Annotated in this window: 54 protein-coding genes and 1 pseudogene; 20 read left to right on the top strand and 35 right to left on the bottom strand. The window is 59.3% G+C overall.

All coding sequences use genetic code 11. The features are described 5' to 3' along the window. Nucleotides 1-248 precede the first annotated feature (248 nt). From PMI37_RS01910 to PMI37_RS01895, 4 genes are all read right to left on the bottom strand, one after another. Nucleotides 249-1247: an NADP-dependent oxidoreductase gene (locus tag PMI37_RS01910; protein WP_045122926.1), complete on the bottom strand. Its 999-nt coding sequence runs from the start codon at nt 1245-1247 to the stop codon at nt 249-251. 46 nt (nt 1248-1293) lie between these two features. After that, the gene (locus tag PMI37_RS01905; RefSeq protein ID WP_008077483.1) at nt 1294-2163 is read right to left on the bottom strand and encodes an alpha/beta fold hydrolase; all 870 of its coding nucleotides are present in this window, start codon (nt 2161-2163) and stop codon (nt 1294-1296) included. Between the two features lie 82 nt (nt 2164-2245). After that, nucleotides 2246-3034, bottom strand: a complete 789-nt coding sequence (locus tag PMI37_RS01900) for an SDR family NAD(P)-dependent oxidoreductase (RefSeq protein WP_008077482.1) — start codon at nt 3032-3034, stop codon at nt 2246-2248. Between the two features lie 39 nt (nt 3035-3073). Further along, nucleotides 3074-4174 (bottom strand): alkene reductase, encoded by a 1101-nt coding sequence (locus PMI37_RS01895; protein ID WP_008077480.1) that lies wholly within the window; start codon nt 4172-4174, stop codon nt 3074-3076. A gap of 149 nt (nt 4175-4323) precedes the next feature. Between PMI37_RS01895 and PMI37_RS01890 the strand changes: the two genes are divergently transcribed. After that, the gene (locus PMI37_RS01890) at nt 4324-4911 is read left to right on the top strand and encodes a TetR/AcrR family transcriptional regulator (RefSeq protein WP_045122935.1); all 588 of its coding nucleotides are present in this window, start codon (nt 4324-4326) and stop codon (nt 4909-4911) included. A 68-nt stretch (nt 4912-4979) separates the two neighbouring features. On the opposite strand, the gene PMI37_RS01885 is transcribed toward PMI37_RS01890, so the two are convergent. The 4 genes from PMI37_RS01885 to PMI37_RS01870 form a co-directional block, all read right to left on the bottom strand. Beyond that, nucleotides 4980-5504, bottom strand: a complete 525-nt coding sequence (locus PMI37_RS01885) for a DUF3833 domain-containing protein (protein WP_008077464.1) — start codon at nt 5502-5504, stop codon at nt 4980-4982. A 43-nt stretch (nt 5505-5547) separates the two neighbouring features. Beyond that, a complete protein-coding gene (locus tag PMI37_RS01880) occupies nt 5548-6105 on the bottom strand; it encodes a lipocalin family protein (protein ID WP_008077462.1) in 558 nt (185 codons plus the stop codon). 129 nt (nt 6106-6234) lie between these two features. Next, entirely contained in the window at nt 6235-7515 is a 1281-nt protein-coding gene (gene umuC, locus PMI37_RS01875; protein ID WP_008077460.1) for a translesion error-prone DNA polymerase V subunit UmuC, read from the bottom strand. After that, nucleotides 7502-7933 (bottom strand): LexA family protein, encoded by a 432-nt coding sequence (locus PMI37_RS01870; protein ID WP_008077459.1) that lies wholly within the window; start codon nt 7931-7933, stop codon nt 7502-7504. Before PMI37_RS01870 ends, umuC begins: the two co-directional genes overlap by 14 nt. Nucleotides 7934-8276: 343 nt before the next feature. On the opposite strand from PMI37_RS01870, the pseudogene PMI37_RS32150 reads away from it, so the two are divergent. Continuing rightward, a pseudogene (locus tag PMI37_RS32150) lies at nt 8277-8375 on the top strand (transcriptional regulator); the annotation flags it as partial. 156 nt (nt 8376-8531) lie between these two features. On the opposite strand, the gene PMI37_RS01860 reads toward PMI37_RS32150, so the two are convergent. The 3 genes from PMI37_RS01860 to PMI37_RS31070 all read right to left on the bottom strand — a co-directional run bounded on the left by PMI37_RS01860 (nt 8532) and on the right by PMI37_RS31070 (nt 9952). After that, entirely contained in the window at nt 8532-9206 is a 675-nt protein-coding gene (locus PMI37_RS01860; RefSeq protein WP_008077457.1) for an HAD family hydrolase, read from the bottom strand. An 86-nt stretch (nt 9207-9292) separates the two neighbouring features. Then, on the bottom strand, nt 9293-9475 hold the full coding sequence (locus tag PMI37_RS01855; protein WP_007917639.1) for a hypothetical protein: 183 nt from the start codon (nt 9473-9475) through the stop codon (nt 9293-9295). 156 nt (nt 9476-9631) lie between these two features. Then, nucleotides 9632-9952, bottom strand: coding sequence for a hypothetical protein (locus tag PMI37_RS31070; RefSeq protein ID WP_008077454.1), 321 nt, complete (start codon nt 9950-9952; stop codon nt 9632-9634). 229 nt (nt 9953-10181) lie between these two features. Here PMI37_RS31070 and PMI37_RS01845 point away from each other — a divergent pair, with 229 nt between their 5' ends. Then, nucleotides 10182-10418: a hypothetical protein gene (locus PMI37_RS01845; RefSeq protein ID WP_007917634.1), complete on the top strand. Its 237-nt coding sequence runs from the start codon at nt 10182-10184 to the stop codon at nt 10416-10418. Nucleotides 10419-10679: 261 nt separating this feature from the next. On the opposite strand, the gene PMI37_RS01840 is transcribed toward PMI37_RS01845, so the two are convergent. Next, nucleotides 10680-11741 (bottom strand): SDR family oxidoreductase, encoded by a 1062-nt coding sequence (locus PMI37_RS01840; protein ID WP_008077452.1) that lies wholly within the window; start codon nt 11739-11741, stop codon nt 10680-10682. Between the two features lie 160 nt (nt 11742-11901). Here PMI37_RS01840 and PMI37_RS01835 point away from each other — a divergent pair, with 160 nt between their 5' ends. Further along, nucleotides 11902-12825 (top strand): LysR family transcriptional regulator, encoded by a 924-nt coding sequence (locus PMI37_RS01835; protein WP_008077449.1) that lies wholly within the window; start codon nt 11902-11904, stop codon nt 12823-12825. Here PMI37_RS01835 and PMI37_RS01830 read toward each other — a convergent pair. Next, nucleotides 12822-13961: a porin gene (locus PMI37_RS01830; RefSeq protein ID WP_008077448.1), complete on the bottom strand. Its 1140-nt coding sequence runs from the start codon at nt 13959-13961 to the stop codon at nt 12822-12824. The two genes, PMI37_RS01835 and PMI37_RS01830, sit on opposite strands and share 4 nt — an antisense overlap. A gap of 388 nt (nt 13962-14349) precedes the next feature. Between PMI37_RS01830 and PMI37_RS01825 the strand changes: the two genes are divergently transcribed. Together PMI37_RS01825 and PMI37_RS01820 are read left to right on the top strand one after the other, a co-directional pair. After that, the gene (locus PMI37_RS01825; protein ID WP_008077446.1) at nt 14350-15669 is read left to right on the top strand and encodes an MFS transporter; all 1320 of its coding nucleotides are present in this window, start codon (nt 14350-14352) and stop codon (nt 15667-15669) included. A 3-nt stretch (nt 15670-15672) separates the two neighbouring features. After that, nucleotides 15673-16851: a M20 aminoacylase family protein gene (locus tag PMI37_RS01820; protein WP_008077445.1), complete on the top strand. Its 1179-nt coding sequence runs from the start codon at nt 15673-15675 to the stop codon at nt 16849-16851. A gap of 122 nt (nt 16852-16973) precedes the next feature. Here the strand turns inward: PMI37_RS01820 and PMI37_RS01815 are convergent, their stop codons facing one another. From PMI37_RS01815 to PMI37_RS01805, 3 genes are all read right to left on the bottom strand, one after another. Continuing rightward, a complete protein-coding gene (locus tag PMI37_RS01815; RefSeq protein ID WP_008077444.1) occupies nt 16974-17615 on the bottom strand; it encodes a 3-oxoacid CoA-transferase subunit B in 642 nt (213 codons plus the stop codon). A gap of 8 nt (nt 17616-17623) precedes the next feature. Beyond that, entirely contained in the window at nt 17624-18316 is a 693-nt protein-coding gene (locus PMI37_RS01810; RefSeq protein ID WP_045122934.1) for a 3-oxoacid CoA-transferase subunit A, read from the bottom strand. Nucleotides 18317-18586: 270 nt separating this feature from the next. Then, nucleotides 18587-19468 carry a LysR substrate-binding domain-containing protein gene (locus PMI37_RS01805; RefSeq protein WP_008077442.1) on the bottom strand — a complete coding sequence of 294 codons (882 nt, stop codon included), beginning with the start codon at nt 19466-19468 and terminating at the stop codon, nt 18587-18589. 141 nt (nt 19469-19609) lie between these two features. On the opposite strand from PMI37_RS01805, the gene PMI37_RS01800 reads away from it, so the two are divergent. The 4 genes from PMI37_RS01800 to PMI37_RS01785 all read left to right on the top strand — a co-directional run bounded on the left by PMI37_RS01800 (nt 19610) and on the right by PMI37_RS01785 (nt 23357). Next, a complete protein-coding gene (locus PMI37_RS01800) occupies nt 19610-20374 on the top strand; it encodes an SDR family oxidoreductase (RefSeq protein ID WP_008077441.1) in 765 nt (254 codons plus the stop codon). A gap of 20 nt (nt 20375-20394) precedes the next feature. After that, complete coding sequence (aroE, locus tag PMI37_RS01795) at nt 20395-21210, top strand: shikimate dehydrogenase (protein WP_008077440.1); 816 nt, start codon at nt 20395-20397, stop codon at nt 21208-21210. 56 nt (nt 21211-21266) lie between these two features. Continuing rightward, a complete protein-coding gene (locus PMI37_RS01790; protein WP_008077439.1) occupies nt 21267-22736 on the top strand; it encodes an MFS transporter in 1470 nt (489 codons plus the stop codon). Nucleotides 22737-22841: 105 nt separating this feature from the next. Further along, complete coding sequence (locus tag PMI37_RS01785) at nt 22842-23357, top strand: cupin domain-containing protein (RefSeq protein ID WP_008077438.1); 516 nt, start codon at nt 22842-22844, stop codon at nt 23355-23357. Nucleotides 23358-23705: 348 nt separating this feature from the next. Here the strand turns inward: PMI37_RS01785 and PMI37_RS30875 are convergent, their stop codons facing one another. Both PMI37_RS30875 and PMI37_RS01775 read right to left on the bottom strand, forming a co-directional pair. Further along, nucleotides 23706-24770 carry a restriction endonuclease gene (locus tag PMI37_RS30875; protein WP_008077437.1) on the bottom strand — a complete coding sequence of 355 codons (1065 nt, stop codon included), beginning with the start codon at nt 24768-24770 and terminating at the stop codon, nt 23706-23708. 333 nt (nt 24771-25103) lie between these two features. Further along, on the bottom strand, nt 25104-25715 hold the full coding sequence (locus tag PMI37_RS01775; RefSeq protein ID WP_008077436.1) for a dTMP kinase: 612 nt from the start codon (nt 25713-25715) through the stop codon (nt 25104-25106). Nucleotides 25716-25936: 221 nt separating this feature from the next. Here PMI37_RS01775 and PMI37_RS01770 point away from each other — a divergent pair, with 221 nt between their 5' ends. Together PMI37_RS01770 and PMI37_RS01765 are read left to right on the top strand one after the other, a co-directional pair. Next, nucleotides 25937-27070, top strand: a complete 1134-nt coding sequence (locus PMI37_RS01770; protein ID WP_008077435.1) for an aminotransferase class V-fold PLP-dependent enzyme — start codon at nt 25937-25939, stop codon at nt 27068-27070. A 119-nt stretch (nt 27071-27189) separates the two neighbouring features. Then, nucleotides 27190-28092, top strand: coding sequence for a bestrophin family protein (locus tag PMI37_RS01765; protein WP_008077434.1), 903 nt, complete (start codon nt 27190-27192; stop codon nt 28090-28092). Between the two features lie 43 nt (nt 28093-28135). Here PMI37_RS01765 and PMI37_RS01760 read toward each other — a convergent pair whose 3' ends face one another. Together PMI37_RS01760 and solA are read right to left on the bottom strand one after the other, a co-directional pair. Further along, nucleotides 28136-28915, bottom strand: coding sequence for a MetQ/NlpA family ABC transporter substrate-binding protein (locus tag PMI37_RS01760; protein ID WP_008077432.1), 780 nt, complete (start codon nt 28913-28915; stop codon nt 28136-28138). Further along, the gene (gene solA, locus PMI37_RS01755) at nt 28912-30090 is read right to left on the bottom strand and encodes an N-methyl-L-tryptophan oxidase (protein ID WP_008077430.1); all 1179 of its coding nucleotides are present in this window, start codon (nt 30088-30090) and stop codon (nt 28912-28914) included. Before solA ends, PMI37_RS01760 begins: the two co-directional genes overlap by 4 nt. A gap of 372 nt (nt 30091-30462) precedes the next feature. On the opposite strand from solA, the gene PMI37_RS01750 reads away from it, so the two are divergent. Both PMI37_RS01750 and PMI37_RS01745 read left to right on the top strand, forming a co-directional pair. Continuing rightward, a complete protein-coding gene (locus tag PMI37_RS01750; protein WP_008077428.1) occupies nt 30463-32868 on the top strand; it encodes a glucose/quinate/shikimate family membrane-bound PQQ-dependent dehydrogenase in 2406 nt (801 codons plus the stop codon). A 106-nt stretch (nt 32869-32974) separates the two neighbouring features. Beyond that, nucleotides 32975-34273, top strand: a complete 1299-nt coding sequence (locus tag PMI37_RS01745; protein ID WP_008077427.1) for a carbohydrate porin — start codon at nt 32975-32977, stop codon at nt 34271-34273. Nucleotides 34274-34340: 67 nt separating this feature from the next. Here PMI37_RS01745 and PMI37_RS01740 read toward each other — a convergent pair whose 3' ends face one another. After that, nucleotides 34341-34541: a hypothetical protein gene (locus PMI37_RS01740; RefSeq protein ID WP_008077425.1), complete on the bottom strand. Its 201-nt coding sequence runs from the start codon at nt 34539-34541 to the stop codon at nt 34341-34343. A gap of 179 nt (nt 34542-34720) precedes the next feature. Here PMI37_RS01740 and PMI37_RS01735 point away from each other — a divergent pair, with 179 nt between their 5' ends. Both PMI37_RS01735 and PMI37_RS01730 read left to right on the top strand, forming a co-directional pair. Next, nucleotides 34721-35197: a hypothetical protein gene (locus PMI37_RS01735; protein WP_008077423.1), complete on the top strand. Its 477-nt coding sequence runs from the start codon at nt 34721-34723 to the stop codon at nt 35195-35197. A 30-nt stretch (nt 35198-35227) separates the two neighbouring features. Further along, nucleotides 35228-35620: a GFA family protein gene (locus PMI37_RS01730; RefSeq protein ID WP_008077422.1), complete on the top strand. Its 393-nt coding sequence runs from the start codon at nt 35228-35230 to the stop codon at nt 35618-35620. A gap of 63 nt (nt 35621-35683) precedes the next feature. Here the strand turns inward: PMI37_RS01730 and PMI37_RS01725 are convergent, their stop codons facing one another. From PMI37_RS01725 to PMI37_RS01710, 4 genes are all read right to left on the bottom strand, one after another. Then, on the bottom strand, nt 35684-37543 hold the full coding sequence (locus PMI37_RS01725; RefSeq protein ID WP_008077420.1) for an ABC transporter ATP-binding protein: 1860 nt from the start codon (nt 37541-37543) through the stop codon (nt 35684-35686). 100 nt (nt 37544-37643) lie between these two features. Then, a complete protein-coding gene (locus tag PMI37_RS01720) occupies nt 37644-38327 on the bottom strand; it encodes a DUF1266 domain-containing protein (protein ID WP_008077418.1) in 684 nt (227 codons plus the stop codon). Nucleotides 38328-38337: 10 nt separating this feature from the next. Further along, complete coding sequence (locus tag PMI37_RS01715; RefSeq protein ID WP_008077416.1) at nt 38338-39570, bottom strand: hypothetical protein; 1233 nt, start codon at nt 39568-39570, stop codon at nt 38338-38340. Further along, complete coding sequence (locus PMI37_RS01710; protein ID WP_008077414.1) at nt 39561-41885, bottom strand: hypothetical protein; 2325 nt, start codon at nt 41883-41885, stop codon at nt 39561-39563. Before PMI37_RS01710 ends, PMI37_RS01715 begins: the two co-directional genes overlap by 10 nt. Before the next feature lie 333 nt (nt 41886-42218). Between PMI37_RS01710 and PMI37_RS01705 the strand changes: the two genes are divergently transcribed. After that, on the top strand, nt 42219-43004 hold the full coding sequence (locus tag PMI37_RS01705; protein WP_008077413.1) for a hypothetical protein: 786 nt from the start codon (nt 42219-42221) through the stop codon (nt 43002-43004). A 146-nt stretch (nt 43005-43150) separates the two neighbouring features. Here PMI37_RS01705 and PMI37_RS01700 read toward each other — a convergent pair whose 3' ends face one another. The 7 genes from PMI37_RS01700 to PMI37_RS01670 all read right to left on the bottom strand — a co-directional run bounded on the left by PMI37_RS01700 (nt 43151) and on the right by PMI37_RS01670 (nt 51467). After that, a complete protein-coding gene (locus PMI37_RS01700) occupies nt 43151-43447 on the bottom strand; it encodes a DUF3144 domain-containing protein (protein ID WP_008077411.1) in 297 nt (98 codons plus the stop codon). Between the two features lie 137 nt (nt 43448-43584). Then, the gene (locus PMI37_RS01695; RefSeq protein ID WP_008077409.1) at nt 43585-44931 is read right to left on the bottom strand and encodes a glutamine synthetase family protein; all 1347 of its coding nucleotides are present in this window, start codon (nt 44929-44931) and stop codon (nt 43585-43587) included. Nucleotides 44932-44952: 21 nt separating this feature from the next. Then, the gene (locus tag PMI37_RS01690) at nt 44953-45510 is read right to left on the bottom strand and encodes a helix-turn-helix domain-containing protein (protein ID WP_008077407.1); all 558 of its coding nucleotides are present in this window, start codon (nt 45508-45510) and stop codon (nt 44953-44955) included. Nucleotides 45511-45523: 13 nt separating this feature from the next. After that, entirely contained in the window at nt 45524-46813 is a 1290-nt protein-coding gene (locus PMI37_RS01685) for an NAD(P)/FAD-dependent oxidoreductase (protein ID WP_008077405.1), read from the bottom strand. Nucleotides 46814-46897: 84 nt separating this feature from the next. Further along, the gene (locus PMI37_RS01680) at nt 46898-49195 is read right to left on the bottom strand and encodes a TonB-dependent receptor (protein WP_008077404.1); all 2298 of its coding nucleotides are present in this window, start codon (nt 49193-49195) and stop codon (nt 46898-46900) included. A 102-nt stretch (nt 49196-49297) separates the two neighbouring features. Next, nucleotides 49298-50416, bottom strand: a complete 1119-nt coding sequence (locus tag PMI37_RS01675; RefSeq protein WP_008077401.1) for an aryl-sulfate sulfotransferase — start codon at nt 50414-50416, stop codon at nt 49298-49300. Between the two features lie 64 nt (nt 50417-50480). Continuing rightward, entirely contained in the window at nt 50481-51467 is a 987-nt protein-coding gene (locus tag PMI37_RS01670) for an ABC transporter substrate-binding protein (protein WP_008077399.1), read from the bottom strand. Between the two features lie 48 nt (nt 51468-51515). On the opposite strand from PMI37_RS01670, the gene PMI37_RS01665 reads away from it, so the two are divergent. Then, complete coding sequence (locus PMI37_RS01665) at nt 51516-52619, top strand: GlxA family transcriptional regulator (RefSeq protein WP_008077398.1); 1104 nt, start codon at nt 51516-51518, stop codon at nt 52617-52619. A 13-nt stretch (nt 52620-52632) separates the two neighbouring features. Here the strand turns inward: PMI37_RS01665 and PMI37_RS01660 are convergent, their stop codons facing one another. From PMI37_RS01660 to PMI37_RS01650, 3 genes are all read right to left on the bottom strand, one after another. Further along, nucleotides 52633-53817 (bottom strand): DUF2252 family protein, encoded by a 1185-nt coding sequence (locus PMI37_RS01660; protein ID WP_008077396.1) that lies wholly within the window; start codon nt 53815-53817, stop codon nt 52633-52635. Nucleotides 53818-53904: 87 nt separating this feature from the next. Next, the gene (locus tag PMI37_RS01655) at nt 53905-55233 is read right to left on the bottom strand and encodes an ATP-binding protein (RefSeq protein ID WP_008077394.1); all 1329 of its coding nucleotides are present in this window, start codon (nt 55231-55233) and stop codon (nt 53905-53907) included. Next, on the bottom strand, nt 55230-55952 hold the full coding sequence (locus PMI37_RS01650; protein ID WP_008077391.1) for a response regulator: 723 nt from the start codon (nt 55950-55952) through the stop codon (nt 55230-55232). The genes PMI37_RS01655 and PMI37_RS01650 overlap by 4 nt, the downstream gene beginning before the upstream one ends. A gap of 147 nt (nt 55953-56099) precedes the next feature. Between PMI37_RS01650 and PMI37_RS01645 the strand changes: the two genes are divergently transcribed. Further along, nucleotides 56100-56414 (top strand): hypothetical protein, encoded by a 315-nt coding sequence (locus tag PMI37_RS01645; protein ID WP_008077389.1) that lies wholly within the window; start codon nt 56100-56102, stop codon nt 56412-56414. Then, on the top strand, nt 56414-57073 hold the full coding sequence (locus tag PMI37_RS01640) for a DUF3313 domain-containing protein (protein WP_008077387.1): 660 nt from the start codon (nt 56414-56416) through the stop codon (nt 57071-57073). Before PMI37_RS01645 ends, PMI37_RS01640 begins: the two co-directional genes overlap by 1 nt. The last annotated feature ends 117 nt before the right edge of the window (nt 57074-57190 follow it).

Below are 57190 nucleotides of genomic sequence, written 5' to 3'. Positions count from 1 at the left end.
TTCACCCGATACTTTCCTATCTCAGATAGCGCACTGGCGTTAGCGATATTCGGAGCTAGCCATACCCGTCTACTGCTCAAGCATTAAACTGCGCCATAGGATCACTGTTGGTGCAACAGGTGAGAGGTCTGTTTGCTGCAGTACCTGTTTTGGCAACTCAATTGCAGTCGAATCGCTCAGTCCGGATGAGGAGTGCTGGTGTGCTAAAAGTTGCTCGGGCACTTCGGTAGTCATCGATGGGCGGGTAGTCATTTGATCGTAACCACGACCTTGCCTTTGGCTCGTCCCTGTTCGACGTATTTCAGCGCCTCTGCCGTTGATTCAAAGGGAAACGTTCGATCAATCACCGGATTGATGATGCCGGCCTCAACCAGCGCGCTGATTTGGTGCAGTTGGGCGCCGTTGGCGCGCATGAACACGAACGTGTACCTGATGTCCTGCTTGCGTGTCTTGCGCCGAATGCCGAGGCTCAGCAGACGCATTACCTGCCGCAATGGCCAGGATAATCCCTGCTCCTGTGCGAATAGCGCAGTGGGCGGCCCTGAGATGGAAATCAGCTGGCCGCCGGGCTTGAGGACCTTGAGTGACTTTTTCAGGACATCGGTGCCAAGGCTGTTCAACACCACGTCGTAGCCGTGCAAGACATCTTCGAAATTCTGCTTTTTGTAGTCGATGACCACGTCAGCCCCCAGCGCCTTGACCCATTCGACATTCGCGGTGCTGGTGGTTGTGGCGACAAAGGCACCCAGGTGTTTGGCAAGCTGGATGGCAACGTTGCCGACGCCGCCGGAGCCGGCATGAATCAACACCTTCTGGCCCTGTTGCAGGCGGGCGGTGTCGACCAGCACTTGCCAGGCCGTCAGTGCCACCAAGGGCAGGGACGCGGCTTGCGCCATGCTGGTATTGGCCGGTTTCAGGGCGATCGCGTTCTCGTCCACGGCAATCCTCTCGGCGAACGTGCCGATCCGTGCTTCCGGCGGGCGAGCGTACACCTCGTCACCCGGTTTGAAGCGTGTCACTTTAGAGCCGACCGTCACCACGACACCCGCCAGGTCGTTGCCCAGAATCAGCGGAAACGAGTAGGGCAGGATCAGCTTGAATTCGCCTGTGCTGATCTTCGAATCCAGCGCGTTGACACTGCTGGCATGGACCTCGATCAAGACGTCGCGGCCTCCCACTTCAGGGGCTGGCGCTTCGCCGAGGCGTCCGGGTTGCTTGCCGTAGCGATCAATCAGAAAGGCTTTCATCGAGGTGCGGCTCTTGTCGGTTGTAGGGAGGGTAGCCGGGGCGTGGTCAGGCATCGAGGAACGCCTGCGCCTTGGCCACAAAATCAAGGTGATGCTGGAAAATCCCGCCGTGTCCGGCATCCTGATAAATCACCAATTCTGCGTTGGGGATTCGCTTGGCCAGTTCAAACGAATTGACGCTGGGCACCATGATGTCGGTGTCGCCGTTGACGACCAGCGTCGGTGACTGCAAACGCCCAAGGTCTTGCGGCGGCTGCTTGCCCCACGCGGTGATCGCTTTCAACTGGCGCAGGAAAGCGCGGGGCGTCGGGCCTTGATCGCGATTGTTTTTGCGAGTTTGCAGGCGCTGCAAATACTGCGAGGCCGATCGACGGCCGTTGGCCGTAGACGTGAAAAACAGATAGAACTTCGGATCGCGCAGAGTCAGCAGGCCTTTGAGGATCAATGGCCACGTCACCGGGCCAACCTTGTCGATATCGCTGCCGCCGGCTGGCCCGGTGCCGGTCAGAATCAACCGCCGCACCAGTTCAGGGGCCTTCAGAGCGATGTCCTGAGCGACGAAACCGCCGAGGGAGAAGCCGAGCACATCAACGGTGTCCAGCCCCAGCGCGCGGATCAACTGGATGGCATCGTCAGCCATCTCGCCGACGGTCAGTGGCGCGGTTCCACCCGAGCCGCCGATGCCGCGATAGTCGGTGGTGATGACGCGTCGGGTTTGCGCCAGGCCATCGATGATCGCGGGGTCGAAGTTGTCGAGCACTGCGCCCCAATGGTTGAACAATAGGAGAGGCACGCCGGTGGCGGGGCCAGTGTCGCGATAGGCAAAGCGAACGCCGTTGGCGGTGACGGACTGGTTTGCCGCGTCGATGAACGACGTCGGCGAACCCGAAGGCAGATTTGTTTGTGCTGAATTCATGACTACTCCGGATTGCAGGACGGATTCGGTTCAGCGCCTTGCGCCTGCAGCGAATCCGCCCAACATGCTCGCTACCTGAACATCACTCTGGCGTCTGGTAACGCTGAGCAACCGCAGACTGACGGATTTGCCCGATCAGGCCCAGACGTGCGCCCTGCAGGACATCCCAGCGCTCCGCTTCGTGCAGCGGCGGAATGGTCACGGGCTCGCGACGATCGAAGCCGACGAGAGCGGCATCCACCAGATCGCCCACTTCCATGATTTCGCTCAGGGTGTTGATGTCGACGCCGGAGCGATCCCAGATTTCCGTGCGCGTGGCGGCCGGCAGCACCGCCTGCACGTAGACGCCCTGAGGCGACAATTCCAGACTTAAACCCTGGGACAGAAACAGCACAAAGGCCTTGGTCGCGCCGTAGACCGTCATGCCGAATTCCGGCGCGAGGCCTACCACCGAACCGATGTTGATGATCGCACCGTCACCGGCCTTGACCAGACGTGGAGCGACGGCGCTGGCCAGTCGCACCAGCGCGGTGGTGTTGAGGGCGACCAGTTGCGCCACTTTGTCGGTGCTTTGCTCGACGAAATGGCCGGACAGCGCGGCACCGGCGTTATTGACGAGGATGCCGATGCGGGCGTCGTCGCGCAGACGGTTTTCAACGACGGTCAGGTCGCCGGATTGAGTCAGGTCCGCCGGGATCACATCGACCGCGACCTCATGTTCACCGCGCAAGCGTGCGGCCAGTGCGTCCAGGCGCGCCTGATCGCGGGCGACCAGTACCAGATCGTGGCCGCGTTGCGCAAAGCGTTCGGCGTAGACGGCGCCAATGCCGGTGGAGGCGCCAGTGATCAGAACAGTAGGGCGAGTGCTCATGGGGTATCTCTCTTTGAGGAGGTGAGAAAAAGAGTGCGCTTAGCTTGCGCTGACGCTCGATTCAGCCAGTGTCGGGTAGTCGATGTAGCCTGCCGCGCCGCCGCCATAGAGGGTGGCGGGATTGAACGCGGACAACGGCGCGCCACGTTTCAGGCGTTCCACCAGATCCGGATTGCCAATGAACGGGCGACCGAAAGCGATCAGGTCGGCCTGGTCTTCAGCGAGCCGTGAGGTGGCCAGATCGAGGTCATAGCCGTTGTTGGCGATGTAGGTGTTTTTGAAGCGCTGGCGCAGGGCGGCGAAATTGAAGGGCGCCACGTCACGCGGACCGCCGGTCGCGCCTTCGACCACATGCAGGTAAACCACGCCGAGGGCGTCGAGTTGTTCGACGAGGTAATCGAATTGCGCCTGCGGATCACTGCTGGAGACGCCATTGGCCGGCGACACCGGCGACAGGCGAACACCGGTGCGGTCTGCACCGATCTCACTGACTACAGCCGCCGTCACGTCGAGCAACAGACGCGCGCGATTTTCAATCGAGCCGCCGTAAGCATCGGTGCGCAGATTGGAGTTGTCCTTGAGGAATTGATCGAGCAGGTAGCCGTTGGCACCGTGAATTTCCACGCCATCGAAGCCAGCGGCGATCGCGTTGGCCGCCGCCTGGCGGAAATCGTTGACGATGCCCGGCAGTTCGCTGATGTCCAGTGCGCGCGGCTCGGAAACGTCTTCGAAGTGGTTGTTGACGAACACTTTGGTGGCGGCGCGCAGCGCAGAAGGGGCCACCGGGGCGACGCCGTTTTCTTGCAGGTCGACGTGCGAGACGCGGCCGACATGCCACAGTTGCAGGAAGATTATTCCGCCCTTGGCATGCACCGCGTCGGTCACGCCGCGCCAGCCGTCGATCTGTGCCGGCGTGTAGATCCCCGGGGTGTCCTGGTAACCCTGGCCCTGTCGGGAGATTTGCGTGGCTTCGCTGATCAGCAAACCGGCGCTGGCGCGCTGGCTGTAATAGGTCGCCGCGAATTCGCTGGGGACGAAACCTTGACCGGCGCGGTTGCGTGTCAGCGGCGCGAGAACGACGCGGTTCGCCAGAGTGAGTTTGCCCAGCGTGTAAGGGGAGAACAGGGTTTGCTCGGTCATCTGGTGTTTCTTCCGTGGCCGTTGATGAAGATCGATGGTGCGAGCAATTAGGATGATGATCGAAATCTAAACTGTCAACGGTTTTGATTATGGCCAACATCTATGTATTATCGGGCGCAGGATTTCCCCGCAAACACGAGGTATTGCACGTGAGAGTGACCAAGGCCCAGGCGCAGGCCAATCGAGAGCACATCGTTGAAACGGCCTCAGAGCTGTTCCGTGAGCGCGGCTTTGATGGCGTCGGCGTGGCCGATCTCATGGCGGCCGCCGGTTTTACCCATGGCGGTTTTTACAAACACTTCGGGTCGAAGGCCGACCTAATGGCCGAAGCCTCGGCGTGCAGTCTGGCCAAATCGCTGACCGGCGCTCAGGCGCTGGATGTCCCGGGCTTCATCAACGTCTACGTGAACAGAGAGCATCGCGACGGACGTGGTGACGGTTGCACCATGGCCGCGTTGGGCGGCGACGCGGCGCGCCAGTCAGATAAGGTGAAAGCGACATTTGCCCAAGGCATTGAGCACACCCTGCAAACTTTGGGCGAGAAGTACCCGACAGGGCCGGAGGCCGAGGCGGGTGAGGGGCGCAAGAAGATGATCGACCTGCTGTCGCGGGCCGTCGGCGCTATTATTCTGTCGCGTGCCTGCCCGGATGATTCCGCACTTGCTGATGAAATTCTTGAGGTGTGCCGGGCAGAAATGGTTGCTTCATTGCCGGTCGATGACGTGAAGACGGTGTAGAGAGGCATTCATTGAAAGCGCACAGCGTCATCCGTGGCAGTACCATCATGGAGCAGTCACCCTCGGCCTCAAGGCTGCTTGCGAAAGAACAAAGTGATCTGGCCGACCTCTACACCGAATTTGCTCATGAACGAGCGATTTATCAGGGTGTTCTTGTCCATCAGGTACATCCAGTCATCTAAATGAACCTCATACTCCTTGCCATCCACCGGAAGGTTCAGCACATATTTCCAGCGCAGTGCGTTGCCTGCCACCTCGCCAAGCGCCTCGCCCACCACGTCGCCAGCGGTTCCGCGCCATTGGCCTGGGCCAGCAGGGGTTAGCGTCCACACCCGTTTTTGCGTAGTACCGTCGCTGTAGGTAAACGACTCGTCGAGGATCAGCCTGCGGCCTTCGGAGTGGCCATTGATCACCACATGAAAACGCTTCGTGACCTCGCCTGATCGCTTTTGAAACATACCCCACGCCTCGACCCGGCCCTCGAAGAATTCGCGCAACTCGAGCGTGGGCGTCTCGTGGCTGTAGGTCTGCACATCCACTTGGCTGCAGCTTGCCAGGCCAATGCATAGCAGCAGTATCCATTTCTTGAGCATGTGCATTTCCTCGAAGGTCTCCGGGCGTAAGGTGCCCAGTGGACTAGGGCTTGGTCGGGTCTGCCGGACGCCAGATCAGTTTGCTGGTGTCATACCCCTGTTGCTGAGCAATCTTTACCAGCTGTTCACGGTTGACGCCGTTAATTTCAGAGGTGCGTGAAAGCACCCACAGATATTCCCGGTTCGGGTGGCCGACCAGTGCGAACTGGTAGGCCGGGTCGTGGTAAAGCACCCAATACTCGCCTTTGGTTATTCCTGGCGCGATGCGGCTGAACCAGTTATCAAACTGCACCCAGAGCTTGTCTGTTTTGCCTGGCTGCTGCGATTCGGCAATTCCGCCTACCTCTTTCCATTCGCCATCCTGTTCCCTGCAACGATTGGTGACGTCAATGCGGCCATCATCACGCAGACCGTAATGCGCTTCTGACTGCTGGCAATTGCGCTGGAAGAACATAGGCAACCTGGCCTGCTCGTACCAGGTGCCCTGGTATTTCTGCAGGTCGACTTGCATGGTGGTGGGAGGGGGCTCCTCGCGCGAGCCTGCGCACCCAGCGAGTGCCACACCCAAACAGGAAAGCAGAACGATCTTGCGTATCGACATAGAGACCTCCAGGTTGTCAGGAGAAACGCACATGTCATTGGAGGTAGGGTGAGCGTGAAAAGTGCTATCGACTTGCAATCGATACGATGGCCCCGCTCATGCAGGTCGCCGTCCACTTTCAACGACCTCTTACCGGGCCATTACCGTCCACAGCTGATCAACCTTCGTCGTGTAGCTCTGACTCATCAACTCGCGGCGCATCGCCCAATCAGGCGCCGCCGGCACGCTGGCGAGGCGAAGAACTCCCTTTCCCCAACGACCATTGATTTCATCCAGCACGGTCATCACCTTGTCCGCCGTAACAGGCTGGGAGTGTGCAAACAGGTCGTCCGTGAATTCACCGGGCTGGCGCAAATCCATCAGCAGAACTTCCGCTTTGCTGTATTTGAAGCCTGGTCGGAAGAGGCGATTGACCGCTTCGGTCGCAGCCTTGGTCATGAGTCGAACGTCGTTTGTCGGGTAGGGGAGTTCGACGAGTGCGCCGTTCGCGTACTTCGCTTCTTCGGGATTGAACATGCCTGTCCTGATACTCACGCGGATCTTCTTGCACAGCGAGTTTTGCGCTCTGAGCTTTTCCGCCGCGCGCTGGGTGTAGGTGGCGACGGCCTCCTTGATCGGCTCGATCTGCGTGAGCCGGGTGCCGAACATCCGGCTACAGCAAATCTCTTGCTTGGGTGGGTCAGCTTCACCCAGTTCCAGACAGGAGGTGCCGGCAAGCTCGCGAGCGGTCTTTTCGATTACCACGCTGAATTTCTGACGAAGCATCCACGGATCGGCTTTCGCCAAGTCCATGGCGGTCTTGATGCCCATCGTTTCCAGGTGGGCCTTCATGCGCCTGCCGATGCCCCAGACCTCGCCGACATCGGTGTTGCGCAGCGTCCAGTCGCGTTTGAACGGGTCGCACAGATCGACCACACCGCCGGTGATATCCAGCAGCCGTTTGGCGGTATGGTTGGCGAGCTTCGCCAGGGTTTTGGTGCGGGCAATACCCACCCCGACTGGAACCCCCGTGCGCTTGAAAAGAGTGGAACGCATATGCCGCCCAAAAGCACATAGATCGCCTGGGACGCCGGTCAGATCGGCAAACGCCTCGTCAATGCTGTAGACCTCGAGCGCTGGCACCATCGATTCGATGATCGTCATGACGCGTTCGCTCATGTCGCCGTACAGTGCGTAGTTACTGCTGAAGGCCACGACTCCATGCCGGCGAAGGTGATCTTTGATTTGAAAGTACGGCTGGCCCATTTTCACGAAAGGCTTGGCGTCGTAGCTGCGCGCGATCACGCAGCCGTCGTTGTTGGACAGCACCACGATAGGTGTCTTTGCCAGGTCGGGTCTGAACACTCGCTCGCAGCTCGCATAGAAGCTGTTGCAGTCAATCAGGGCAAAGACTGGCTCAAGTGTTTTCATGATTGCGCACGCTGTATTTCACCACACCCCAGATCACCAGCTCATCGCCCTCCATGACATGCCTTGCCGGGTATTTTGAATTCTCTGACAAAAGCATCACGGCGTTCTCGCGCAGAAGCAAACGCTTGCAGAAGGGCTCGGAATTGAGTGCTGCGATGACAATATCGCCGCTGACCGCATCGATGCTCCGATCAACCACCACCAGATCCCCTGAATAGATGCCGGCGCCCTGCATGCTATCGCCATCAATTCTCACCAGGTACACGTGCGGCGCGCGGATATCAAACAGCTCATCGAGGGAAATGTGTTTTTCGATGTGATCAGCCGCAGGGGAGGGGAAACCCGCCGGCACCCTGGATGAATAGAAGGGCAGCTTTATGCCGCCAGACGCGAGAGGGCCGAGGATGGTGATGCTCATGATGCAAGCCTTAAGAGGTTAGCTGTACGTATATACAGTTAACGATTTGCTTCGCTTGCGGTCAATCTCATAGGTACGACAATTCGACGGGTGACACCCTGTGCGGACGCTACTCGATCTGCGAATCGATGGACCGCTGTCCCAAGGAGCTAGCGCCAGAGCAGATGGTGATACTTTGGCCAGTCGAGAGGTTTATCCGGCTGAGGAGGCGGATACTCATCAATAAGAAAGGGAGCATCGGCCATGCACAGGGAATCAACTCGGGGCCTATTGTTGCTTGGAAACAGATATTAATATCGGCTGTCCGGGTGAGAGACCTCAGGCGCTACTCCTTAAAAGTGCGGGCCGTGTTGTTGGAACCAAGGGTGGAAATCACAAAACGTTGAAAGACTGGAAATCTGAACACGGCTCTGCGACTGTCGAGTCCTGGTTGGCCAAGTGATTTTGGTTTAAATACAAAAGGGCCTGACAAGGCCCTTTTCAGTTATCGTTTTTTAGTCAACTTGGGGGTGATTTCGTAGCTGTATTCAGGTTGTAGGCGCGGCGTCTTCTGCCAATACGTTGGCAGGGGGCATTTGAATGAGTGTCTACAGAAGGCTCACGGACGGGAAGCCACCTCGTCCAGGTGCTGCAGCAGTGCCAGAGGATCCTCGTAGACTCGGAGTGCACCTGCACGTTCAAGCTCTCCTGTGTCATAACCACCTGAAAGCAGCCCTATACCGGTGGCCTTGCAGCGTCGTGCGGCAAGCATGTCCCAGATGGCGTCACCGATCACCAGGCAATCTTCGATGGGTACATTGAGTTTGCTTGCAGCGGCGAGGAAAAGGTCTGGATCGGGCTTGCCATACTCGACGTCATCACGGGTGATGAGATTCACCTCCGAGATATTCAAGCCCAATGCCTTCAGATTTATCGCCGCAGTGTCCATGCCACCGCTGGTCGCAATACACCACTTGAACTGATCGCGGTTCAGAGTATCGAGAAGCTCGACAGCGCCAGGCAGAGCGCTTATCTGACCCTGCAGATCCTTGTAGGCTTTATCATGTTTATCGCTGAGCCTTTTAGCCTGGTCTGGTTTGATTTCCAGGCCGGTCTCACGGGCTAGCATCTTGAGCATCAGCCCGCCGCTCATACCAATCTTTCTGTGAATTCGCCACATGGCCAACGGTATGTCTTCTGAGTCGAGCGCGGTTTTCCACGCGAAAACATTCTGGTAGACGCTATCAGTCAACGTGCCATCCAGATCAAAAATGAATGAGGTTTGCTGGCGCATACGAGACACCTCCATCAAGCAAATTTCAGGTAGCAGCTGTCGCGTATTCGAAATATCGGTCGCACCGAATACCAAGGACGCTGACGTTAATCCTTGAGTCTTTCCAAGTCGGCTGGGCCGGGTTCCACACGTGGTTCGTCGCCAAGGAACTCATCTTCCCTGACCACTCGTTCGTCATCTGTTAAGCCTGTTTCTGACACGTCCGAGACGAGAGCAGAATCTTTCAGTGCTTTGCTTTTTTTTGATGAAACGGAGCTTTTTTCAGTCATAAGATTTCTCCTCGCCCCTTGAAATTCGAGGCGCTCAATTTTTCGAAAACATATGCTCTGAGTCGTTCCGTCTTTCGCAGATATCGAAGCGGAGAAAGCGCAGCGCATGAATGCCACTGCGGTTTCCATCGCCTTGCTTCCGCCTTGAGCCAAGGGTTAATCAGACGCATGAAGCAACCTGAACCATTCAGCATAAGGCGAGTTAGTGACCCGGAATCGATTGAAATCAGGACTGCCATCAACCCACCAAACAGGGCCCCGCTCACCAAGCGCTACTTTGGCCAGTTGTACGTTTTCCCGAGCGCGCTTCATCTGCGATTCGTCTTCCGCATCCTTTGCTTTCTTCACCTCCCGTCGAGCTGCCATGAGTGCATCGACGAGACGCTGGCGCACGTCCTCTTGCAATGATGGATTTGAACAGCGCCACAGCTGCCCTTTGACAACGAAGTAACGACCGTCAGGTGTTACTGGATGCATTCCTCACCTCCGATCTTCAAAGGCCGCTTCTCCAGATACTTCATGATGAAGTCCTCAGATTCGGTGGTGTTGCGATAGAGGATGGGGGCTTGCGCAACGTTCCATCGAGATGACTGAAAGGCTGAAATGGCAGGCTGGCGACGGTCGGTAAGCCAATAAATCGAACACTCGAAATACCAACCCTCTCAAAGGTACATGCCCCCACCATTGAGGGTACTGAGAGGTGTCTATGAATCACGATCCTAAGCTTCAAGGCGGTATGGGTGAGGACGACCCAATGCCCACGTCACCCGATCCATTGAGCCCGGGGCGCACTGAGGTTGACCCGATGAAGGAGGAGGGGATTGACGAACTGCCGGATAACGAGGGTGAGCGTCCGCTTGATGACGACGTCGGGCTAGACCCTGAGCGTGTGCGGGAGGAGACGGATAATGCGGTGATGGATACTCAGCAGGATCCACGCTGACGGGGTGACAGCACGCTTACTGATTGGCACACGGAGGTCGCTGTATCAGCGATGACTCGGCACGTTCAAGCCATAGTGCGGAGCACATCACATAAAGACACTGATCTCTTTATTCGGCACAAAAAAAGACCCGCGATGGGGGCACGGGTCGGGAAACACTTAAGGAGCTGTCACAACCGTACACCCGCCAATGTGAAATTATCGTGATGGGAGTAGCACGGTGGGTTCGATGGAAAAATCAGACAGCGTTACTGGCAGAACCTAGGGTATCAAGCGCATCTCGCGTAGTTTGTCGAACACGTCGAAAAATGCCTGATCGCTTGCTTGATACGCAGTGAAGCCCATTGCACGGCTTTTCGACATATCCGTGACTACTTCGATGGGGCGGCCGAGATCTGCATCGGTGTGCCATGGGGACACCAGGCGACCAATATCGGATTCTTTCAAACCGTATTCCGCAACCATTTGCGTCCATGCGGCCTGGTCGTTATCCATCTGCTTCTCGAGCGGCGAAAGTGAAGCGGGATAATCGGCAGCAGGCAAGTCGAAGTAGTCGGCAATTCGGCTCCACATCCATTTCCAACGAAATACATCGCCATTCGTGACGTTGAATGCCTGATTGGCCGCAGCCGGCGTGGTGGCCGCCCACAGTTGTTGGTTCGCCAACTGCCGGGCGTCCGTCATATCGGTAAGGCTGTCCCACTGCACTTTTGATCCTGGAAACACGAAAGGGCGATGGGTCTGTTTGCAAATCGAGGCATAGACGGCGAGGGTGGTTGCCATGTTCATCGCATTGCCTACAGCAACCCCGGTGACGGTATGCGGGCGATGAACGCTCCAGGTGAAACCGTCCTTTGCAGCCGCGGCGAAGAGTTCGTCTTCTTGGGCATAGTAGAAATTCTCGACATCCAGTCGCCCCTGGTCTTCGCGAAACGGTGTCTGCGGAAGGCTGCCCTTACCATAAGCTTCGAATGGGCCGAGGTAGTGTTTCAGGCCCGTCACGAGTGCTACGTGCTTGACACTCTTGGCTGGACGAATGGCGTCGAGGACATTGCGAACCATGGCGGCATTGACACGAATGTTCTCGGCCTCCGTGGCTTGCCGTGACCATGTGGTAATGAACACATGAGTGGGTTTCAAACCCGCCAGCGCCCGTGCCAGCGAAGCAGGATCCTGAAGGTCTGCCGCGACAGGAATCACGCCTTGCACTGGCGACGGGTGCCTCGAGAGCGCGGCGACCTGCCACTGGTTGTCGATGAGTAACTGGGTGATGGCGCTGCCGACGATGCCGCTGGCGCCCACGACCAAAGCTGTCTGGGTCATACGTTTCTCCTGAATTCAGGTTTGGGAGTCCACGTCAGCAACAGAGGTTCAACCTAAAGCGGATCCGCATCAGCCTGGCGAGCTGCGCTCAGCGACAGAGTGGTAACTGGCCGGCATCTTGCTTTATGGTTGGCGCCAAATAAAAAGCGAGTCGCACACCGTGAAATTCCATCAAATCAGAGCCTTGGTCGCGATCAACCAGTGCGGCAGCATCAATGAAGCCTCGCAGATGTTGCATGTCACCCAGCCTGCGCTGAGCCGTTCCATCAAGGATCTGGAGCGCGAATTGGGCCTGACCCTGCTGCAGCGTTCCTATAAAGGCATGTCGTTGACTGACGAAGGCCGGCGGATCATCCGGCATGCGCACATGGCGGTCGAGAGCATGCGGCGCCTGCAAATCGAGGCCGACAATATTCACGACATGGCCGTGGGCGAGGTGGCTGTCGGCGTCACTTCACTGACCGCCATGCTGCCGGGTTTTGAGAAATGCATCAGTGACTATCAGGCCAAGAACCCTCGCGTGCGGATCAAGCTGATCGAGCTGCGCCCCAGCCATATCGTCCAGCGTTTGCGCGACGGGACGCTGGACTTTGCCCTGACGTCTCAACAAAACACTCAACGTCTGAATCTCGATTGGGAAGCCCTGCACCGGATCAAGGGCACGGTGGTATGCAGTCCGAACAACCCGATGCGGCATTCGCCCTCGTTGCGGCAATTGCAGTACGCCAACTGGATCAGCCTGGACGAGGTAGACGACCGATCCTCACAGTTCTACCAAATGTTCGAGGTCAACGATATTCATCCGCCGCAGAAGGTCATCGAGTGCGCCTCGTTGTTTCTGGCCTTGCGCCTGGTCGAGAATGCCGATGCGTTCATGACCCTGAGCAATCTGGCGCTGGGCAGTGCACTGCCGCCGGGACGGGTACCGGAACTGGTCCTCGTCGAAGTCGAAGAGGTCAACCCGGAGTACCCGATTTATCTGGTATGCGTTGACCGCCATTCGCTGACGTCGCCGGCGAGAGATCTGTTCAGCGGTCTCAAATCCAAATTGGCCGCTGAGTCTTCGGCAGAGCCGACTTACTAGAAGTGATAGTACATGCCGACGGCCAGGTTGCTGGGGGCGTCGCCGCTTTGCTCGAGGGGGATTCCCGCATAGCTGATGGCGGATTCGGGGCGGTTATCGATCAGGGCGAGCCGACCGTAGATGGCCCAGTTCTTTTTCAGGAAATGGTCGTAGCCGAGCATGATCCCGGTGGCGTCCTTGTCGCCGAATTCGATGTCGCGCTTGACCAGTGCCATGCGCGCCACATCGGCTTTGCCGACGGGCGCGGAAAGGCCCAACGTCCATGCGCTCATGCTCGGTGTGGCGTGGTAGTCGACGTCCTGGCGCTGCCAGGTGACATTGGCAGACAGCGGCCCGAAGTCATAAAACGCCGAAGCACTTTTGAAGTAGTTGTGGGTCTGCCGCTGACGGTCGCCGTCGTCCCATGGATCGCTCAAGTAATCATTGAATGAACCCAGCAATATCCATCGCGCATTGCTGTACTGAACACTCATGCCTTTGCCGCGCACGGTTTTGCCGGAGCTGGCGGTATCGTTCAAGCCCAGGCTGACGGCGGTGGCCACGCTGAAACCGGCGAATTTGGGCGTGGTGTAGGCGAGGGTGTGCTTGGGGCGCATATCCAGATAATAGGCACCACGCCCGGCCGGCGGGCTGGTCAGGTAGGTATAGGGCGAACCGTAGGTGGCCAGGAACGGATCAGCAAACGTCGGCGTGCCCATGCCATAGGTTTTACCGAATTCCAGCTTGCCGTACTCCCGCGAACGCAGCGCCGCCACTGCCAACCGTAGCGTGCCGACCTGCTTCCAGTGCTCGTCGAGCGCTTGGCCATTGAGGTTGAAACCTTCCTCGACATCGAACTCCAGCACCGTGTCCGGGTTGAGGGCCTTGCGCATGTAAAGCCCGAGCTTATTGGTCCAGGCGCCACCGCCCGCAAGTTTGCTTCCGGAGTGATGGCCCGAGTCCTGGTAATTCACAAACGCATCGAGCGTGCCGTAGACATTGAGCTTGTCGGTGTAGCCCTTATCGACGTTGTAATAGCCAAATCCCGGCGCTACTCGGGCGATCGCAGGAAATCCCTCAGCCTGGCTGCACGTCGGTAGCCCGAGCCCCAAGAGCAAAGCGGTCAATGAACAATTGCGCGCGGCGGACATAACCATTTCAGACGCTCCGTAGACGTGATGGCTGATGGATCGCAGCCTCCACGAAAATAAAAACCGGCGGAAATGGTCAATTTTGCATGGCTATGCCTAATGGTTAATTTGCTGGCGAATGACCGGTGCATTGAGGGCGACAAGCGTGCGCAAAGATCACAAAAACAAGCCCGATCACCTCGATTCGGCGACTGCATGAGTCTGGAGAATGGAAGCCATTGGTGCGATACCCGCCTTCAAGCCCTCGCGCGGCACCGTTGTAGGGCGCATTCAAAGGACGTGACGCAAGCAAGTTAACCAGTGGTTAATTGCCTGCAAAAAGCGCAAGTGATTCGTCTTCGGAGTTCCCCGATAGTTGGTCTCGCATAACGCCAATAAGAAATCGGAGCGTGCCATGACGACCCTGCATTCGGACACTTCCCTGGCCGACGGAACGATGCGTTCCAATCCGGCCACATCCAACTCAAGAAAAGCCACTGTAGCGTGCGCCCTGGGCAATGCCCTGGAAATGTACGACTTCACGATCTACAGCTTTTTTGCCGTGATCATCGCCAAGAACTTTTTCCCCGCCCAGTCGCCGATCGCCTCATTGCTGATGTCGTTGACGGCGTTCGGAGTGGGCTTTCTGATGCGTCCGGTCGGAGCAATGGTGATTGGCCGTTTCGCCGACAGGAAAGGGCGCAAGGCCGCGCTAACGCTGACCATCGCACTGATGACTCTAGGTACAGCGCTGATCGCATTCGCCCCCACTTATCAGCAAGCCGGGGTATTGGGCACTGCTCTGCTGGTTATCGGCCGGCTGACTCAAGGTTTTTCCGCTGGCGGCGAAATCGGCACCGCCTCGGTGTTGATGATGGAATCGTCGGCGACGAACCATCGGTGCAGCAATGTAAGTTGGCAAGCTGCGAGTCAGGGTTACGCGGCGCTGGTCGGGGCTGGCATCGGACTTCTTCTGAGCAGTGTCATGACCGCGCCCGACCTGGAAGCATGGGGTTGGCGTATTCCTTTTGTCATCGGTTTGCTGATTGGCCCTGTCGGCTGGTACATCCGCCGCTGCCTGCCGGAAACCCTTGAACAGACCACGATCAGCGCCGCCCCTTCAACCGTGCGCAAACCCGGCTGGCGCGAGGTCATTGATCTGCGCAACACCGCACTCGCCACCGGCCTGATGGCGAGCGCCACCATCGGCATGTATTTGTTCATTTTCTATATGCCGGCGTATCTGGTGAGCGCGCTGCATTATCCGCAGCGCAGCGCCTTGGCGATTGCCTGCGTTGCAGCCGCGTGCCTGGCGATCATCACTCCAATTGCAGGGCGTTACGCCGACCGCCACGGTCTGCGCAAAAAACTGTTGGTCTGGACGATGACCTTACCGGTTATCGCAGCATGGCCCGCACTTTGGCTGTTGTCGCATACCACTGACTTGTACATCGCGATGCTGATCGTTGCACTGCTGGTCCTGCCAGGTTGCGTGGGCTCGGGGGCGTTTTTCGCGATGATCATGGAAGCCTTCGCCAAGCCCCACCGCGCGCTCGGCACCTCGGTGAGTTACAGCTTCGGCGTCACCTTGTTCGGCGGTTTCTCGCCGTTGATCGCCACATGGCTAACCTCGGCACTCGACACACCCACGGCTCCGGCGTTCTACCTGCTTGTCGGCGGGGTGATCAGCCTGTGCTGCCTGAAACTGTTCCCGGAAAACATTGGACGAGACTGACCCATGCGCAACCAACAAAATAAATCAGCGTTAAGCGAAACCGAACTGCAAAGCTTCATCGCCTTGCGCCGACAAATTCATGCTGCGCCTGAGTTGGGCGGCGAAACCCCGAACACCGCTGAACTGGTCGCCGCCAAACTGACGCAATGGGGCTATCAGGTGCATCGCGGTATCGGCGGGCATGGCCTGGTCGGTGTCCTGAAAAGAGGCGAGGGCCCACGCCGTATCGGTCTGCGCGCCGACATGGACGCGCTGCCCATGCAAGAAAAAAACACCTTTGCGCATGCCAGCCAGATTGCCGATCGCATGCACGCCTGCGGGCATGACGGGCACACCGCAATCCTGCTCGCGGCGGCTTATCGTCTGGCAACCCACGGCGAATTCAACGGCACCCTGAATCTGATTTTCCAACCGGACGAGGAGGGCTTGTGTGGGGCCAAGGCGATGATCGATGACGGCCTGTTCCAACGGTTTCCCTGCGATGCGATTTTCGCGCTGCATAACATGCCCGGTTACCCCTTGGGCACGGCCGTGGTTCAGGCAGGGCCGACCATGGCGTCCTCGGAACGTGTGTCACTGCTCATCACCGGCCAAGGTGGACACGGCGCCATGCCAGAGAAGTCGGTTGATCCACTACCCGTGGTGGCCAGCCTTATCAACGCGATCCAGACCATCAAATCGCGCAACCTCGGCCCGGAAGAATACGCGGTGATCAGCATCGGCATGCTCCAGGCCGGGAGTGTCTACAACATCATTCCTGATGAGGCGCGCATGCTGATCAGCGTGCGTACCGATACTCCGCAGACTCAGCAAAAGATCAATCGGCGACTCGAGCAGATCATCCGCGGTCACGAGCAATCATTCGGCGTGAGCATTGACCTGGAATTCACTCCGCTGGCCCCGGCACTGATCAACGACGCCACCGAAACACAAAGAGTGCGCGAAAGCCTTGAACCACTTTTTGAACCTGGCCACCTGCAAAGCCGAGGACCAAAGGTCATGGGTACCGAAGACTTCGCCTGGATGCTCGCAGAAGTGCCGGGGTGCTATTTCTTGCTGGGCAATGGTGAGGGCGAGTTTCACGGCTGCTCCGTGCACAACCCGCACTACGACTTCAATGATGAGCTGATCCGACTGGGCGCCGATTGCTGGGTAAAACTGGTGGAAGACTTTCTCGCCTGAGCACTCTGATCAGCCTCGACCGCCAGCGCTGGCCCTGCGGTTTTGAAACTCAAGCGTCAGAATCCATCGCCGGACGTACGCAATGTCGTCCGGCGCAGGGGGGAGCGAACCGACGAACCCCGTCACTGGATCAGCGGCACACCACTGAGCGATTGCAGATCTTCAAAGCTGATATCAGCCAGAATCTCCCTGACCTGCAAGCCCTCAGGCGTGACGTCGAGGATGGCCAAGTCAGTATAAATCCTCGTCACACAGCCAATGCCGGTCAGCGGGTAGGTGCATTGCGGCACCAACTTGCTTTCGCCTGTCTTGGTCAGGTGATCCATCATGACGAACACTTGGCGTGCGCCAGTCGCGAGGTCCATGGCGCCGCCCACGGCCGGGATGGAACCTTCAGCACCGGTGTGCCAGTTGGCCAGGTCACCGTTGACCGAGACCTGAAAAGCACCCAGAACGGCGATATCGATGTGTCCACCACGCATCATTGAAAAGGAGTCGGCGTGATGAAAGTAGGCACCCCCGGCCAGCAGTGTTACGTGTTGCTTGCCGGCATTGATCAGATCATCGTCTTCCTCGCCCGGCGCCGGACTCGGGCCCATGCCCAACACACCGTTTTCGCTGTGCAGGAACACTTCCTTGTCACCCAGATAATTGGCCACCAGCGTCGGCACGCCAATGCCGAGGTTCACGTAAGAGCCTTCAAGAATATCGTCGGCCACACGCTGGGCCATTTCGCTACGCGAGAGTTTGTTCATAACAGTCATGGCGGGCCTCAGTTGACGTTGGCTTTCGGAAGACGGGCGAACGGCACAGCGACCACGCGCTGAACGAAAATCCCCGGTGTGACAATGTGCTCGGGGTCTAGCTCGCCCAACTCGACGATCTGGTTGACCTGAGCGATGGCCGTTGTCGCCGCCATGGCCATGATCGGTCCGAAATTGCGCGCGGCCTTGCGATAGGTAAGGTTGCCCCAGCGATCACCTTTTTCTGCTTTGATCAATGCCACATCGGCGTGCAACGGCATTTCCAGCACGTAGTTGCGACCGTCGATCACCCGGGTCTCCTTGCCTTCAGCCAGTAGCGTTCCATAGCCTGTTGGCGAATAAAACGCACCGATGCCTGAACCGGCGGCGCGGATGCGTTCCGCCAGGTTGCCCTGCGGAACGACTTCAAGCTGTACCTTTCCGGCCAGGTAGAGTTCGTCGAATACGTAGGAATCGGATTGGCGCGGAAACGAACAGATGACCTTGGCAACCCGCCCAGCCTTGAGCAAGGCGGCGAGACCGATTTCACCATTGCCGGCATTGTTGCTGATGATGGTCAGCTCGCGGGCGCCCGAGGCGATCACACCATCCACAAGTTCGGATGGCATGCCGGCGGTACCAAAACCACCGACCATGATGGTCGAGCCATCGGCTATCCCATCAAGTGCGGCAGCGATGGATTCAAACGTTTTATCGATCAAGGCGTACCCCATGTTTCATGTTGACTAGACAGCGAAATCTGGCTGCAAAAACCGCTTGAATCACGGTGACTGCACCGGTGTGCATAGCCTGCCAAACAATTGGCCAGTGAAGGAGGGGCGGCACTTGATGTCGTGCGATCAGCGAACGCTACCTTGAGTCATTCCCGTTCCGTGCGGTGACGAGTTGACGCTGATGATGCTGCCCTTAGCGTCTGAAACTCACTCACTGAAGGGATCAAACATCAGTTGCCGGAACATTGGATGTATTTCTTACGCTGGATAGAGTTCGTCCAGCACTGTCATCAATGCCCGTTTACGAGGGTTTTCCAGTCCGAGCCAGGCCACACCGATGCCCGCGCCGCTCATGGGCAGCGCCAGTGGCCGGGTCACCACGCCGACTGGCAGCGCTGAAGCGGCGCCACCTGGCAAAATACCGACGCCCAGCCCCGCAGCGACCAACGCCAATTGTGTAGTGAACTCACCCATTTCCCGGGCGATGGTCAACGTCACTTTGCGGCGATGAAAACCCGCCAGCATTTGGTCGTATAAACCGGGCGCGAATTTGCGCGCGAGCACCAATACCGCAGACCCGGCCAGATCCTGAGGTTTTATACGAGCCTGGCTGCAAAGTGCGTGGTCTTGCGGCAGCGCCACCACCAGCGACTCCTCGAAGAGCAAACGGGTGTGTACGCCAGGCACATTCAAGGGTAAGCGCACCAGACCGAAATCCAGGGCGTTGTCCAGCAAAGCCCGGGTCTGCGGCAGCGAGGGCATGTCCTTGAGTTCCAGCTCGATGCGCGGGTAGCGCTGCTCCAGCGTACGCACAAGCGTTGGCAACAAGTGCGCCAGCGTCGACGACACAAATGCCAGACGCAGCACCCCGGCTTCTCCGGCTGCAGCCTGTTGCAACACTTCACGGGCCCGAGCGGCCTGACGCAGGGTTGCCAAGGCCTCGGGGAGAAACAGCGCACCTTCTTCGGTCAACTCGACGCCGTGACGATCACGTTCGAACAACAGCGCGCCTACATCGTCTTCCAGTGCGCGTATCTGCGCACTCAACGCCGGCTGGACAATGTGCAGACGCGCTGCCGCACGACCAAAGTGCAGTTCCTCAGCCAAGGCTGCAAATGCCCGCAAATGCTTGAGTTCCATTGATCCTCCTGATCCGTACGGTGTTTCTGGTGATCACGATCGGTGATTACGGCATCACCATAAACGATTGGCACGCCGGGGCGGAAGCGGTCGAAAGTGGGGTCGTTGCCCTATGCATAAAACCAAGAAGGGGAGGCACAGATGATCGACAACTTTCGCCTGAATCAGCGTCGGGCGCTGATCACCGGCTCGGTGCGAGGTATTGGACTGGCCCTGGCGCGCGGGTTGGCACAGGCGGGCGCTCAGGTGGTGATTAATGGTCGCGATGCCCAACGCGCACAAAGTGCCTGCGCGTTGTTACGGGATGAGGGGCTGGACGCGGAATATTCATTGTTCGACGTGACCGACCACCAGGCCGTTGCAACCGCGATCGATGCGCTGGAACACCGCTCAGGCCCGATCGACATTCTGATCAACAACGCCGGTTTGCAACATCGTCAGGCGCTTGAAGACGTGAGTGCGCAAGACTGGCATCGACTCATGAGCACCAATCTCGATGGCGTCTTCAACGTGTCCAAGGCCGTGGCCCGACACATGATTGCTCGCCGGCGCGGCAAGATCATCAACATCGGCTCGGTACAAAGCGAACTGGCTCGCGCCTCTATCGCACCGTATGCCGCCAGCAAAGGGGCCGTGCGCATGCTCACTCGTGGCATGTGCGCCGACTGGGCCAGGCATGGCCTGCAGATCAATGCCTTGGCCCCTGGCTATTTCCGAACCGAACTGAACCAGGCGCTGGTCGATGACTCGGCTTTTTCCGACTGGCTGATGCAACGAACGCCTGCCGGACGCTGGGGCAATGTCGAGGAACTGTGCGGTGCGGCGGTGTTTCTCGCTTCGTCAGCCTCCGACTTCGTCAACGGCCAGACCCTTTTCGTCGATGGTGGCTTGACCAGCGTCGTCTAACTCTCGTGAAGGACACCAACATGCCTCAATCCCTGCCAACCTTGTGTGGATCCATCATGGGGTCGCCGTTTTCGCTTTCGGCAAAAATCCACAACGCCGCTTACGCCGCATTGGGCCTGGACTACACCTTTGTCTGTTTCGGCGTTGAAGATCCGGTTGCGGCCGTGGCGGCCATTCGCGCGCTGGGCGTGCGCGGCATGAACGTTTCGATGCCGTACAAAACTGCAGTCATGTCTTGTCTGGACAAGATCGACGAATCGGCCCAAGTGATTGGTGCGGTCAACACCATCAACAACGTCGAGGGCGTGTTGACCGGTTACAACACCGACTACCTGGGAGCCGTGCGCGCCCTGCAAGAAGTCACCGAGCTGAGTGGTAAGCGTATCGCTGTGATCGGTGCCGGCGGAGCAGCTCGCGCGGTGGTTTACGGTTGCCTGCAAGCAGCGGCGGAAGTCACGGTATTCAACCGCAGCATCGAACGTGGTGCCGCCCTGGCCGAGGATCTCGGCGCCCGGTGGGGCGGCAACGTCGGAGCATTTGCGGCGACGTCGTTCGACATCGTCATCAACGCCACCTCCGTAGGTTTCAAACAGCCCGAGAGCAATCCACTGGACGGCGTTCTGGCCAGCCACTTGATTGTGATGGATGTGGCTTTCATGCCGGTGCAGACCGCGCTGCTGTTGCAAGCCAAAACGCTGGGTTGCCGCACCGTCGCCGGCACTCGCATGTTGGTGCATCAGGCTTGTCGGCAGATCGAGCTGTACACCGGCAGAGACGCGCCCATCGACATCATGGAGCAGGCCATGCTCAAGGAAATACAGCGCCTGAAATTGTAAGCAATCCCACTACCGGTCAATAACAAGATGCCAGAAAGGCACCTGGAGGTAACACGATGGCTCATGATCACTCACCATCCGACGTTGCTTTGATCCCCGATGCGCGCGAACAAAAGAAAGACCTGCATCGCGCCGCCTGGGCCTGCTCTTTGGGCAGCGCTCTTGAATACTACGACTTCGCACTTTATACCTTGGCCTCGGCGCTGATCTTCGGGCCGCTGTTCTTCCCCGAGCAGAGCCGTGCCATGAGCCTGATCGCCAGTTTCGGCACCTACTTTCTGGGCTTTGCGGTACGCCCCTTGGGCGGCGTACTGTTCGGCATGCTGGGTGATCGGGTAGGGCGCAAGTTCGTGCTGACGTCGACGGTGCTGTTGATGGGTATTTCCAGCACCCTGATTGGCGCACTGCCTACCTTCCATCAGATCGGTTATCTGGCACCAGTATTGTTAGTCGTCCTGCGCCTTTTGCAGGGGCTGGGTGCCGGGGCGGAGCAGGCCGGTGCGGCAGTGATGATGACCGAATACGCTCCCGAGGGGCGGCGCGGTTTCTACGCGGCGTTGCCATTCCTCGGTATTCAGTTGGGCACCATCCTCGCGGCGCTGGTGTATTTCCTGGTGGTCAGCGGCAATGACAACGTCATCGCGAGCGGGCTTTGGCGCGTGCCGTTTTTCAGCAGCGTGGTCATCGTGGCATTGGCCTTGTACATGCGCATGTCGCTTCAGGAATCACCGACGTTCGTGCGTCTCAAGGCGCTCAAGCGTGTCTGCGACAACCCATTGAAAAGTGCGATGGAACACTCCAGACCGACGTTGTTGCTCGGTATCGGGCTGCGCCTTGGAGAGAACGGTGGGTCATCGATATACCAGGCTTTGGCGGTGAGCTACATCGTCGGCGTCGTGGGTTTGCAAGGGCCGGTGGGCGTCTTGACCCTGATCTGTGCAGCCTGCCTCGGCGCGATGACCGTGCCAATCGCCGGAAAGCTCAGCGACCGGTTTGGTCGTGTCGTGGTCTACCGGGCTTTCGCAGTGCTACAACTGGCCCTGGCATTTCCGGTGTGGTGGGTGCTGAGTCTTGGCCATGTCGTGGCGAGCATCATTGCGATCTCCATCGCGCTGGGCATCGGGACCTGGGGCATGTTCGGCACCCAGGCTGCGTTGATGCCTGAACTCTTTGGCTCGCGTCACCGTTATATGGGGGTATCGATCGCTCGGGAAGTGTCCGCGGTCATCGCCGGGGGCATTGCGCCGATGATCGGGGCTGGCATCATCGCTCTGGTAGTGGCGAGCCATGACGGCGATGCCAGCGCGGGGATCAATGCATGGCTGCCGATCGCTTGCTATCTGAGCCTGCTCACGTTGATCACTCTGTACACCACGTTCAAGACACCGGAAACACTCAACCGTGACCTGGACGAGGCCCGCGATGCCTGGGAAATGGCCCGTGCAGGAAAAGTGATGAGCGGGGACATTTCAGGCGTTCACGTGGGTTCGGTGATTACCGCCCGGCATAGCATCAGGGCGCGCTGAAGGTGCCTTTGGAGGAGGGCATCGACTAGAGTCAATACTTAGCTCTACTAAATGACCGTTTAGTAGAGCTAAAGTAAAAAACCGCCAATTCTTACGGAGAAGGTCATGATTTCATGCCCAAACCCTGCACAGGACGTCATCAAAGCGCTGGATCTGGAGCCTCACGTCGAAGGCGGCTATTTTCGCAGAACCTATCAGGCTGATCGTAGAGAAATGCTCGAAACCACGGGTGGTCCTCGATACCTGATGACCTCGATTTACTATCTGCTGACCGAAGATTCGCCGGTGGGCCAGTTCCATTTCAACCAATCCGACATTCTGCATTATTTCCATTTGGGCGACGCCATTGAGTACAGCCTCATTCATGCTGACGGTTCACTGCAAACCCCGGTGATGGGTAGCGAAGTTTTGAGCGGTCAGCAATTGCAATTACACGTACCAGGCGGGATCTGGAAAGCTTCACGCTTGCTGAGCGGTTCGAACGGATTTGGATTGATCAGTGAAGCGGTTTCACCTGGATTCGATTTTGCGGACATGGAGATTGGTGATCGGCGGAAACTGTCGACGCGGTTTCCACAGCATCGAGTGCTGATAGAAATGCTGACGCGTGAGGATGATTGAGAGGCGGAGATTTCAAGGATGGGAATCGGCGAGGTTAAAGGTGCTTGGAGGTAATGCTGGAGATTCAATTCCAGTGTGTGACTGGGCTAGATCTGTAATATCTTGTTACGTGTAATGTATATTATGTTAAATCATGTCCTATGGCTGACGGCATCTAGCTTTCAGTGTCCAATCCACTAACCCCCGGTCGGTTTGTGCACAAAACCCCGTATAGTGGAAAATCAGCCCCTCGCGTTACCCCTCCAGTCCTGTCGGAAAACTAAGCTTTGAGCGCAACCCAAAGCCACCTGCGCCAACTCACCAAGAAACACCTCGCGCCTATGCAATCTTGACGCGCCCGAGACGAGCTCAGGTCAACGCGTGCATTCGCAGCTTCTCAAGGGTTTCAACGAGGTCGTCATGGTGAAGAAGTGGCACATTCAGGCTGGTAGCGGCTGTTCGAGCGGCTTTCGTGAAGGACGCGTTAGAGACTACGGCGCCCACATCACAGCGGTAAAAGCCTTTTGCAGAGTAAGCCTCCTGGACGCTGCCGTTACCAACAGGTTGGGAGTAATACTTGCACTGGATAGCCGCCTGAAAGGAGCCTTTGATAGCAATGATGTCTGCACCATGATCCCCGGTGACCGGTGTCATCTTCGCCTGCCAGTCGGCCTCTTCCAGGATCCGCGCCACATGCATCTCATAGTCAGAGCCGGTGCTGTGCTCGTGAAGCTGAGTTTCTGTTGTTTGGTCATCGAGTGACGCGGTGGCCGGGACGATGTCATTCATCAATTCGAGCATGGCTTTAAGCGGAGGATGCACAGTGAGCCCATGCGCCTCCATCGCTGGAATAGCGACTGCCTTGATGAAGTACTTTGCGTGCTTTGGCCAATCGCCGTCTCGCAGGATCTCGTACTCGTCTTTGTAGGCACACTGGATTCGCTTCCTTGAAAGCGTGATCAGGTGCTCTTCGGTAAGCTCCTCAAGGAGCGCCAGCCCCTCTGTGATCTGAGCGTTTTGAAGCATTTCGCCCAGGGTTGAGTGCGCAGTGTCGTACCAGGCTTCATTGAAAGGCGTCCATGGCCAGTGCGGTTTTCTGCGACGCTGGTCTCTCGGGATCGCAGACCAGAGTCGGTTCATGCGCATCGATCTGCGCACCACATTGAAAACATAGGCACTGATGCTGAAAACGTAGTAGCCCACGACGGTACAGAGCGTGATGAAGAGAGCCGGATTCGTGTACTTGTCAGAAACGCCGCAGGCGCCGGCGATGATGGTCACGATGGCAAAAAAGATGCCGTGCACAAACGGCGTCCACCATTGAGCATCGGTCTTGCGGTAGAGAGCGATGAGCAAGATGGCTGCAAGAACGTACAGAGCTAAAAGAGTAGGTTCAAAAAGACCTAAATTGATTTGAAGAGAGCCGGTGCTCATCATCATCCTTGGCATAAATAAATATGGAATATTGCCAGGATTCTAGCAACTAACTGTTCATGCATCCAGTGTGACTGAGCACTGGCTTCGCCTCACCCTCCCCCGATTCGATTCCTATGGCGACTATTTATGAGTTCTTCATTCTCTGCGACGACGGCATTCATATTAATTCGCTCGACAGCAACTACCAGCACCATAAACAAGAACGACCACACCGCGAAGTGCGGGACAGGCTCAGCCAAATAAAACGGAGCCTTATCACTTAATGTAGTCAAGCCCAGCAATGAAATGATGGGCAATGGCCCGGATGGATGTCCTTTTGCACCTCGATAATCACCGAAGCACTCTATAAATCTCGCTGACCACCTGCATCGTCGCCTCTTCGACTGTCCCTTCATTACGGCACAACACCCAGCCCTGATCCGCAACCGCCTGCTCGAACATCTCGGTACACGCAACATGCTCGGCGTGCTTCTGAATCACCGTGCCGCCCAGCCCGCGCGATCGTGCTGTTGCCCTCGCCCATGAAATATCCGGTGCAGTGACGACCCCGACATGCAGATCCGGCACTCGCACGGCTCGCTCCATGTTCAATTGAAGAATCTCTGCAAACGGCACGGTGTGGCGAAAGGCGGCATCCGACGGATACCAACGATCAATCAGGATGATGCTGTTCGGCGGTTGTTCAGGCAGCACGTGTCGGGAGATCCAGCTTCGGCTATCGGCAAAACGCTGACACACAGCCCACTCGAGTTCCGCGGAAGGATTTCTGGCGAGTTGGTTAACGAGGGCCATGGTTTCAGCCCTGAAGGGATCGCTTTTTCTCTCGCAGAGCCGAATGACTTTCTGCTTGTCCGCTCTCAGTGCTGCGGTAACGGCCTCCAACAGTGTGGTTTTGCCGGTGCCTTTGGGGCCATCCAGAGAAATAAACAGCGAGGGATTCATTCTTCACACAACGATCAAGACTATGGCGAGCACTCTAACCGCATTTGCGCAATTGCATCAGCTCATCCCTGCCCTTTGCCTACACTTGCGTCCCAATGATGTTCACCCGACCTTTTCAATGCCGCTTGACCGAAGCCGCCATTCAATCCGGCCAACTTGTCATTTGCCATGGCTTGAGGCAGGGTCGAACCCACTGACATCTCTGCCAAAGGAGTTACGCCATGTCAAAGCTCTATCCCAGTATCGATCCCGAGGGGTTGGTCGAGTACTCCGTGGTCTACACCGACCGCTCGCTGAACCACATGTCGCAGTCCTTTCAAGCGGTGATGAAGAACATCTCCAAGACCCTCAAGCAGGTCTACAACGCCGAGGCGGTTGCGGTGGTGCCGGGCAGCGGCACCTTCGGCATGGAGGCGGTGGCGCGCCAGTTCGCGACCGGCCAGCAATGCCTGGTTATACGCAACGGCTGGTTCAGTTATCGCTGGAGCCAGATCCTCGAGATGGGCAATATCCCGGCGGCCACCACGGTGCTGAAAGCCCGGCCGGTAGAAAGCGGTCATCAGGCCGCGTACGCCCCGCCGCCGCTGGACGAAGTGCTGGCAGCGATCGCGACGCAAAAGCCGAAAATCGTCTTCGCCCCTCACGTTGAAACCTCATCCGGGATCATCCTGCCCGACGACTACCTGCGGGCCGTCGGCGACGCCGTGCATGCGGTGGGTGGTCTGTTCGTGCTGGACTGCATCGCCTCGGGCACGCTGTGGGTTGATATGCACAAATGCGCCGTCGACCTGCTGATCAGCGCACCGCAAAAAGGCTGGAGCGCATCGCCTTGCTGCGCGCTGGTGATGTTCCGTGCTTTAGCGCTGGAGCGTATCGAGCACACCCAAAGCAGCAGCTTTGCCTGTGACCTGAAAAAGTGGCTGCAGATCATGCAGGCCTATGAACAAGGCGGACATGCCTACCATGCGACGATGCCGAGCGATTCCCTTGCACGCTTCAACGAGGTGATGAAAGAGACGCAAGCCTACGGTTTCGACAAGATTCGCGACGAGCAACAGGCGCTGGGCGATCGGGTGCGCATCCTGTTGACCGGCAAAGGCTTCAAAAGCGTCGCCGCGGAAGGCTTTCAGGCGCCGGGCGTCGTGGTGAGCTACACCGACGATGCCGATATCAAAAACGGCAAGAAATTTGCCAGCCATGGTCTACAGATCGCCGCCGGCGTGCCGTTGCAATGCGACGAGCCGGCCGACTTCCAGACCTTCCGTATCGGGCTGTTCGGGCTGGAAAAACTGCACAATATCGAACGCACGGTCAGTACGCTTGAGCAGGCGCTGGATGAGGTGATGGTTGACTGACGTCACGCAGATCGCTCAGCGTCTCGGACACATTGTGTAAAGCGATCAGCGAACCTTTCCCACGGAAACGCCGTCCGAGCTAAGGCATCAATGCTTCCCGCTCGCCACGAGGTTTCCGTTTGAAAGCTGCCATCGTCAAAAAATACCGTTTGATCATCAAGACCCTGGGCTATGTCGGCTGGGCCTTGTTCTGGCTGTTGCTCTGGGACATTGCCGTCACCGTGGACTTCATGCTGTTCCTCAACGCCAAGCTGAATTTGCCGCTGATGCCTCTGACATTGTTGGGTTCGGCATTGATCGTGCTGATCAGTTTTCGTAACAGCAGCGCGTACAACCGCTGGTGGGAAGCGCGGACGCTGTGGGGCTCGATGATCAACAATTCGCGCAGCTTCGCCCGGCAGGTGCTGACGTTACTGGATGACCCTGGCAGTGAGGTGAACCCGGTCAAGTCGACCCTGCTGCGCCGCCACGTCGCCTATGTCAATTGCCTCGCCGCGCATCTGCAAGGCCAGCCTTGCCCTGAAGAGGTCCGGGCGTTCATTCCCGCTGACGAATTCGCCCGCAGTGGCACCACCAATAACTTTGCCAACGACATCCTCACCGGCTCGGCCGCGCTGCTTGCCCGGGAATACAACGCCGGGCGTCTGGACAGCATTCGTCTGGCGCGGCTGGAATCGACACTGGTGGATTTGTCCAACAGCCAGGGCGGCATGGAGCGCATTGCCAATACGCCGCTGCCCTACCCTTATGTGTATTTCCCGCGCCTGTTTATTTCGCTGTTCTGCCTGATCGTACCGGTAGGGCTGGTGGAGTCTCTTGGCTGGTTCACACCGCTGGCCTCCACCGTGGTCGGTTTCATGCTGCTGGCCATCGAGCGCATCGGCACCGATCTGCAAAGCCCGTTTCGCCACAGCGAGCATCAGATTCAGATGGAAGCGCTGTGCGAAACCATCGAGAAAAACCTGCAGTCGATGCAGCGTGATTCGTTGGGGGACGTGCGCAGGATTGAAGAGAACGCTTGAGGGAGCTGAGAACCGTCAGATCTACTGACGGCTCCCAAGTCAATCAGAACGCCGGCACCACATCACCGTGATAACGCTCAAGAATGAACTGCTTCACCTGCGGCGAATTGAGCAGTGCACCCAGCTTCTGCACCGCCGGGTCGTTGGCCTTGTCGCGACGCACGTACAGGTAATTGGCGTACGGCGATTCCGAGCTTTCGATGAACAGTGCGTCTTTGTGCGGCACCAGTTTGGCTTCCAGGGCGTAGTTGGCGTTGATCAGGGCCAAATCAACCTGATTCAACACCCGCGGCAGCATGGCCGCTTCCAGTTCCTGGAACTTCAAGTGCTTGGGATTGCTGACGATGTCCAGGCGCGTAGCCATGATGTTGTCAGGATCTTTGAGTGTGATCAGGCCTTGCTTGGCGATCAGCAGCAGCGCTCGACCGGAGTTGGTCGGGTCGTTGGGAATGGCAATGGTCGCGCCATCTTTGAGTTCACTGATGTTTTTGATCTTCTTCGAATAGGCGCCGAACGGTTCGATGTGTACGGCGACGACAGGCACTTGATCGCTGCTCGGGCGGTCTTTTTTGTAGGCCTCGTAGTATGGCTTGCTTTGGAAGTAGTTGGCGTCGAGCAAGCCTTCATCGGTCTGCCGATCCGGCTGAATGTAATCAGAGAAGACTTTGACCTCCAGCGTCACCCCGTCTTTGGCCAGTTCAGGCTTCAAGAACTCCAGAATCTCGGCATGGGGCACAGGCACCACGGCGATTTTCAGGGTTTCGGCGTAGGCATTGCCCATGGCGGCGACCAGCAGTGCAACGGAGAGCGCGACGCGTTTCACGATAGTGTTCCTTCGAATCGTTTGAGGGAGAAAGAGGACAGATCCAGGTCGGTCGAGCCGCGCATGCACCATTGCGCGAACGCCTCACCGAGTGCTGCGGAATGTTTGAAGCCATGTCCGGAGCAGGCCGAGACGAACAGGGTGTGCTGCAGCGACGGATGTTCGTCGATGATGAAATGGCGATCCGGTGTCACGGTGTAGGCGCAGACGGCGGATTTGACGACTGTCGAAGTCACGCCGGCGATGCGGTTGTGTACCTGGTGCTCGTACATGTCCTGCGCTTCGGTTGCTGAAACCGTGCGGTCGATGGCCTGCGGCGCCGATGCGGTGTGGTACTGCGCGGTGGCGATTTTCATACTGCCTTCGCCGGATAAGGCGGGAAATCCGTAATTGATGTTGTCGTCACCACGGCCGTGGGTGAGGATGAACGTCGGCGAGTGGCCCACCAGTCCGGCGTCCTCCTCCAGTTCGAACCAGAACAGTTTTTGCCGGTAGACACTCAGCAGATTTTCATAAGGCTCACCGAGCCATTCGCCGTTCCAGTTGCCCGCGCTGATCACCAGTTTGTTGGCAAACAGGGTGCGGCGGTCGGTGGTGACGGTGACACCCTCCTCGTTCGAAGTGATGCCGGTGACGGTCTCGCCTTTATACAGCGTCGCCCCGTGTTGCTCGGCGAGTTTGAGCTGCACATCGATGCAGCGCTCCGGGCGCACGAAGCCGCCACCCGGCTCGAAATAACCGATGGCCGAGTCGTGCGCGTGGGCGAATTGCGGGAAGCGCTGGCGAATCTGTTTGGCGGACAAGACTTCGTGCTCGATGCCGTAGGTTTGCGCCAGACCGATGGTGCGCAAGGTGAAGTCGGTCTGATCTTCAGGATCGAACTCGCTGCTCGACGTTAACACCAGCAACCCGGATTGCTCGAACAGCGACTCGCCCGACAATGCCTCCAGCTCACGCCAGATGCGATGAGAATTGCGCACGATCGGCACATATTGCGCACCCTCTCCCACCGAAAGTCGGGTGATGCGCGTATCACCGTGGCTGGAACCGAGGTTATGCGGCGGGTGATGGCGATCGATACCGACGACGTTAACCCCCGCTTTCGCCAACTGATAAACCGTGGCAGCGCCCATCGCGCCCAAGCCTAAAACCAGCACATCACATCGCTCGGACATAAATAGCCACCTATCAAAAAGGCGCCAGTTGAGCGGTAAAACACCGCGAATTCCAAGATTAAAAAAGCATATCCATATAGCTCGATGCGTCTGCTGACCTCTCTGTATCGGGCTATTGGGCGCTTATTCGTCGCATTTACAACCCGGCGCAAATGATTTAAGCCTGAAGGCGCGACAGTCTATATCTGTCAAAAATCACAATAAATCTTACAGAACAGCGATTTTTGTGCGCATTTCGACAGACTTTTCAACATTTGAGCCACCTCAGGCGCGAGTCAAAAGCGCGAACTACGCTTCACGTTGAAATTTGTGATTTAACTAGGTAGTTACCTAACTATATAATGCGCGCCTCATTTCAACGGGACACTCAACGTGAAGCAGAGTCAAAGCCTCTCGGGCATATCAAAATTCATTCTGGTCGGGCTGGGCGTCGTCATCGCCCTGCTCGGCTTGGCGCTGGCTGCGGGCGGCGTGAAGTTGGTCAGCCTGGGAGGTTCGTGGTACTTCCTGCTGGGTGGCCTGGTCATGGCCGTTGCCGGTCTGTTGATCGCGCGTTTCAAGCCGGCCGGTGCGTGGTTGTTCGCCGCGTTCCTGGTGGGCACCGCGATCTGGGCAGTGAGCGATGCTGGCCTGGTGTTCTGGCCGGTGTTCTCGCGCCTGTTCATGTTCAGCGTGATCGGCCTGGTCGTGGCGCTGGTCTATCCGCTGCTCAAGCGTGCCAACGGTGGCGTCGCGGGCCGCGGCGCTTATGCCGTGGCGGCGGTGCTGGCGGTTGGCGTGGTTGTGGCGGCCGGCAATATGTTCGTCGCTCACCCGACCGTTGCCGCAACCGGCACCGGCCCGGGCCTGACTCCGGTCGAGCCGGACAAGGCGCAAAAAGACTGGGCGCACTACGGTAATACCGAAGGTGGCAGCCGCTTCGCCGCGCTGGACCAGATCAATCGCAACAACGTCGACAAGCTGAAAGTCGCGTGGACCTACCACACCGGTGACGTCGCCGAGAGCGATGGCAACGGCGCCGAAGACCAACTGACCCCGCTGCAAATCGGCAACAAAGTCTTTATCTGCACCCCGCACAACAACCTGATCGCGCTCGATGCCGACACCGGCAAAGAACTGTGGAAGAACTCGATCAACGCACAGTCGAAAGTCTGGCAGCGCTGCCGTGGCATGGCGTATTTCGACGCCACCGCCGCCATTGCTCAGCCGTCCAACTCGAGCATCATCGAAGCCAAACCTGCGCCGGCTGCCAATTGCCAGCGTCGTTTGCTGACCAACACCATCGATGCGCGCCTGATCGCGGTCGATGCGGACACCGGCGAGTTCTGCCAGGGTTTCGGCAACAACGGCCAAGTGGATCTGAAGGCCGGTCTGGGTGATGTGCCGGACAGCTACTATCAGTTGTCCTCCGCGCCATTGATGGCTGGCACCACCGTGGTGGTTGGCGGTCGCGTGGCTGACAACGTGCAAGCAGACATGCCGGGCGGCGTGATTCGTGGTTTCGACGTGATCACTGGCGCCATGCGCTGGGCGTTCGACCCGGGCAATCCGCAGGATAAAAAGGCTCCGGCCGACGGCAGCACCTACGTGCGCAGCACGCCGAACAGCTGGGCGCCGATGTCTTATGACCCGGCGACCAACACGGTATTCCTGCCGATGGGCAGTTCGTCGACCGACATCTATGGTGTCGAACGCAGCAAACTGGATCACACCTACGGTGCTTCGATCCTTGCTTTGGACGCGACCACGGGCGCAGAACGCTGGGTGTTCCAGACCGTGCACAACGACCTCTGGGACTTCGACCTGCCGATGCAGCCGAGCCTGATCGACTTCACCAAGGACGGCAAAACCGTACCGGCCGTGGTCATCGGCACCAAGGCCGGGCAGATCTACGTGCTCGACCGTGCCACCGGCAAACCGCTGACCGACGTTAAAGAAGTCCCGGTCAAAGCGGCGAACATCCCGAACGAACCGTACTCCCCTACCCAGCCGAAATCGGTGGGCATGCCAGAAATCGGCGCTCAGCACCTGACCGAATCGGACATGTGGGGCGCCACGCCGTACGATCAGTTGCTCTGCCGTATCGACTTCAAAGGCATGCGCTACGACGGCCTGTACACCGCGCCGGGCACTGACAAATCGCTGAGCTTCCCGGGTTCGCTGGGCGGCATGAACTGGGGCAGCATTTCGACTGACCCAGTGCACGGCTTCATCTTCGTCAACGACATGCGCCTGGGTCTGTGGATTCAGATGATCCCGTCGCAGAACAAAGGCCAGGCGGCTGGCGGTGGCGAAGCGCTGAACACTGGTATGGGCGCCGTTCCGCTGAAAGGCACGCCGTACGCCGTGAACAAGAACCGCTTCCTGTCGGTGGCCGGCATTCCTTGCCAGGCGCCGCCGTTCGGCACGCTGACCGCGATCGACATGAAGACCCAGAAAGTCGCCTGGCAGGTTCCAGTCGGCACCGTTGAAGACACCGGTCCACTGGGCATCCGCATGCACTTGCCGATCAAGATCGGTCTGCCAACCCTCGGCGGCACCCTGTCGACCCAAGGTGGTTTGATCTTCATCGCCGGCACTCAGGACTTCTACCTGCGCGCGTTCAACAGCGGCAACGGTGAAGAAGTCTGGAAATCGCGTCTGCCGGTTGGCAGCCAGGGCGGCCCGATGACCTACGTTTCGCCGAAAACCGGCAAACAGTACATCGTCATCACCGCCGGCGGCGCGCGTCAGTCGACCGATCGTGGCGACTACGTCATGGCTTACGCTCTGCCGTAACCCCCCCAGCGTCCACGTTAAACGCGGACGCTTTTTTTGAGCGCGGCACCTTCGGGTGCCGCGCTGCTTTTCCCCTATTGCTCAAGTTTTCTGCAGGAAGATTTACATGCTATCGGCTGTTGGTTTTTCCCGTTCCGACCTGTTCAAAGGCCTGTTGCTGGGCGTCGCGTGCACCACTGCCCTCCCCGCGCTGGCCGACAACGATTCCGATCTGTTGACCCGCAGCACCCTCACGGGTGACTGGGGTGGTTTGCGTCACCAGATGGACGAAGAAGGCGTCAAGTTCACCGGCGACTACAGCGGCGAAACCGCCTATAACGCTGACGGCGGCCTGCATCGCTCGGCGCGTTACTCACAGAACATCAAGCTCGGCGTGCAGTTCGATCTGAGCAAACTGTACGGCGTCGACAACGCTGGCAAGGTTCAGTTGACCATCAACGACCGTCGCGGCAACAGCGCCTCGGAAGACCTCGTCGGCAACCGTCTGCCGATCCAGGAAAACTACGGCGGCCTGTACACGCGCCTGACCGAATTGAGCTACGAGCGCAACCTGTTCACCCCGGCGCTCAACGTGAAGCTTGGTTACATGGCCATGGGCAACGACCTCGGCGGCCTCGACAGTGGCATTCTCTGTAACTTCATGAACGCCGGTTTCTGCGGTCACCCGCTGAACATGTCCGGCGGCAGCGGCTGGACCAACTATCCCAACGCGCATTTGGGTGTGCGGGTCAAATATGACCTGTCGCCGTCGTGGCAACTGCGCGTGGCGGCGTTCAACGTCGACCCGGAAAGTAACGGCAACTCCAGCCGAGCCTGGCATCTTGGCCCGAAACACACTACCGGCACCGTGGTGCCGATCGAGCTGGTGTACAAGCACGCCGGTGAGCTGCCGGGCGAATACAAGGTCGGCTACTACTACGACAGCTCCGACGTAAAACGCATTGGCAGCAGCAAAGAAGTGTCCGGTCGCGGCGGTCATTACCTGCTGGTCGATCAAGCCGTGTGGCGTTCGGAGTCGTCGGAAGGCCGCAGCCTGCACGCGTTCGGTCAATACTCGGCGGCCAGCGAAGCGGCCTCGCCGTTCAGCAAGTGGTACGGCACCGGCGTGGTTTTATATAAGCCATTCGAAGGTCGCCCGCGTGACACCGTCGCCTTGGGCTACGGCCGTGCCGTGCCGAACCCGCGCAGCCGCGATGTGCTGCAAGACGCTGCGCTGAACAATGGCACCGCGTTCCCGAACCTGGACAGCGCTGAGCAATTGATCGAGCTGGGCTACGGTTATCAAGCCACCCCGTGGCTGACCCTGCGCCCGAACATGCAATACATCATCGAGCCGGGCGCGTTCTCCGGGCAGGACATCGACAATGCGTTGGTGTTTGGTCTGCAGGTGAAAGCGTCGCTCTGACCGAATGTGCGGGGATAGCAGGCAATAAAAACCCGGCGTAAATGCCGGGTTTTTTATTGCCTTGCAATTATCTCGACTGCGGATGTTCGCTTGCGACCGAGTTGGCCGCGTCCACGTCGCTCATGTCTTCATCGACCGACGCCTCGTCGTCCGCCGGCAGCGGCACCTCAGCTTCATCGCGCCGCGGATCATGCCCGGTCTCATTGTCCGTGGTGCGCGTGACTTGCTGCTGAGACTGGTTGCCCGGCGCTTTCTCATCAATGTCCATGCTGGCTCTCCTGCTGATGCACGGAAATTCCGCGCTTGAACGTCAGAGACTCTCCACCACCGCGAGTGCCCGCCACTGGACGAATGGCACGCCTCAAGGCCGACAGCTACCTTTCCTCCATTGCATGGAACCCTGAGTGATCTCTGTTCTCTATCGCAAAACCATCAGAGGAATTCACCATGATTGCCCCTGCAACCGGTATGAAACCGGGTGAGCGTTATTGCATTGAAAGCGTAGAGCGCGCGCCTCAATTCCCCGGCTTTTTCCTCGACGGAAAATACTACCTGGGCCCTGAACTGCAGACCGCCGTCGGCTGGCTCGAAGGCCAGAATTTCTTGTATGACCAGCTCGATCCCGCCGGCGAACCGGTTTACCCCGACAGAATCGTTGGCACGATCACCGCGCTGACACTGGAGTTGAGCGATGGTCTGCGTCTGAGCATCGAGGAGTTGCCGTATCAGGCGCAAAGCGTCAGCTCATTACCGCCGCTTGTCGAATCGACCTTTTCAACCCGGCAACTGGATATGCCCCAACGACGCGGCAGTACCGGCCCGCGTCAGCCGATGCAACCCTCTGCATTACTGGTTGCAGGTGCGGCAACGCTCGTAGGCCTCTGTCTGTTGGCGATCAATCGTGCTCGCGGTCGCGCCAGATAAACAGCGCTCGAGGTCGACGGAGGTCCAGTCATGCTCAAGCAGATCGGTAACACGCTCATCCAGCGTGACCATCGCGCGCGCTGCCATTGCGGCGCCGTCGTCCTCGAGATTCACTTGCCCGATGGCCTGCCCACGCCCCATCGCTGCGACTGTTCGTTCTGCAAGCGTCGAGGGGCGATCGTCGCGGCGGTACCGGCGGCTGACCTGAGGGTGATCCGCGGTGAGTCGGCGTTATTGAAATACAGCTTTGGCCAGCGAGTGGCCGAACATTTTTTCTGCGGCAACTGCGGCATCTACACCCATCACCGCCGCAGCAGCAATCCGCATGAGTTCGGTTTCAATGTCGGCTGTCTTGAAGGCATCAATCCTTATGATCTGGGTGAGGTGCCCGTAGCGGATGGCGGGCCCTGGCAGTCACCCTGAGCGCGCAGCGCCCATTCGGCGACAAAAAAACCGGCGCAAGGCCGGTTTTTTTGTACCTGATCATCAGGCCTGATCCAAGGCCTCCACCACGCCCTGATCCTCGCCGAGGAACCCGCCGCTCTGATGCTGCCAAAGCCGCGCATAGACGCCGTTCAGTTCCAGCAGTTCGCTGTGGGTGCCCTGTTCGATGATGCGTCCTTCGTCCATGACGATCAGCCGGTCCATCGCTGCAATCGTCGACAAGCGGTGAGCAATCGCGATCACGGTCTTGCCTTGCATCATGTCATCGAGGCTTTCCTGAATCGCCACTTCGACTTCCGAGTCCAGCGCGCTGGTGGCTTCGTCGAGCAACAGGATGGGCGCGTTCTTCAGCATCACACGCGCAATCGCGACACGCTGACGCTGGCCGCCCGACAACTTGATCCCGCGTTCACCGACCAGCGTGTCGTAGCCGGTATGGCCCTGACGATCACTCAATTGACTGATGAATTCATCGGCCTGGGCGCTGGCCGCCGCGCTGCGAATCTGCGCGTCGGTGGCATCGGGCCTGCCGTAAGCAATGTTGTCGCGAATCGAGCGGTGCAGCAGCGAAGTATCCTGCGTGACCATGCCGATGCAGCTGCGCAAGCTGTCCTGGGTCACGTGCGCGATGTTCTGGCCATCGATGCGAATCTCCCCGCGATCAATGTCGTAAAAGCGCAGCAACAAGTTGATCAAGGTCGATTTTCCGGCGCCAGAACGGCCCACCAGGCCAATTTTTTCACCCGCACGGATATTCAAGCTCAGGCCATCGAGCACCTGACGTTCGCCGTTGTAATTGAAGCTGACGTTGTCGAAAGTCACCGCGCCGCCGGAAGTCTTCAGTACGCCGGCATCCGGCGCGTCTTGCACCTTGGTGCCCTGGGTCAGCGTTGCCATACCATCGTGCAAGGTGCCGATGCTTTCGAACAGCGAGGTCATCTGCCACATGATCCAGTTCGACATGCCATTGATGCGCAACGCCATGGCCGTGATCGCCGCCACCGCACCGGCGCCGACCTCGCCTTGATGCCACAGCCACAGCGCATAACCGCCCGCCGACATGATCAATCCAACCACTAACGCCTGATTGACGATCTCGAACAGGCTGACCAGACGCATCTGGCGAAAACCGGTCAGCTTGAAATCTTCCATCGCCGCCCGCGCGAAATGCGCTTCGCGATTGGAGTGCGAGAACAGCTTCACCGTGGTGATGTTGGTGTACGCATCGGAGATGCGCCCGGTCATCATCGACCGCGCATTGGCCTGCTCCTGCCCCACTTTGCCCAGACGCGGCACGAAGTACCACATGGCCAGGCCGAACAGCACGACCCAGGCGAGGAACGGCAGCATCAGCTTCAGCGCAAAACCGCCGGCCAACGCGATGATCGCAATGAAATACACACCGATCCCCGGCAGAATCTCGATCATCGTGAACAACACATCGCGCACCGCCAGCGCCGTCTGCATCACTTTGGTGGTGACCCGACCGGAAAACTCGTCGGAGAAAAACGAAAGGCTTTGCCGCAGCATCAGCCGATGGAAATCCCAACGCAGGCGCAGCGGCAAGTTAATCGCCAGAATCTGGTGCTGCACCATCGTGCGCAACGCCACCAGCCCGACACTGAGCACCATGACGATGCCCATACCCCACAACACCCGACTCTCCTGCGCCGCCGCTTCGCCGCCGGCCTGCCAGGTCGAGAGCAGATCGACGACTTGGCCGAGGAAGGAAAACAGCCACGCTTCATAAATCGATACAGCGGCACTGAGTAGCGCCAGCGCAAGGATGTAACCGCGCGCACCACGGGTGCAAGCCCAGAGGAACCGCGCCAGGCCGGTGGGCGGTGGCGGCACCTCGTCAGGAGGAAAAGGGTCGAGCCTTCGTTCAAACACACGAAGCATGGTGATCTCCAAAACTTTCAAGTAAGGGGATTCTGCCATTGATCGGTGGCTTGGAGGTCTTTGTGAAAAAGTGTGTGCTCGATGGAACGGCTTTTCGCCCTCAGCTTCTCGCTTGACGCATTTTGCTGAACGACCTTGCCGGCGTCGGGCTCAACGCCGCCGGCGTCTGCCAAGGGATAGCGTTCCAGGCACCGCTGCCGGGCGTCAGCAACTGGCGCAGATGCTGCTCGTGGAACGCCTCGCCCAGCGAGTCGACGCGAAATGCCGCCACCCACTGCTCGCGCCCCTGCTGATAGGCTTTGCCAAAATCTTCCCAACTGTCGAAACAGTCCTGCGCACGCTGCGCATTGAGCAGCAACACACGCCAGGCGACACCGGGTTCGAGCCAGTGCATCAACAGTGCGCAACGGACTAGAAACGCCACCCGCACACAAGCAAAGGCCATGGCCGCGCGCGGCTCATCGTCGGCTTTCAGCGCTTGCAGGTCGAGGCTGAACCATTGCCGCTCAAGGGTTGCACTGAAATGCGCCCGCACCGCCTCGTCATCGCAATGGCTGCGTATCCCGCCCTGGTGCAGCAACGCTGCCCGCAGGATCTTCTGCGCCTGCTCGTTGAAGTGATCACACGCCGGCGAATAGAAACCCTCGACGCCCATCGCATCGGCCATAGGTTTGGCCAGCAGCAGCGACCAGTGCTTGCGTGGGCTGAACAACGGCGCACGGCGGGGCTTGAATGCTTGCCACAACAACCAGACTGAAACAACCACTGCAATCAATAAAAACATGCCGTTCCCCTCACCTTGCCCGAGCCTGCCAGGTCTGGATTTCCTCGGCCGTGGCCGGCGCCATGTCCGGCCACGGCACGCCTTCGGTCAGGCACAGCGGCTCACTGGCCTGACGCTCAATGCGCTTGCTGAAAATATGTCGGATGGCGTATTTGACCGACACCGCTTGCGGGGCAACCTGCAAAAATTGCTGCGGCTGTCGCCCGGCCACCAGCCATTCGACCATCGCCGACGGCGCATCAAGGCGCTCGTACAATTGCGGATACCGCGCCACCAGACGAGTCTGCGCGGTCGGGTCGCTGACGTCTTCGATGCGCAGCCAACCGGCTTCAGTGCGCACGATACCGATGGCGATGCAGTCGGCGGGCGTTTGCTGGTCGGTGTGCAAGGCGTTCAGGCACTGCAGCAGGTCTTGGTAGTAGCGTTCAACCGGTGGCCGGTTCTGTTTGCCTTTGACCTGCTCGACCGTCAAGGTGCCGTCGGCCTGGACGATCAGGCTGATGGTGATGTGGGGTTGGCCCTGGGCATCGCGAAAACTGAACACGCGCATGCGCTGCTGCTCCACCGCTTCGGCATAGCGCTCGCCGTAACCGCCGGTCAAGGCGCGGCGATCAGCGAACTGGCCCAGGCAGTGGCGCATCACATAACTTTCAAAGGCCATTTCCGCGCGCAGGCAATCACTTTCGGGACGCAGTTCGTGCAAGACGTGCTCAGCAGTGGTCAGCCGCACAAGCAAGGCTTCGGGATGGCTCTGGCACCAGCCCTGCTCGACCCGCGCCGCCATCTGCGCGTGTTCCTTTTGCCACAGCGCCAGCGCTTGTGGGCAATTGATGCGTTCAAGCTTGTCGGCCAGTGCCGTGCCCTGGCGTGAGGTCAGAAACTCCACCAGCAACGCTTCCTCGGCCAGCAGTGGCGCCTGCTGCGGATCGACCCAGACCAGCGGCGCCAGCGTCTGCTGCGACGCTTTGCCAGCGTCGTGCAAATGCCTTTCCACCCAGGCTGGCGGCTCGCTGCCCAATGCCTCGGCCGCCTCTACCCGCGTGGTGATCCGCCGCGCAGGTTCGAAGTTGCCGACCAGATGACGGTAGAAATGGTTGAGCAACCATTTGCTGACTTCCGGCGCATCGCCGCGAGCAAGGCTGCGCTCAGCAATGCCGCGTTTGAGTTGATCGGCATTGAGTGCGTTGCGCGGGGCGTAACCGGACTGGCGCGGTGGCGAGGCTCCGTCCACCGTTACTTCCATATTTGCCACCAGGCCTTGGCGGCCGGTTTTGCAGACGCCTGCAATTCGGCGATCCACTGGTGGAACAGTTCATTGTTGCCCTGATCAACCGGGTTGTTCGGATCACTGCGCAGGATCGAGCGATGGTAATAGGCCACGGCTTCTTCGTTGCGGCCGAGCCCCTTGAGCACATCACCGGCGCAGCCCAGCAGGGACGGTTCGGCGCCTTCGTCGATGATCGGCGCGTAACGCAACCACAGGCTGGTGGCTGCTTCCGGCAGCGTGTAGGAGAGGTACATGGCGATTTTCATGCGTGCGAACAGCGGCGAGTATTCCAGCGCCTTGTCGCTGATTTCGCACTCTTCCTGCCATTTGAGAAGACGTTCCAGCCAGATCAGAATCTCGCGTTCACGGTCCAGTCGGTACAGCGCGCGGGTAACGTCCTGAATGTATTCTTCCGGGTCGTGGCGGCTGTAACCATGGTCGGCTGCGTAGTGCCAGAGCTGTTCGGCCGCTTCGGCGATGCCTTGGTCGTCCTTTATCTTGATGCGATTTTCCAGGATGCCCTGATAGTGTTCGGCGAACGGGCTGGCGGCGATGCCGCGAGCATGCAATTCAAGGGCCCGGCCCATGAGCTTGTCGTTGTAGCAGCGGTAATTGAACGCCAGGTTGGCGCACAGCATTGAGTACAGGTGTGCGCAGGCGTCAGAGCGGTGACCGCGGCCGCTGGTGATGCATTGCTCCATACGGGCCTGGCCGTGTTCGTAGGCAACCTTCTGTACTTCGCGCAGTTGCCACCAGATAGGTTCGGCTTGCTCTTCCGAGAGCGATTCGACATGGGTTTCGACCAGTCCCGAAAGGTTGGTCGCAAACTGGTAGTAGTACATACCGCTGGCCAATGGCGGCAAGGGTTGGCGCAGGGCATCAGCGATACCAAACACACTGGCATGGGCACTGAACAGGGCGAAGTTGCTGCGATTGTCGTGCAGGTTACCGGCCGAGACGGCTTCACGCAGCATTGCCAGTTGGGTGTTGGCGTCGATGCGCCCGGCCTGGCCTTCACGCACCGCCACCAGGCGGTTGATCCACGGATGATCCGGCGCGCGACGTCGCGCCTCCGCCAGAGCCTGGGCGAAGACGTTGTCGATTTGCTCCAGGTCATCGCGCGCGGCCTGCAGTGCATCGAGCAGCGCCCCTTGAGACGGCGTCGACTCATCACGCCATGGCAAGCCGGAAAGGAACTGTTCCAGCACCGCTTGATCGTCACAGGCACGCATTACACACAGCGGCCACCACACGGACGCGTCTGCAGCATCAAGCAGACGTTCGTTGACCCAATAGGCCGTGCCCGGCCACATGTGAGCGCGCACTTCATAGATTTCCTCGAAGGCACGTTGCCCCGCCTCTTCGACCTGGCCGTTCTCCAGCAGCCATGGCAAATGGTAATCGACGAAGTTGTCAGCGCCGCCCGAATCCAGGCTCAGGGTCGCCACGTCACAGACTTTCAATGCACCCGCGAGGTCGCCCTGGGCCTTCAGTGAACGGGCGGCCAGACGCGCCAGGCGCACTTCCCATTCCCGGCGCTGAGGCAGCGACAAATCGGCGGTCAACTGCATCACTGGTTGTTCGAACAGCGCCAGGCGCAACGGCACGATTTCGATCAGCGCATCGCCCAGCCATAGCCAGTCGTCAGCGTCGATATCCTGATCGTTGCCGGCCGTGCGAAATGCATCAATCGCCGCCAGTGCGGCTTCGCGCGCTGCTTCGTCACGTTCATGAGCGGCCAGCACCTGGGCCCGGCGCCGGTGTTGATCGGCATCGTCCCAGGCGCGCAAAGCGTGACGATCAGGGTTGATCAGGGCCAGGCTGTGACGCACTTCGATGGCCTTGAGGGCGATGTCGAGGGTGGCGTGTTGCAGGTCGTCGAAAATGCGGTAGCGCCGGTACTGTTCAACGTCGAACGGCAGCGACTCGTGGGTCAATTGCTGCAGGGTGTCGAGCGCCAGCAGCACGCCTTGCTCGTCTTTGAGGTAGTTGCCGAGCCGGAGTTGGAAAATCAACAGATTGACCTTGAGTTCGTTGCGCGCATCGCCCGGCGTCGCCGCGATCAGTGCCTGGCCATCGTCGGTCAGGACTGCCTTGGCCGCTTCAGCGTCACCGGCGTTGACCCAAAGCACGTAAAGACGGCCAATCGACTCCAGCGAGACAGCCTTGAGTGGCTGGGCGCGCAGTTGGCCCAGCAGATAATCGGCACCGTGTTCCTGATGCTCGACCTCAAGACGATCCATGAATTGATCCAGCGCAATACCGGACAGCACGGTGCTGTTTTGCGTCATTGTGAACTCCATTTGCGAATGACTGTGCATCGCCCGATGCATCCTGCGTCGGCACCCTCAAGTGGGGCAGCGGGTACTCGTGTACGTGTGCCCTGCACAGGCAACGGATGACGAAAGGGATCGGGCAATACAGCGAGGCCGCGCACGCTACCAGTTGGCGTTTGAAAAACCAAGAGTGTGGGTGGGGCAAAACAAGCCATTCAGTATTTCTAAAGAAACAGGCGCGGGTCGGTAACTGCCCTAGTTTCAAACCCAATCGCTTTTTTATAAAACTGACAGTGTGATTACGCTTGGGCCAAAATCCTGGCCCGAACAAACAAAGCAAGGATGGAAATGAGCAAAAGTACGGTCCGTTTTGCACCATGGGTGGGTGCGCACTACGAGCGCGGCATTCACGGTTTACGCATTCTCGTTGTCTGCGAATCTCACTACGGGGCCAAAGAACATGAGCGCCCGACAGTCACACCCGAAGTATTGAAGGCTCTGGCCTTGGGCCAGAAACATCCTCAAGCCACAGCCAAGCTTCGTAAACATGCACATTTCACTAAAATAATGGCTTCTATCTTGAATGCCCGAAAGCACTTCTCCAGCGCAGACAGGAGTGATTTTTGGCATCGCATTGCCTATTACAACTTCATCCAGGAGTTTTTACCCAGCATTCGCGAAAAGCCGTCGGACGCAGCTTGGGAGAACGGCAAGAGAACGTTTACTGAAGTCTTGGAGGTTTTAGCACCAGAGTTGATCGTCTGCTTCAGCAAGCGAAACGGTAAGCGAATTACTGCGCTAGCGGGTGATGTGCCTGTAGCAGTGGCTAACCACCCGTCTTCGCGGTTTGCTTACTCCAAAGTCAATCCCATTATCGCTAAACAGATCGACCTGGCATTTCTGCGCAAGGCGCAAGTAGCAGATTTCGCCACTACCGGCGTTTTGTATTCACGCTGGCGCGAGGCCACAGCGTCTGCTTTGCCCACACCTGGTAAATATCTTTCTGGGTCGGACCGGCTTAAGTTAATTGCAAATCGGATGGAGCTGATGGCTGCACTCGACGAAGCTGCACGTTCTCGGTCCGTTGACTGCGCGTGGGGCGATTCAACTGTAGAACCTAGCGCCAACCTGTAGTAATCGCTTGGACTTGATGCAGCCTGAATGGCGGCTTTCGACCCAAACGGCCATACCCAATGGAGACGCTTCGCCGCTTTCAACACCCGGACGGACATACAGATAGTCCTTTATTGAGTAAGTCAAAGCAGTCCAGGCCCTGTCAGTCAGGCATCTTTCACAATCATGTACTGGCTGAAATTGTTGATATGGTCGTCAAGGTTATCCTCGAGCATCATCCGGTACTGCTCACAAAAGTACTTCAGCATCGCCTCGCGCGCTTGCGCCATTTCTTCGCCAGACTTGAAGCTGCGTGCGCTCACCCAGGCATTGAACCGGGTGGTGCCAAACATCATCGATGCGCTGACTTTGCCGAGGTTTTCGAACACTTTGAGCTGCTCGTTCGACAGGCTGATGTGGGCGTCGGCGCGATCGTAGAAAGCGTCATCGGTCGTATCGGTCATTGCGGATTACCTTCTATCAACGTCGGGAAATTGCGTAATTGGAACACTTCCCGCCTCGGCTGCGCTACGCGGTGAAATGAAAAAGGCTGCTGGCCGAAAACAACCTTGCATGACCTTGCGCGCATCAATGTCCGCCATCACAAGTACCAGCGATACTCCCGCGCACTGATCTCCTGCATGAATGCCAGATGGTCCTGACGTTTGTTCTCGCAATACACATCGACAAACTCGGCGCCCATACCCTCGCGCAACTGCGGCTGATGCTGCATCGCACGCACGGCCTCGAACATTTCCTTAGGGAAATCAATGCCGCTGCTGCGGTCTTCATTGAGCGGCGCAATCGGCTCCTTGCCCGATGCCAGCCCATGCTCCAGGCCCACCAGAATTGCCGCCAACACCAGATACGGATTGGCGTCCGCGCCTGCGAGGCGATACTCGACGCGCAGGTTTTTCGCGTCCGATTCCGGAATGCGCAGGCATGCATCGCGATCCTCAAAACCCCAACTGGCTTTGGTTGCCGTGTTAACCGTGCCGCCCAGGCGGCGCATGGCGTTCTGGTTCGGCGCGAAGATCGGCATGCTGTGTGGCAGCAGTTCCAGGCACCCCGCGACCGCATGGCGGAGTGGCTGCTGATCGTTCGCCGCCAACAGGTTGTTACCCGCTGAATCGTAGAGGCTGACATGCACGTGCATGCCGCTGCCCGGATGCTGCAAATATGGCTTGGCCATGAAGCTGGCGCGATAGCCGTGTTTCAGCGCAACGCCACGCGTGCTGCGGCAGAACAACGCCGCCCAGTCGGCGGCGCGCAAGCCGTCGTCGAGGTGGCCGAAGTTGATTTCGAACTGGCCGGGGCCGAGTTCGGCGGTGATCACGGTGGCATCGATGCCCTGCGCCCGCGTGGCCTCGACCATTTCATCGAGCACCGGGGCAAAGCGTGACAAGCGTTCGATGTGCATGTTCGGTTGATCGTCGGCGTCGTCGCTCAGCTCATCGCGAGGGAACTGCGGCAGGCCGTCACGCAGTTTTTTGTCGAACAGGTAAAACTCCAGTTCGAACGCCACCACCGGATGAATGCCTTTGCGTGCGAGGCGATTGAGCACCTGTGCAAGCACTTCTCGCGGTTCGAATTCGATGGGTTTTTCGGTGCCGTCCGAAGTGATCAGCATCTGCCCCAACGGCTGCGCTTCCCAGGTCACCGGTTTCAACGTGCCCGGAACCAAACGGCGCACGGCGTCCGGGTCGCCGTCGTTGAAACAGTAATCGCCGATGTTGAACAAGCCGCCCTGCACGCCCAGCAGTACGCAGTTCTGCGGCAGTTTCAGTGCGCTGCCAGCGGCGACTTTTTCAAGCATGTCGACCGGGTAACGCTTGCCATAAAAGTGCCCGGGAATGTCCAGGGCGATCAGGTCGACATAACGCACCTCGGGGTAGCGTTGGCGAAACGCCCGTACTTCAGCGAGCAGGTCAGCGCAGACAGCGTCCATCGTGTTCATCCTTTATGGTTATCAGGTGTAGACCCACAGCACGCGTGTGAGCTGATCGGTGAGGTTGCCGTAGCGGCAGCGGGTGTGGCTGTCGAATTGAAAGCTGTCGCCAGCCATTAGCGTGGCGGGTTCTTCGTCATCGCCCAGCCACAACGTCAGTTCGCCTTCGAGCACGTAACCGCCCTGCTCCGAGCTGTCCGTCAGGTGGCGGTCACCGCTGCTCGCGCCAGCCTCCAGATGGCTTTCGAGCATGGAGAACGAGGCGCGGATCTGCGGCGACACCAGAATGTCGGTGATGCCGTTGGCGTAATACAACGTGCGGCGCTCGTCCGGACGCGTCACCCACGGCAGCTCCTTGGGCTTGGGCAAACTGTAGAAATAGGTGGTTGGCACGCCAAAGGTTTCGCTGATCGCGGTCAGGTCCGCCACCGTCGGCCGCGACAGGCCGCGCTCGACCTGCGAGAGGAAACCGACCGAACGGCCGATCTTGTCGGCCAGCTCCTTGAGGGTCCACTTCTTGTGCTTGCGCAGGTCGTGGATGAGGATCGCCAACGCGGCGATCTCTTCTTGCTTGTTCATCGTCAAAGCCTCATCAAATACTGTCGCGCAGGCGATACCAGGCTTTGCCGATCGCCTCCAGCGGTGCGGCGAAATGCTTGCCGCCGGGAAAGCGGCCATTGCTCAAGCGCTGGTACAACGTCAATTCATCACCGTCGCCGAGAATGGCCGCAGACACCGCCCGTGCGGCGGCCAGGGTCGGCAATACGCCGTGGCCCGAATAGCCTTGCAGCCAGTAACGATTGCCTTCGCCGCCGACGTCCGGTGTGCGCTTGAGCGTCAGGTCGATGTGCCCGCCCCAGGCGAATTCCACCTCGACACCTTTGAGCTGCGGGAACACGCGCTGCAGAAACGGTCGGGTCGCAGCGGCGATGTTTTTCGGCATGCCGCCCAAGTAGGTGCAGCCACCGCCAAACAACAAGCGGTGGTCCGGCGTGCGGCGGAAGTAATCGAGGACGAACTGGTTGTCGGTTACGCAGACGTTGCTCGGCAGCAACGCGGTGGCCAGATCAGGTGCCAGCGGCGCGGTGGCGACTTGATAGGTGCCCACCGGCAAAATGCAGCTGGACAGTTGCGGGTCGAGTTCATCGAGATAGGCGTTGCAGGCCAGCACCAGTACATCGGCACGCACTGATCCGCGCGCGGTGTGAACGCGAAAACCTGCGCCCTCCTCCTGATAACTCAGTGCCTTGCTCTGCTCATAGATATGCCCACCGGCACGCTCGATGGCGCCCGCCAGGCCCAAGGCGAGTTTCAACGGATTGAGGTGCGCGCCTTCCGGGTCGTAAAGTCCGGCCTGATAGCGATCACTGGCCACCCAAGCCGGCAGTTCCTCGCGCGGGATGAACTGCAAGGCATCGTGGCCCCACTTGTGGCTTGCTTCGTGTTGCCATTCGGTGAGCAGACTGACTCGTCGTGGCATCACCGATGTCCACAAATGCCCAGGGCGATAATCAATGTCGAAACCGTGACGCCCCGGTAACTCACGCAATTCCTGCGCAGCCCAGCGCATGCCGTCCCACAAGCGTTTAGCGCGCTCATGTCCCAGCGCGGCTTCCAGTGGCGGCATGTCACATGACCAGCCGAGAATCGCTTGCCCGCCATTGCGCCCCGAGGCCGCCCACGCCACACGGCTGGCCTCCAGCAAGGTCACGCGTTTGCCGGCCAGCGCCAGTCGCAACGCGGTATGCAAGCCGCTGAAACCGGCGCCGATGATCACCACGTCGGTGTGCTGCTCGCCCTCCAGCGCCGGTCGCTGGCGCAGAATATCGGCGCAACTGTGGGCGTTATAACTGTCGACGTGCTGGCTGGATTGCTGAAACATTCGCGACCTCGTGAAATTATCTTTTTATAATTTCATGAAAATCTACAGAATAAATTTCACGCCGGCAAGCCGCCGTTGTCCCGATCAAAAATCGTAGCGCGCCGTCATGCCCAGTGTTCGCGGTGTGCCCAACACCCCGGTGTAGGCACCATTCGGGGAATTCCACAGGGTCGTGTAGTAGGTCTTGTCGAAGGCGTTTTTCAACCACAACGACACGTCCCACTGGCCCTTGCCCCAATCGCCGCGCACGCCGCTGGAAAGGTTCACCAGTCCGTAGCCGGGCAATTGCGCGTCGCGGGAATCATCGACAGTGCCGACCGCATGGGAGCGCCACGCGTAGCTGCCGTTGACGTAGGGTTGCAGGCCATTGTGCAGACTCCATTGATAACTGGCGTTGCTGTTGAAGACCCATTTCGATGCGCCCACCACTGCGTGGCCACTCAGGTCGCAGGCGGCCGGGGTGCCAGGACGCAAGGCGACTTCAGCCGGGCATGGGGCATCGTCGTAAGACAGATAGCGCACGTCGTTGAAGGCGCCGTTGAGGTTGATCGTCAGCCCCGAGATCGGCCGCCAACTGCTGTCGACTTCCACGCCACGGCTGCGCACGGTACCGGCGTTGGTCAGGTAACTGGTGAGGTTGACGTCGTCGTAGGCATTGGTCTGATAGCCGTTGACCACGGTCCAGAACAGGTTGGCATTGAGCAGCAGGCGCTGATCGAGCAGCGTGGTCTTGATGCCCAGTTCGGCGTCGTTGGCCCGTTCGCTGCCGATCAACAATGAGTCTGCCCCCGCCACCGGCGCGCTCGCCACGCTGAGATTGACCCCGCCGGACTTCTCGCCATGAGACAACGAGGCATACGCCAACACCTGATCGCTGACGTGCCAGGCCAGGCTTGCCAGCGCCGAAGGGCTGAAGCTGTAGAGGCTCAAGTCGCCGGAATCATACGCCCCCAACCGCCCTGCCCTGGCGGCAGCTGCCGCACCGCTGACGGCGACACCACCGACCGGTGCGTTACGCGTGACCTGGGCGAGTTTGCGCTCATAGGTGCCGCGCACGCCGAGGCTGAAATCCACTTGTGGCGTCAGGTGCCAGGTGCCTTGGGCGAATGTGGCAAAGCTGTCGGTGTCGACATCGCCATGGCCAATGCTGGTGACGTTGTTCAGCGCGCCTTGCGGGGTACCGTTCCAGGTATCGGCCAACGGCCCGTAGTCGGTGAAAACCTTGTTGCTCATCTCCTGACGGAAGTAATACGCGCCCAACACGTAGTCGAAGTGTTCGCCGACCGGCGAAGCCAGGCGTATCTCCTGTGAATATTGCTTGTCGCGCGCCGATTGGCCGACGTTGTCCATCACGTCGACGTTCAGCTCATCATCGTTACGCGGCGTGAAATCCCACCAGCGATAAGCGCTGATCGACGTCAGCGTGAAGTCGCCGGGCAGGTTCCAGTTCGCCTCCAGCGAGGTGCCGCCCTGAAACACCGTGACGTTCTGATCGGCGTCGAGATTGACCCGACGCCCGTCCACCAACGTCGCGCCAACCGCGGCGGCACGTTGTTGATAACGGTTGACGCCATTGATGGTCGGCCCGGTGCTGAACAACGAGCGTGTGCCCGCACTGGAATCTTCCTCGTGATAATCGGCCAGCCAACGCACATTGAAATCGTCGTTGGGCTGGAACAGCAGTTGCCCACGCACGCCCTGCCGCACGCCACCGCCGAGGGTATGGTCGTCGAACTGGTTTTTCGCGTAGCCATTTTCGTAGGTTTTGTACGCGGCGATGCGTCCGCTGAGTGAGTCATTGAGCGGGCCGGAAAAACTCGCCTGGTTTTGCGAATAACCGTCCTCGCCCATTGAGCTGGCGAAGCTGCCTTGCGGCGTCGATGACGGACGACGTGTGGTGATGTTCAACACGCCGGCCGTGGTGTTCTTGCCAAACAAGGTGCCTTGCGGGCCGCGCAGCAGTTCGATCTGCTCGACGTCGAGCAAGTCGAACACCGCCATTCCGGGACGTCCGAGATAGACGTTGTCCAGATAAATCCCGGCGCTGCCTTCCAGGCCATCGCTGGCCGGGTTGTTGCCCAGGCCACGAATCGACAGGCTCGATTGCCGGGCGTGCATGAACGCGACGTTGACGCTAGGCATCGCCTGCTGCAAATCCTGCAAGCGATACAGGCGTTGCTCCTCCAGCGTCTGCGCGCCCAACACGCTCATGGCCGTGGGCACTTGCTGAGCATCTTCGCTACGGCGCCGGGATTCGACCGTGACCGTTTGCAGGACATCATTGTTGTTGGGTAAATCGCTGGCCGTGGCGGGCTGTAACGGCATTAACGAACACAAACCCAGGGCGCCAGCTGAAACGTTGCGCGAAAAAAGAAGATTCATCGGTGGTTCCTGGAGCGGCGAGGAGCCGCTCTTCGAGAGGAGTCGATACTTCGCTGCGCGTGGCGTGCGTGAGCGTGATCGTTGCGGTGGATGTGTAGGTGTTCAGTCACGCAGCCATGGCAGGTCTGCGCGCTGATAACGGTGGGCACGGAATATCGCGTTGTTGGCGCCCGGCAGATAACGTTGCGAGGCCGCATCGGGATAGGTCGCGAAGTGCGGATTGACGTATTCCCAGACCACTTCACCGGCCTGAGTGACTTCGAACAATCGGCCGAAGTTGGCCTCGGTGATCAGCGTGTTGCCGTTGTGCAAACGCTGTGCGCCGCCCATGAACGGGGTGAAAAAGGCGTAGCCCGGCGTGTCGGCGTATTGCCATTCGATGCGCTGCGTCGACGGGTTGATTTCGAGAATGCGCGAGTGCGGCATGCTCACGTGCGGGCGGAAGATGCCGTTGTCGAATACCAGTACGTTGCCGTTTTCCAGTTCACTCGGGCAATGTTGCTGCGCGACCAGATCGTGGCCGAGACGCCATAACACTTCGCCACTGCCGCGTTGCACGGCAATCACCGACGAAACGCTGCGCAGGCTGAGGATCACTTTGCCGTCGCGACCGGGCGTCACCGCATTGGTCATCGGCCAGTGGTGACGTTCGAAGCATTCGTGCAACGGATAATCCTCAGGGCGCAGGTGTTCCCAGCTGCGCCACTCCCAGACTACGTTGCCCTGGCGATCGACTTCCTTGACCACGTCGGCGTAAATCACCCCGCCCGGTGCTTCGCTGCCGGGAATGCCGCCGACCACGCGCCGGGCCAGCTCTGCACTTAAAGGCTCGACGGTGGTGTAGAGCAGATGGCCGTTGTCGAGCCATTGCGCATCGTGGTGGTGCAGCAGATCCGTGTGTTCCCAAACCACTTCGCCTTGCGGTGTCACTTCGCTGAACGCGCCGCCGTGCCACACCGACCAGCCCGGAAACAGGTCCGGTGAATCCGGATGGTTGCCGTTGTAACCGAGGTTGCCGTTGCGCAGGATCACCGCGTCGCGGCCAGGGCGTTGTGGCAGTTTCCAGCGATGGACGACCTCGCCATCGAGGTCGATGAGGAACACATTGCCCTGCGCCGTTTGCGGGGCGAACAGCGTGTAGCCGCCAGCGCTGCGGGCATGGTCGACAGTGATCAGGCCGGTTTTGCGCCGCTTGAGGGTGGTGGTTTCGAGGTTAGGCATGGCTTTTCTCCAGGCGTGTGAGTCCCGGCCGCCAGCAAAGCGGCACGGTGAACAGAAAGGGTTGTCAGGGGGTGGGCAAGGCGCTGTTGAAACGGTCGTCGAAGATCTGCTCGACCTGCAACGGTCGTGGAATCAGCCGTTCGCTGGCGAACATATCGGCCAATTGCTGCTGCGAATGGATCACCGATGATTCGATCGGCACGTAATGCAGGTCCTGTTGCGCGAGCATCTCTTGCACCAGCGCCACGGGGAGTCGGGTGGTTTGCGCGAACACTTCGGCCCACGCCTGCGGGTGCGCAGTGGCCCACGCTTGGGCACGGGCCAGTCTGCCGAGCAGATCGCCCAATTGCGCTGCCCGTTGTGGATCATTCAGGGCCTTGAGGCTGGCGACGGTGAAATTCAGCCCGGTTTCCGGCCAGGCACTGCCGTCCACCAAAACCCGTGCGCCGCGTGACGTGGCCTGGCCCACAAACGGATACCACACCGCCCAACCCTCGAGTTTGCCGCTGGCAAAGGCATTTTGCGCATCCACCGGGCTGACATAGGCGATGCTGACATCGCGTGGCGTCAGGCCCGCTTGATGCAGCGCCGCCAGCAACAGATAGTGGCCGCTGCTGCCCTTGGCCACGGCAATGCGTTGGCCCTTGAGGTCGGCGACTTGCGTAACGGTCGAACCTTGCGGCACCAGCAGCGCATTGTTGTTTTGCGCGCCGCTGGCCACCCCGACGATGCGCACGTCATAGCCTCCCGCCTGAGCGAACACCGGCGGCGCATTGCCGACGACACCGGCATCGATTGCCCCGGCGCTCAGCGCTTCGAGCAAGGTCGTGCCGGCCAGAAACGGATGCCACGACAATGCATAGGTGATGCCTTGGTCTTGCCCCGATGCCTTCAGCAACGCTTGGGTCAAACCGCTTTGGTCACCGACTTTCAACGCTGCCTCGGCCGCCGGCACCGCCAACAACAAAGTCGCACAGCACAATAGTGCTTGCAGGCACTGGCCGAGATGACGGGTGAGTGAATACTTGGCAGTCGCGGGTTTTACCGGCATTGTCGTGGCCTCGTTTTTTGCGTTGAATTCAGTATGTCGAGGCCCGCCGTGCCGCTCCATGCCAAACACCCCTCCTTTGCTGCCATGGTGGACACCCCGCCGCAGCCGGTCCGCACCGTCGTGGTGTTGGCCTTCGATGATCTGTTGTTGCTGAATGCGGCCGGGCCGTTGGAGGTCTTCGCTGCGATACCGCGTGTGTTGGGCGGCGCTTTCAGCAGTCAACCGCCCTATCGCTTGCTGATGGCGTCGCCGCAGGGTGGCGAGGTCTTGTCGATCTCCGGCATCAGCGTCGCGACCTGCTCACTTGCACAGATCGATCAGATGGCCCCGCAGATCGACACGTTGATCGTCGCCGGAGGCCCGGGAATGGCCGCGCTGGAAGCTGACGAACAGGCCTGTGAATGGCTGCGTGCGCGTTCAGCGCAGATCCGCCGCCTCTGTTCGATCGGTACGGGTGCCTTTGCCTTGGCGGCCGCCGGGTTACTCGATGGCCGGCAAGTGGTGACGCACTGGAAATTTGCCGCCGAATTGCAGGTGCGCTACCCGGCGGTACATTGCCAGACCGAGGCGCTGTACCTGCACGACGGCAATCTGTGGACGTGCGGCGGCGCAACCGCCGGGATTGATCTGGCGCTGGGGCTGGTCGAGCAAGACCTTGGCGCGCAAGCGGCGCTGACGCTGGCGCGGTATTTCACGGTATTTCTCTGGCGCGGCGCGGAGCAGCCGCAACTGAGCGCCTCGCTTAATGCCCAGTCCAACGCCTTGCGCACCGATCCGGACGTGCGTTTGGCGCGGCTGCATGCGTGGATTGCGGCGAATCTGAACGGTGACCTGCGCGTTGAGCGACTGGCTGAACAGTTCGGCATGAGCCCGCGCCATTTTGCCCGCGCCTACGTTGCCGCCACTGGCGAAACACCGGCGCAAGCGGTGGAGAACCTGCGTCTGGAAACGGCCACTCGGTTACTCAAAACCACTAGCGAGCCGATCAAACGCATTGCCGAAACAGCGGGTTTTGGCCGGGAGGAACGCATGCGCCGCGCGTTCCAAAAACACTTGGGCACCAGCCCAAACGGCTACCGCAGCGAAATGAAAGCCACCACGGCAGTTGGGGCCCAGCCGTTGGGCATTGCCTTGGCGGGACTGGCCCAATAGCCCGACGCGCCAGTCAATGCTGTAGCGCGTACCGCCGACAATGTTCCAAATAGCCCTTTTCATGATTGCCGACCAGTTGCACGACGCTGGTCCACAGCCAGGAAGGCGCGTCCAGACGTTTCGAACGACAGGTTTGCAAATCCGCCATCCACTCGGATCGGGTGGCCAGATCCATCTGCCGCGCATGTGCCACGCCGACGACCCGCGCCAGATAGCCGGCCGCGAGCATCGCATCGCGCTGACTCAACTGATCCAGTTCCAGCTTCATGTCCTGCGGCAGCAACTCGCGAACAAAAAAGCCGTGATCAAGCATGCGTGTCGCCAGCATCCGATTGCCCAGCCCGGGCGATAAAAACCGCGCGCCTTCGACTACGCGCCTGCCGTTATCGCGGGGCATGGCCGCTCGGGCGGCACGGGGGGCGGCGGCACCGACGGCTTCCTTGATATCGAGCAGGCAATATTCCTCGTCATCGCCCTTGCCCACGCCCAGCAGCACGGCATAACGCTTGAGCCCCAACGAACTGCAGCCTTTTACCCAATATGCCGAGTCAAGCATTTTCACCCGATCATCCTTTGAGCGGCCCTTCAACGACGTCACCAGCGTATGGATTTCCGGCGTGGCGCAGAGGGTTTTCAATGCAGCGCGTTCATCGCGCGACAGCGCCCAGAACTGTTTGCCCAATGGAATGGTCGGTTTGGTGCTTTCGATGCGCTCCTCGGCCAAATGCTTCCAGGTGCGCTGCACGGCACTGCGCATGCCGGCTTTGACTTGCGCCGGCCGTGGCGGGTCTTCATCCAGATCACCGACAAAGGCTTGCTCGTAGCCACGCATCATTTCTTCGAGCATGCGTGCGGTCGCCACGCCGGGCAGGTCCGAGCCCCGCGCCGCCGTGGCCAGCGACAGTGCCAAGCGCACCAGATCATGCGCCGGGTTGCCGATGACGGTCTGGTCGAGGTCGCGAATATGAATGTCGATCTGCCCTTTGAGATCCCCGGTCGGGCCGAGATTGCCGGCATGGCAATCGCCGCAGATCCACACCGCCGGGCCTTTGGGCAGGCTGCGGCCCGGTTGGCTGTGCAGCCACTCGTAAAATTGCACGGTGCTGCCGCGTACATAAGCGTGCGCCGAGCGGGCCATTTTCAGATTGCGCAGTTGCGACAGCGGTTCAAGTCGGGCGGAGGGACGCGGGGTTTTCATGGACGCTTCTTGTGCGGGATGTGAGCTGTTGACCGCCCGCAGCGCACGAATGTTTCAAAGTGTTTCAAGGTATTCGCAACCCTTTCGTTATTGCGGCAGCTCGACTCGCGCCAACAACCCTGCGCCGTGACGATTGTTCAGCGTCAGCTCGCCCCCCTGTTCACGCACGATCGCGCGCGCCGCCGACAGCCCAAGACCAACGCCCCCGGTGTCGCGGTTGCGCGAAGCTTCCAGGCGAAAGAACGGATCGAATACCTGCTCCAGCGCGCCCTCGGGTATACCGGGGCCGGTGTCACTGACTTCAATGCAAATCGAATACTCATCAGCGCGCAACGCAATGCGCGGCTGCTGCGCGTACTTCACTGCGTTCTCCAGCAGATTGACGATCACCCGTTTGATGCCCAGCGGTCGGCCGTCGTACACCAGATGCGCCGGGCCGCTGAAATCGACCTCAATCTGCTGATCTCGATAGTCATCAATGATGGTTTGCAGCAGCTCCGACAGGTCGAACGCGGTGCTTGGCTCGCGGTGCGTGTCTTCTCGAAAGAACGCCAGTGCAGCGTTGATCATCGACTGCATTTCTTCGACATCGCGAATCAGCTTGCGCTGGTGATCGAGGTCTTCCATGAATTCGCTGCGCAGGCGCATGCGCGTCAATGGTGCGCGCAAATCATGCGAGATCGACGCCAGCATGTGGGTGCGCTCGGCAATAAAGTGCTGAATCTGCGCCTGCATGGTGTTGAACGCGACGATGGCCTGGCGAATTTCGTGGGGCCCTTCGATCTTGATCGGTGGCGCCCGCAGGTCCGTGCCGAATCGCCGCGCTGCACGGGAGAAACGTTGCAACGGATTGGCCAGTTGCCGGGTGGCGATCCAGGCGACCAAAAAGGTCGCGATCAGGCCCAGGGCGATGATGATTGCGATCCGCGTGCCCAGCTCCAGACCCCAGCTGCGTTCAGGCGGAATAAAGGACAACCAACTGCCGTCCGCCAGTTGCACCAGCGCTGCGTAATGCGCACGGGGATTGTTGCGCGGCCAGTCGTCAGGGTTGAAGGCTTCGATCTTGCGATCGCCGCCGAGCAGTTGTTGCAGCACCGGCACCCGGCTCGCTTCGACGCGAACGCCGTCATTGGGCAGATCGAAGTCGGCGCGCTGCGCTTTCCACGACACTTGCAGCATGGCGCTGCTCGCCGCGTCCGCCAGTTGCGGGCGCAGGCTGACGGGCGCCGCCTCGATCACCCGCGAGGTCGCGGCAATCTGCTCAAGCAGGCCCGTGCGTTCAATGGGCGGGCGCGCCCAGATGCCGGCGACCTGCACGAACAGCGCGTTCAGCGCCAGTGAGGCGAGCATCGCTGCGACGATGGTCAGGGCAATCCGACGGCTGAGAGTGTCGCCCGGTAACAGTCGGCGAATCACGAGCGCGTGACCTTGGCCGTGAACATATAGCCGCCGTTACGCACGGTACGGATCAGGTCCGGGCGCTTGCTGTCCGGTTCGATCTTGCGGCGCAGACGGCTGACCTGCACATCGATGCTGCGATCAAACGCGTCGTGGCCCTGGCCGTGGGTCAGGTCGATCAACTGTTCGCGGGTGAGGATGCGCTGCGGATGGTCGAGAAACACCACGAGCAAATCGAACTCACCGCCGGACAGCGGAATCATCACGTTTTGCGGTGAACGTAATTCGCGGCAGGTGATGTCCAGATGCCAACCGGCGAAGGCGATCACCGGCCGCGAAGGCTCGACCGCCGCTCGCTGCTCGCCCGCGCGACGCTGCAAGGCGCGTACCCGGGCGAGCAGTTCCTGCGGGGCGAACGGTTTGGTCAGGTAATCGTCTGCGCCCAGTTCCAGCCCGACAATGCGGTCGCTGAGCTCAGCCATGGCGGTGAGCATGATGATCGGAATGGCCATCTGCGCCCGGACCTTCTGGCACAGGCTCAAACCGCCTTCGCCGGGCATCATCAGATCGAGAATGATCGTGTCCGGGCGCTGCTCGGCGATCGACGCCCACATGGCCTCGCCGTGGGGCGCCACGTCGACGTCATAGCCGTGCTGAACAAAGAACTTCTTCAGCAGCGCGAGAATTTCCACGTCATCGTCGACGAACAACAGTCTGCTCACGGTTACAGGATCCATGGACCAAAAAGAGGCTATCTAAAGCCATTTCGCCGCCCGGGTCATTTATTTCAATCGAGCAACATTCCTGCACGCCAGACATCAAGCGGACATCGTCTGGCAAAACCTCTCGCGCATTCTGCAGCCATTCCAATCGAGGGGGTTCGCATGAAGGTATTGAACAACAGCCATTGCACCGAGGGACAGCACAGCAACCGTCCCTTGATCCTCAGCCAGCGCACGGCCGCGCTCGGCCCCGACACGCCGGTGGTGTTTCAGGAATCGTGCCTGGGCGTGTCGGGCGATCAGAGCCGGATCGTGCTGCGCCGCTACTTCGAGCAATTCAGCCCGACCAGTGCGCATTGGGTCGAGTACGTGCACAGCATCGCGGCCGCCGACCTTGTCGAATGGATCATGCGCCACGGCCAGTTGCACATCGAGTGCTCGGATCACAGCACACCCAAGCAGCAGGCAGCGCGTTGATGAGAAGCCATTGCCTGATGACCGTGTTGTGCAGCGCCTCGCTGAGTTTGTCGGCCTGCAGCAATCAAAAGGTCGAACACACCGGGTTTCTGCATGACTACAGCGTGTTGAGCGAGCGTCAGTCGCCATCCGGTCAACCGCTGCTGGCGTGGGTCAGCCCGGCCCTGGCGAGGGCTCGCTACACTCAGGTGTACCTGGCGCCAAGCCAGTTTTACCCGAGTGCCGAGCCGACCAAGCGCATCCCGCTGAGCACCCTCGCCGGCGTCACCGACTACTACGACGCGGCGCTCAGGCTGGAATTGGGCAAGGTCTTGCACCTGGTCAATCAGCCGGGACCGGACACATTGGTCGTGCGCCCCGCCATCACTCAGGTCGCCACCAGCACTCAGGGCTTGCGCTTTTATGAATGGTTGCCGGTCACGTTAGTGGCGGCCGGAGTGAGTACCGCTGCCGGCATCCGCGATCAGGACAGTGAAATCGCCACCGAGGTGTCGTTCGAAGACGGTTCGACCGGCGAAGTGATCGCCGAAGTGGTGCGCAAGGGCAAGGGTGTGGCACTGGAAAACGACCAACAAGTGCTGACGGCCGATGACGTCAAAGTCGTGCTGGATGGCTGGGCCAGTGATCTGCGGCAATCGTATGCAGGGCTTCGTCGCTAGTACCGCGGCTTTGTTGTTTAACGTGCAGATCACGGTGTATTTCCACCCGTCTATGGCCATGCCGGAGACTGCTATCCTTGGCTTTTAAACACCATCGTTTAAAAGACACGCCAAGAC

Source organism: Pseudomonas sp. GM80 (assembly GCF_000282515.1).
In the GTDB taxonomy this organism is placed as follows: domain Bacteria; phylum Pseudomonadota; class Gammaproteobacteria; order Pseudomonadales; family Pseudomonadaceae; genus Aquipseudomonas.
Note: the sequence above shows the minus strand (reverse complement) of the source record. Positions and strands in the feature narration are given on the sequence as shown.

Coding starts and splice junctions, on each gene's coding strand:
- PMI37_RS01910 (WP_045122926.1), bottom strand. CDS start 1,247: ATGAAAGCCTTTCTGATTGATCGCTACGGCAAGCAACCCGGACGCCTC.
- PMI37_RS01905 (WP_008077483.1), bottom strand. CDS start 2,163: ATGAATTCAGCACAAACAAATCTGCCTTCGGGTTCGCCGACGTCGTTC.
- PMI37_RS01900 (WP_008077482.1), bottom strand. CDS start 3,034: ATGAGCACTCGCCCTACTGTTCTGATCACTGGCGCCTCCACCGGCATT.
- PMI37_RS01895 (WP_008077480.1), bottom strand. CDS start 4,174: ATGACCGAGCAAACCCTGTTCTCCCCTTACACGCTGGGCAAACTCACT.
- PMI37_RS01885 (WP_008077464.1), bottom strand. CDS start 5,504: ATGCTCAAGAAATGGATACTGCTGCTATGCATTGGCCTGGCAAGCTGC.
- PMI37_RS01880 (WP_008077462.1), bottom strand. CDS start 6,105: ATGTCGATACGCAAGATCGTTCTGCTTTCCTGTTTGGGTGTGGCACTC.
- umuC (WP_008077460.1), bottom strand. CDS start 7,515: ATGAAAACACTTGAGCCAGTCTTTGCCCTGATTGACTGCAACAGCTTC.
- PMI37_RS01870 (WP_008077459.1), bottom strand. CDS start 7,933: ATGAGCATCACCATCCTCGGCCCTCTCGCGTCTGGCGGCATAAAGCTG.
- PMI37_RS01860 (WP_008077457.1), bottom strand. CDS start 9,206: ATGCGCCAGCAAACCTCATTCATTTTTGATCTGGATGGCACGTTGACT.
- PMI37_RS01855 (WP_007917639.1), bottom strand. CDS start 9,475: ATGACTGAAAAAAGCTCCGTTTCATCAAAAAAAAGCAAAGCACTGAAA.
- PMI37_RS31070 (WP_008077454.1), bottom strand. CDS start 9,952: ATGCATCCAGTAACACCTGACGGTCGTTACTTCGTTGTCAAAGGGCAG.
- PMI37_RS01845 (WP_007917634.1), top strand. CDS start 10,182: ATGAATCACGATCCTAAGCTTCAAGGCGGTATGGGTGAGGACGACCCA.
- PMI37_RS01840 (WP_008077452.1), bottom strand. CDS start 11,741: ATGACCCAGACAGCTTTGGTCGTGGGCGCCAGCGGCATCGTCGGCAGC.
- PMI37_RS01830 (WP_008077448.1), bottom strand. CDS start 13,961: ATGGTTATGTCCGCCGCGCGCAATTGTTCATTGACCGCTTTGCTCTTG.
- PMI37_RS01825 (WP_008077446.1), top strand. CDS start 14,350: ATGACGACCCTGCATTCGGACACTTCCCTGGCCGACGGAACGATGCGT.
- PMI37_RS01820 (WP_008077445.1), top strand. CDS start 15,673: ATGCGCAACCAACAAAATAAATCAGCGTTAAGCGAAACCGAACTGCAA.
- PMI37_RS01815 (WP_008077444.1), bottom strand. CDS start 17,615: ATGACTGTTATGAACAAACTCTCGCGTAGCGAAATGGCCCAGCGTGTG.
- PMI37_RS01805 (WP_008077442.1), bottom strand. CDS start 19,468: ATGGAACTCAAGCATTTGCGGGCATTTGCAGCCTTGGCTGAGGAACTG.
- PMI37_RS01800 (WP_008077441.1), top strand. CDS start 19,610: ATGATCGACAACTTTCGCCTGAATCAGCGTCGGGCGCTGATCACCGGC.
- aroE (WP_008077440.1), top strand. CDS start 20,395: ATGCCTCAATCCCTGCCAACCTTGTGTGGATCCATCATGGGGTCGCCG.
- PMI37_RS01790 (WP_008077439.1), top strand. CDS start 21,267: ATGGCTCATGATCACTCACCATCCGACGTTGCTTTGATCCCCGATGCG.
- PMI37_RS01785 (WP_008077438.1), top strand. CDS start 22,842: ATGATTTCATGCCCAAACCCTGCACAGGACGTCATCAAAGCGCTGGAT.
- PMI37_RS30875 (WP_008077437.1), bottom strand. CDS start 24,770: ATGAGCACCGGCTCTCTTCAAATCAATTTAGGTCTTTTTGAACCTACT.
- PMI37_RS01775 (WP_008077436.1), bottom strand. CDS start 25,715: ATGAATCCCTCGCTGTTTATTTCTCTGGATGGCCCCAAAGGCACCGGC.
- PMI37_RS01770 (WP_008077435.1), top strand. CDS start 25,937: ATGTCAAAGCTCTATCCCAGTATCGATCCCGAGGGGTTGGTCGAGTAC.
- solA (WP_008077430.1), bottom strand. CDS start 30,090: ATGTCCGAGCGATGTGATGTGCTGGTTTTAGGCTTGGGCGCGATGGGC.
- PMI37_RS01745 (WP_008077427.1), top strand. CDS start 32,975: ATGCTATCGGCTGTTGGTTTTTCCCGTTCCGACCTGTTCAAAGGCCTG.
- PMI37_RS01740 (WP_008077425.1), bottom strand. CDS start 34,541: ATGGACATTGATGAGAAAGCGCCGGGCAACCAGTCTCAGCAGCAAGTC.
- PMI37_RS01735 (WP_008077423.1), top strand. CDS start 34,721: ATGATTGCCCCTGCAACCGGTATGAAACCGGGTGAGCGTTATTGCATT.
- PMI37_RS01730 (WP_008077422.1), top strand. CDS start 35,228: ATGCTCAAGCAGATCGGTAACACGCTCATCCAGCGTGACCATCGCGCG.
- PMI37_RS01725 (WP_008077420.1), bottom strand. CDS start 37,543: ATGCTTCGTGTGTTTGAACGAAGGCTCGACCCTTTTCCTCCTGACGAG.
- PMI37_RS01720 (WP_008077418.1), bottom strand. CDS start 38,327: ATGTTTTTATTGATTGCAGTGGTTGTTTCAGTCTGGTTGTTGTGGCAA.
- PMI37_RS01715 (WP_008077416.1), bottom strand. CDS start 39,570: ATGGAAGTAACGGTGGACGGAGCCTCGCCACCGCGCCAGTCCGGTTAC.
- PMI37_RS01710 (WP_008077414.1), bottom strand. CDS start 41,885: ATGACGCAAAACAGCACCGTGCTGTCCGGTATTGCGCTGGATCAATTC.
- PMI37_RS01705 (WP_008077413.1), top strand. CDS start 42,219: ATGAGCAAAAGTACGGTCCGTTTTGCACCATGGGTGGGTGCGCACTAC.
- PMI37_RS01700 (WP_008077411.1), bottom strand. CDS start 43,447: ATGACCGATACGACCGATGACGCTTTCTACGATCGCGCCGACGCCCAC.
- PMI37_RS01695 (WP_008077409.1), bottom strand. CDS start 44,931: ATGGACGCTGTCTGCGCTGACCTGCTCGCTGAAGTACGGGCGTTTCGC.
- PMI37_RS01690 (WP_008077407.1), bottom strand. CDS start 45,510: ATGAACAAGCAAGAAGAGATCGCCGCGTTGGCGATCCTCATCCACGAC.
- PMI37_RS01685 (WP_008077405.1), bottom strand. CDS start 46,813: ATGTTTCAGCAATCCAGCCAGCACGTCGACAGTTATAACGCCCACAGT.
- PMI37_RS01680 (WP_008077404.1), bottom strand. CDS start 49,195: ATGAATCTTCTTTTTTCGCGCAACGTTTCAGCTGGCGCCCTGGGTTTG.
- PMI37_RS01675 (WP_008077401.1), bottom strand. CDS start 50,416: ATGCCTAACCTCGAAACCACCACCCTCAAGCGGCGCAAAACCGGCCTG.
- PMI37_RS01670 (WP_008077399.1), bottom strand. CDS start 51,467: ATGCCGGTAAAACCCGCGACTGCCAAGTATTCACTCACCCGTCATCTC.
- PMI37_RS01660 (WP_008077396.1), bottom strand. CDS start 53,817: ATGAAAACCCCGCGTCCCTCCGCCCGACTTGAACCGCTGTCGCAACTG.
- PMI37_RS01650 (WP_008077391.1), bottom strand. CDS start 55,952: ATGGATCCTGTAACCGTGAGCAGACTGTTGTTCGTCGACGATGACGTG.
- PMI37_RS01645 (WP_008077389.1), top strand. CDS start 56,100: ATGAAGGTATTGAACAACAGCCATTGCACCGAGGGACAGCACAGCAAC.
- PMI37_RS01640 (WP_008077387.1), top strand. CDS start 56,414: ATGAGAAGCCATTGCCTGATGACCGTGTTGTGCAGCGCCTCGCTGAGT.